Below are 57,671 nucleotides of genomic sequence, written 5' to 3' on the forward strand. Positions count from 1 at the left end.
TTAAAAAGAAAGGGTTCATCACTTCAACTGCTGGAAAAAGCCGAACGATAAAGCTATTGATAGGAATAAATCAGTTGCCTGAATTTAAGTAAGGCAACTGATCAGAACTTCTGTGAACGAGTACTAGGTTCTAGGTTCTAGGTTCTAGGAAAACAGAATAGTCCGTCGTTAAATTAACTACCGTAGGTTGTGGTTGGGAGCAACGAAACCCAACAATGTAAGAATAAAATTGAGTGACGGCTTCGAGCGATAACCAGTCATTGAAAAAATTAAACTCATTACTGTTTTGACGATTTGCCTCCTAATTTTTCAGATAACATTATCAACCGGCGTTTTGATGAAAAATAATAAGCGTCATTCCCTGCTGTTTTAATTACTTATTTACAAAGGTAATTATTGGTGAAATTATCAGTGTATGTAGTACATGCCGTTTTGGTGAGTTATAAATCACCAAAACGATGTTCAGTAAGCTGTTAAGGTGCTTGCGTAACTTTGCGATTGCTTAAATTTTCAGACTGAAATTTCTCATTTAAAAGGAAGTTAAAAATGCACATTTACCCAAGAGGTTCTGAGTGGAGAAAGTGGGACTTACATGTTCATACGCCTGCCTCAGTGCTAAGGAATGAATTTGGTGAAGATTGGGATGAATATGTTGTCACTCTTTTTAAGAAAGCAATCGAAAATGATATTAGAGCAATAGGTATAACGGATTATTATTTACCTGAAGGTTACAAGATTTTAAAAAAGGAATACCTTGATAATCCTAAAAAATTAAGCAGCATTTTTAATGCTGAAGAAATAGAAGAAATCAAGAAAATCAAAGTTTTTCCTAATATCGAATTTAGAATTACAAAACTGGTTTTAGGTAAAGAAAAAGACTTGTCTTGGAATAGAAAAGTTAATTACCATGTGATTTTTTCTGATGATATTGACATTGAAAAAATTGAAAGCGACTTTATTTCTCAAATCCAAGTTTGCTTTAATGCATCAACAGGAACAACCGTTGAAAAAAGGCCTCTAACTAAGTCAAACCTAGAGGAGCTAGGAAAAAGGTTGATTAGAGAACACCCACCATTTTCTAGTAGTGGAAGTGAATTATTTGTTGGAATGCTTAATGCTTCTGTAGATGAAGATAACTTAGTCTCTATTTTAAATGGCAATTCAAACTTTAAAGATAAATATCTACTGGGATTACCGTGTGATGAAGACTTGAGTGATGTTAGTTGGAACTCACAAGGGCACAACATACGTAAAAATCTAATTAAACAAGCCCACTTTATTTTCTCATCAAATTCTAAAACTAAACAATTTCTTCTTGGTGGAAAGGATAAGGAATTGTTTAAAACTGAGTTTGGATCAATTAAACCTTGCCTTTGGGGCTCTGACGCTCATACCAAAGACGAATTGTTTAAACCAGCAAAAAACAGAAATACATGGATTAAAGCTGATGTTACTTTCGAAGGATTAAAAAGTGTAATTTATGATCCTAGTACAAGAGTCGTAATACAAGAGTTAAACCCCCAGCAAAAACGTAGCTATCAAACTATTAGTAGAGTTAGGTTTGTTGATCAAAACCAGACCCAGCTATTTAGTGACCAATGGCAGGTATTAAACCCAGATTTGAATACAATTATTGGTGGTAAATCATCAGGTAAATCGCTTCTTTTATATCACATTGCTAAGTCTATAAACTCTGCGGAAGTAGATAAAAAAGTACGTCTGTCAAAATCATCGTCATATAGCGATTTAAACGGAGTGGATTTTGAGGTCGAATGGTCGAATGGTGAAATTAGTACAATGTCTGATACTATCGACACTAAACCAATTACATATATCCCCCAGTTATACATAAACCATTTAGCCGAAGAGGATGGGAAAAACCAATTAAACACTCTTGTGAAAGATATTCTCAATCAAAATGATAGTTTCAAAGAGTTTAGCGAAGCGCAAGAAAGAAAAATATTATTTGCTAACAAAGAGCTTGTTAGTAAAATTGACGCTCTTTATGAATTACGTAATAAATACAAAGTACTATGTGAGAATTCGGAAGCTTTTGGAACTAAACCTGCAGTAGAGGGTGAAATTGATAAGCTAAAAAAATATATTGCAGAACTAAGAGAAAAATCTGGCTTTACAGAAAGTGAAGAAACTGAATATAAAAAATTAGCTGCTAGAAAATCGTCACTAGAAAACCGCATAAATTTATTTAGAAAACTAGTTGAGTGTAACGAACAGGTCATTTCATCATCTACTTTACATTCCAAAACCCTGCTTAATACTTATATTGATAGTATTGTTTCTGATGTCGATATGCCAAATGATTCGACATATTTAAAATCCCTACTCGATTCCTTACACGGTGATCTTCAAAAAGTAGTAACAAACTTTAGCGATTATGTTTTAAGTAAGGGAGGATTATTACCATCCAAAATTTTTACGATCAATGCGGAGATAGATGAAATAAATGAGAAGCTAAAGCCTTTGTTAAAGAAAATTACTGATAAAGAATCGCTAGATTTAGCAGATAAAAACCTTAAATTTGAAGAAGGAAAGCTTAGGAGTATCGAAGAAATTGATCAAAAGAAAGTGGCTGTCAAGAAGCAGGGCGTTGAATGTAAGGGTGAATTGAAAAATCAATATGATAACTTGATAAATCATTATAAAGATTATGTAATAGAAATTGCCAAGCCAGATTATCTATTTGAAGAAGACATTAATATTTCTGCAGAGGTCGCATTTGATTCCGACAAATTTAATGAATTTGTAGGGGCATTTGATAGGCGGGGGAATTTACAATCTCTTCTTGGGGAGCTTGTAAGTTCAAACGGTGATTTTAATTATAATATTGAACTGCACTCGGAAAAAGTTTCTGTAGTTTATGAGAATTTCAATTCAAAAAAAGAAATTCCATCCGTTAGGAAAGGGATAGCTGATATCGACGTTATTAAGAAACTATACTCTGACTGTTTTTACATCAACTTTATTGTTCAATATAAAAATGATGACATAGTCCGTATGTCTCCTGGTAAGCGCGGCCTAGTATTACTTAATTTAATATTACATCTAAGTAATTCTTCCCACCCAATATTAATCGATCAGCCTGAAGATAACTTAGATAACCGTACGATTTACGATCAACTAAATGAGTTTATTCGCCTTAAAAAGGTGAAGAGGCAAATAATTATGGTAACTCATAATGCCAACTTAGTTGTTGCAGCTGATTCCGAATGCGTAATCGTAGCTAATCAATCAGGACAGCAAGCAAATATTGATAACGAAAAGTTTAAGTTTGAATATTGCAGTGGAAGTTTAGAGTGCTCCTTTGAAGATAACAATGAATTGGGCACACTGAAAAACAAAGGAATCCGACAGCATGTATGCGAGATTTTAGAGGGTGGAGTTTCTGCATTTAAAGAAAGAGAAATGAAATACGGATTTACAGTGTAATAAGGTAGCCGGAGGTATCTAACCTCCAGCCCCTAAAACACCTATAATGCGAGTCTGCAATTCATATGCAAATGGGGTTGCTTTTAGCCTCTTTATGCTTGAGCGACCGCTCATGGCACATTCAAGACAGTCGATAAGTCAAAACTTTGTAGTTTATAGGTTTGGATATTTTTAGTTGGATTTCGCTGCGCTCAAACCAACCTATGTTGATAACTCTAAAGCGCGGCGCCTCTAACCTATTTGTGAATAATTAACTTAAAGTTCTTTTTCTATAATGTTTCGCAAGAGGACAAGAAGATAGTGGTGGCTGCGTTTGTCACTTATGGCTTAAAACTTACCACTAAAAACTAAAAACTAAAAACTAAAAAGAAGCTAGCAGGGCTATATCTGCCCTACTAGCTATAACGTCAAACTACAGGATAAAGGTGGCGACTTTTTCATTTAAGTCAGTGGCGCGGTCTTTCAGTACCTTTGCTTGGCTTAAATGCGTTGTTGCTGATGCCGTGATTTCATCAGTGACATCTTTAATTGCGACCGTATTTCGGGTTATCTCATTTGTTACTTGAGTTTGCTCTTCTGCTGCGACTGCAATTTGCCCCGCCATGTCGGAGATCTCATTCACTGCTTGAGTAATTTCTTCTAAAGCTTGTGCTGCGGCGTTGACATCGTGAACACTGTTATTAGCTAAACTTTTACTGCTATCCATCAAGCTAACCGCTTTTTTAGTGGTATTTTGCAACGTTTCAATCGTGGTATAAATCTCTGCAGTAGAGTTTTGAGTACGATGTGATAACACGCGAACTTCGTCTGCGACAACAGCAAAACCACGGCCTTGCTCGCCGGCACGCGCCGCTTCAATCGCAGCATTTAATGCCAGTAAATTAGTTTGCTCTGCAATCTCCTGAATCGTCGTTAAAATACTTGAGATTGCTTGTGCATGCAGGCTCAGCTCACTGATCACAACTGTGGTTTCATCAATTTCTGATGCCAATGAGTTAATCGTGGTTCTGGTTTTATCAACTAAGCTTTTCCCCTGAATACTGCTTTGCGCCGACTGCTGGGATGCGGCAGCGGTATTTTCAGCGTTAGCTGCAATTTCATGAGTAGCACTGGACATCTCTGTAACTGCGGTAGCAACCATTGTAACTTCTTGCTGTTGGCGCTGTAGTTCATTAACGCTTGATTGATTGGTTAACAGACTTTTCTCTGCATCTGAGTCTAGATCAGTCGCTAGTTGACGAATATGACTGATCAGCTGATGTTGACTACTTACAAAACTATTAAAGCTATCAGCTAACATGCCGACTTCGTCTTGGCTGTCGACTGTAATACGCTGAGTTAAATCACCATTGCCTGCAGCAATACGAGATAACGCTTGCGACACGCGACTTAGTGGCCCTAGTAACAAACTTAACAACCAAGAAATAGATAATACACTAATGATCAGTGCTAACGTTGCCAGTCCTAACTGGGTGACCATCAAGCTAACTAATGGTGCCTCTAACGTTTGTTTGTCGAGTACAAAAACTAGCTGCCAATCTGTATTGGGGATTTTTTCACTCCAAAGTAGCTTATCCCGAGCTTCAGTTTCAAAATAAACAGGCGTAAGTTGACCTGTTTGGCTACTTGATTCGATTAGTCGGCTGCTTAATTTAGTCTCAATATTGGTGATTTTACCCATCAATTTACTTGAGTCTTTATAGGCGATCACAGTACCGTCTTCATGCATCATGATGGCATAACCGTTTGCCGGTAGAGACATATTGCTAACGCTATCGACAATACTCGCAATTGACACATCACCGCCAACCACACCATTACGCGCTGGATGAGCTATGGTAACGACCAATAGATTAAAGGCAACATCCAAATAAGGCTTGGTAATTATGCTGCTACGAGCTTGCTGTGACTGCTGATACCAAGGACGTGTTCTAGGATCATAACCTGAGCGGTCAATGCTGGGATCAGAGTCCACCATCAGCCCGTCGCGGTTACCAAAATAGGTTAATTGAAAATCGCCAGATACCTGTGCTTGCTGCAATGCATTAAGCGTATCACCTTCGACTTTAGTGGCGACAGAAGCGATCACTCGCTGACGATCGGTTAGCCATGCTTCGATACGCGCGGCTTGCTGTTTACCTGCTTGCCTCACACTATCAACACTGTTTTGCAGTAACAACGCTTTTTGCGTGGAGTAGCTATACCATGACAATAATACAACAACAATTACGAGGGCGAGAACAACCGATAATAATATTTTTTTCTTTAGTGAATATGAATTCATATTGAGTGCTAATACTGACTTTAATTAAATTGAAATACGGATATAAATACAGCTTGGGGTTAGCTTAATTTAGTGTATGAATTGAGAGACAATTCTCAATCTTGTTCTATTTTCGCATACAAGATTTAAATAATAAATTAAAATCAAGGTATTAGAAAAAATAAGCAGCATTATCACTAGCTAAATTGTCAAATATTAATAAAATGCTAATTAATATAATTGAATGTGATCTATACAAATCTAAGATGTATATTTCAACTAATTTTCTGATATTTCATATCTCTTTCAACAGCTAGCTTCAAAGAGTGATAATGATAAGTTTTATCTTTATAATAAATCTGCTGTTTGTAATTAAACACAGCAGATCCAAAAAACCATTTAGCTGGGGTTATTTTTTAGCATTGTTTTTTGCATGTGATTGATAGTATTTGATAATGCTTTTTTGATCATCTTCTGTGAAAGGATTTAATGGAATTTTCCTGATGACCTGCTTATCTTCTTCATTAACTTTTAATAGTAGATTTTTTCCATCAACATCTGCACTTTCAACACTACGATCTAAAATAAGCCAACGCGGACGAATAATAGCTAACTTTACTTCTGAATATTTAGGGTGGATCCTAATCACTTCAATACTACTATTAACAAAGTAAAATATGATCAACATCACACCTAAGCCAATGATGTTTGGGATCATCGCAATCCCAGCAATGACTATAAGCAAGCCAACAATTAATTGTGGAAATAATTTATCACTCGCCACTTTAATAATGCTGGTTGGTTTTTCAATTACACTATCGGTCATTATTTAATTTCCTTATAAATTTAAGTTTAATTTGTTTATCCATTGCCTCTCTAATAGACATAATGCCTAAAGCGCCAATGGGTAAAAAAACGACAAATCCAGCCATTGCAACATAGCCAAAAATATTCTTTTTAGTGTATTGGTAAATACAGCCAAATAAGCACAGTACAAATGCAGGAGTGGTGACATAGTTAATCATGTAATAAGCAGGATCTAGCTGGATAAATACAATTATTACCGCAAGAATTATAAGTGACAAATAGTAGAGTCGCACATTAACTTCCTTTTAATCGTGGTCGACACGCAGAATATATAAACCAGCTTGCTTTTTCAACTACAGGAACATATTGATACGCAGAAAAAGTCCGTTAAGCAAAAGTTACTGCAATATTTTAGCTTTCTCTTTGTGTAGGCTTAAAAGCAAAAAGCCCCGCATTTTCATGCAGGGCTTTTAATAATTTTGTAAAACTGTGATTAACTCATTGCAGCTTGTAACTTTTTCATCGCTGTTTTTTCAAGTTGACGAACACGCTCTGCAGATACGCTGTATTTTTCAGCCAGTTCTTGCAGTGTTGCTTTATCGTCTGATAACCAACGAGCACTAACAATGTCTTGTGAACGTTCATCTAGGGTTTTTAACGCACTAAATAAACGTGTATGAGATTGCTCTTGATATTGTTGCTGTTCAACTTCTTCAGCTAAATCATTACTGCCATCAGTTAAGTATTGCACAGGCGAATAGGTACTAGTTGGTGCGTCATCGCTGTCGTCACCGGTTAAATCAAAGCCCATGTCTTGGCCGCTCATGCGCGATTCCATTTCACGAACTTCTTTTTCACTCACACCTAGCTCACTCGCTACGGTAGCAACTTCAGCTTGGTTAAACCAACCTAAACGTTTTTTGTTTTTACGAAGATTAAAAAACAATTTGCGTTGCGCTTTAGTGGTCGCAACTTTAACAATGCGCCAGTTTTTAAGTACAAATTCGTGTATTTCGGCTTTGATCCAATGCACTGCAAATGAAACCAAACGTACGCCCACTGATGGGTCAAAACGTTTTACTGCTTTCATCAGGCCGATATTGCCTTCTTGAATCAAATCAGCTTGCGGTAGACCGTAACCTGAGTAACCTTTAGCTATATGTGCAACAAAACGAAGGTGAGACATGATGAGTTGCTTTGCAGCGTTAAGATCGCCATCTTCCTGTAAGCGAGTCGCTAACTCTTTTTCTTGCTCAGCACCTAGCATAGGTATAGTGCTTACCGCTTGAAGGTAGCCGTCCATACTTGCGCTTTGCTGTCCAACTGTGAGTGCCATTGCGTATAAATCTTTACTCATTTTTCACCTCAGTGATAAACATTTGAAACCATCTTAGCACTCTTTCACTTAGAGTGCTAACTTCAATGTAAAACTTTTTTTCGATTGAAGCAAGTGGTTTTTTAGTGTTTTTTATTCTACTTTAAACGCCTGAATAAGCGATGAATTCTAGCTTTGCGGTCAGTTGGTTATGATAAAGCAATTCACCACAACCAACTTAATCAATGATTATAAACAATAATTGTTACACTTTATCGGGTTCGATTTCTTTTATATATCGATTAACAGATAAGTAAGAGCCAACAAACCCTAAGCTGGTTGCAAGTAGCACTAACGCGCCAAATTCGCCTAAGCTTAAGCCGATTAAATTAAAGTTAGTTTGATACACTCCAGCGACTTGGGTGACTGCAGATCCAAGCCACCACATCATGAGGGCCACACATATAAAAGCAAACAAACCACCAACAATGCCATACCAAATGCCGGTCCATAAAAATGGCGCATGAATAAAGGTATTGGTTGCACCGACTAGCTTCATCACTTGGATCTCTTCTTTCTTATCCATAATTGATAAGCGAATAGTGTTGCCTATGATCAAAGTTACCGAAGTCAGTAATAACAACGCGATGGTGATCACGCTTTCTTTTAACAGGCTTAATAATGCATTTAAGCGCTCAAGCCAGGCAATATCTAATTTACCAAAATCGACTTCACGCTCTGCTTCAAGCTTTTTTAATAATGCTTGCGCGGCGTTTGGTTGACGATGGCGAGAAGTCGGCGTGACGATAACAACATCTGGCAGAGGATTGCTATCTAAATATTCAAGTGCTTGGCCAAACCCTGATACTTCTTTAAATTCAGTGAGCGCATTTTGTTTAGAAATAAAAGTGACATTATCAATTTCAGGGTAGAGTGCTAAGCGTTTAACAAGCGTTTGTGTTTCTTGTTCACTCATGGATTCTTTTACAAATAATGAAATCTCTGCAGCTTCTTCAAAGCCACTGCTGACCTGCTGCACATTTTTAACCACTAAATACAAGGTCGCTGGTAAGGTTAAACTTAAACCCAACACCGCAATGGTCATCATTGACGCCATCGGTGTGCGCCACATTTCGCCTAGGCTATATACACCTTGGCGAAATATATTCAGCACAAAGAAATATCCGGCTGCAAAAACTGATTTTTTTACTCGTTCATTTTGGCTTTTTCGGCCTTTGAATAACAAACTCATAGTGTTGCCTCTGCCAATGGATCTTGACTCATGCGACCATCTTTTAAGGTTAAGCTACGGTATTTCATTCGCGAGATCAGCCCTAAATCATGAGTGGCAATTAAGACTGTAGTGCCATGATTATTAAATTCTTCAAACAAACGCAAGATATCCATGGAAAGCTCAGGATCTAGGTTACCTGTTGGTTCATCTGCAAGTAATAATGGTGGAGAGTTTACAATTGCCCGGGCAATTCCAACTCGCTGTTGTTCACCACCAGAGAGTGTTGAAGGGTGGCATTTTACTTTATCTAGCAAGCCAACTTTATCAAGTGCGCCATGCACACGCTTTTCAATTTGCTTATGATGCGTACCTTCGATAATTAGCGGCAAGGCAACATTATCAAAAATAGTGTGGCGCTCTAATAAACGGTGGTTTTGAAATATGATACCAATATCACGGCGGACATAAGGAATTTGCCGCGATTTTACTGCATTTAAATCAACGCCATTAATAAAAACATGACCCGCCGACGGGCGTTCCATTAAACTAATGAGTTTAAGTAAGGTACTTTTACCAGCACCACTGTGACCTGTTAAAAAAGCCAATTCACCCGGTTTAACATGGAAATTAACTTTTTCCAGTGCTCGGTGACCACCGGGATATGTTTTGCTGACTTGCTGAAAATTTATCATTTTAGTTATCAATCATCCACAGCTGAAAAGGGAGCTTGCTCCCCTTTTAAATTTAAACTTCGTCCTCATCTTGGCTAAATAGCGCATCAATGAAGTCATTACTATTAAATGCACGTAAATCATCAATGCCTTCACCAACACCAATATAGCGGATCGGAATATTAAATTTATCGGCGACGGCAAAAATAACCCCACCTTTAGCTGTACCATCTAACTTAGACAATGTAATACCGGTAAGGCCAACACACTGATTAAATAAGTTCACTTGGCTAATTGCATTTTGCCCTGTGCCAGCATCGATGGTTAGCATCACTTCATGCGGTGCATCGGGATCAATTTTCTTCATCACTCGGGCTATTTTTTCAAGCTCTTGCATCAAGTTGTCTTTATTTTGCAAGCGACCAGCTGTATCTGCAATTAACACATCAACGTTACGCGCTTTGGCAGCTTGAAATGCATCAAATATCACTGAGGCACTATCAGCACCGGTGTGCTGTGCAATTACTGGGATTTTATTACGCTCGCCCCATACTTGTAATTGCTCAACCGCAGCTGCACGGAAAGTATCACCTGCAGCTAACATGACTGATTTACCTTGATCCTGAAATTGCTTAGCAAGTTTACCAATGGTCGTTGTTTTACCAACTCCATTAACACCCACCATTAAAATAACAAATGGTTTTTTATCAGCAGGAATTTCTAATGGCTGTTCTGCCGTTTTAAGCATCGCCGCCATTTCTTGCTTCATTAGCTCATATAATGCATCACCATCCTTTAACTGTTTGCGGTTAGCCGCATCAGTCAAACGATCGATCAGCTTCATGGTGGTATCAACACCTAAGTCGGCTGTTAATAGCTGAGTTTCAAGATCTTCAAATAATTCATCATCAATTTTCTTACCAGTGAAAATCGATGCAAAGCCAGAACCTAAGTTTACTTTGGTTTTTAATAAGCCTTTTTTAAGACGAGCAAAGAATCCTTCTTTCTTAGGTTTTTCAGCTGTTTTTGCTTCCTCGATGGCAAGCTCGGCCGTTAATCGCTCTTGCTCTAAACGCTCAGCTTCCGCCTCTTCGGCAGCAATACGTTGTTGCTCTACACGCTCAGCTTCGGCTTGCTCGGCAGCAATACGTTGTTGCTCTACACGTTCAGCTTCGGCCTGCTCAGTAGCAATACGCTCTTGCTCTAAACGCTCAGCTTCGGCTTGCTCTGCTGCGATACGCACTTGTTCTACACGTTCAGCTTCAGCCTGCTCAGTAACAATACGCTCTTGCTCTAAACGCTCAGCTTCGGCTTGCTCTGCTGCGATACGCACTTGTTCTACACGTTCAGCTTCAGCCTGCTCAGTAACAATGCGCTCTTGCTCTACACGCTCAGCTTCGGCCTGCTCTGCAACAATACGTTGCTGCTCTATACGCTCAGCTTCAGCTTGCTCTGCTGCGATACGCACTTGTTCTACACGTTCAGCTTCAGCTTGCTCGGCAGCAATACGCTCTTGCTCTACACGTTCAACTTCGGCTTGCTCTGCGGCAATAAGCTCTTGCTCTAAACGCTCAGCTTCGGCTTGCTCTGTTGCGATACGCTCTTGCTCTACACGTTCAGCTTCCGCTTGCTCAGTAACAATACGCTCTTGCTCTAAACGCTCAGCTTCGGCTTGCTCTGCTGCGATACGTTCTTGCTCTAAAAGCATTGCTTCTTCTTGCTGCACTAAACGAGCGGCTTCATCGCGGCGTTGTTGTTCTGCTTGTTCTGTTGCTGCTAATTCAGCATCTGTGATGGCTTGGCGTTCAGCATCACGTGCCTCAGCTTGCTCTACAGCAATACGCTGTTGTTCTAAGCGCTCTGCCTCAGCTTGCTCTGCAACAATGCGCTGTTGTTCTAAGCGCTCAGCTTCAGCTTGCTCTGCAACAATGCGCTGTTGTTCTAAGCGCTCAGCTTCAGCTTGCTCTGCAACAATGCGCTGTTGTTCTAAGCGCTCTGCCTCAGCTTGCTCTGCAACAATGCGCAGTTGTTCTAAGCGCTCTGCTTCAGCTTGCTCTGCAACAATGCGCTGTTGTTCTAAGCGCTCAGCTTCAGCTTGCTCTGCGCGCTCAACTTCCGCTTGTTGGTTATCGGCCTCTTGGGCGGTCTGCTCTACTTGTTGGTTTTTATCTGACTTACCAAAACCAAACCAAGACAGGAATTTATTTTTTTTTGCCATACTTGCTAATAACCACTTATAAAAATCTGATAAACTAACGGTAATACTTTGTGTATTCGCTGCATTGCTTTAAAAGCACAGCCGCTAATAACCACAACATATTGTCTAAGATGCTCATAGTAACACTTTTAGCGCAGTTGAAAAATGACACGCTACTATATGATTGCAATATTATCTGAGCTGGATTCTAGATACCATTTTTTAGTGAGCTAAATGAGAAATAAATCACCACAAAAACAAGTGAGTAATAAAGCCAGCGATGGCGTTATTAGGATCATCAGCGGGCAATTTCGTGGCCGTAAATTACCAGTAAAAGATGTGCAAGGTCTTCGTCCAACCACAGATCGTATCAAAGAAACGGTATTTAACTGGTTAATGCAAGATACTCGCGATACTAAAGTACTCGATTGTTTTGCAGGTTCCGGTGGATTAGGTTTTGAAGCACTCTCTCGTTTTGCTCTCAGTGCACGCTTTTTAGAGATGGATAAACTCGCCGCGAACCAATTACAAACTAATATTGACACGTTAAAGCTCACTAACGCTGAAGTAATTTGCACCGACAGTTTGCTTTATTTAAGTAACAATACTCAGCAACAACAGTTTAACTTAGTGTTTATTGATCCACCTTTTCGCCAAGGTTTAGCCCAAAAATGCTGTGATTTACTCACTGAAAATGACTGGCTAAGTAAAAATGCCCTCATTTATGTTGAAGTAGAAAGTGAGATGAGTGCGTTGCAAACACCTAGCAATTGGCTGTTATTAAAAGAAAAAGCGGCGGGACAAGTATTGTGCCGCCTCTATGAACTACAGTAAAATTAGTAACATAGAAATATTTTTTGTTTCCACTTGGAGCAGACAATATTTATCCTTTACATGTGGTGCGGCTTCGGATTACAATACTGCACCATTTTTGAACCACTTGATCATTGTTTGATCAACTTGAGCAACGCTCATTATTTAGGTAGGTGAATTTTTAATGCCAGTAATTAAAGTAAGAGAGAACGAACCGTTTGACGTAGCACTTCGTCGCTTCAAGCGTTCATGTGAAAAAGCAGGTATCCTTTCAGAAGTTCGTCGTCGCGAGCACTATGAAAAGCCAACAGCTGAGCGTAAGCGTAAAAAAGCTGCAGCGGTTAAGCGTCACATGAAGAAGCTTTCTCGCGATAACGCACGTCGCGTTAAATTATATTGATCAGTATTGGTTTTGTATAAATGAGCCTTTTAATAAAGCTAAAAGATGCGCAAAAAGATGCGATGCGAGCGAAAGACAAATCTCGTCTTAACCCAATTCGTATGGTGCTTGCTGCAATCAAGCAGCGTGAAATTGACGAGCAAATAACACTTGATGATGATGGTATTACCGCAGTATTAGTGAAGCTTGTTAAACAACGCCGTGATTCTTACACTCAGTATACTGATGCTGGCCGTGAAGATTTAGCCGAAATTGAAGCCAATGAGATTACAGCTCTTGAAGAATTCTTACCTCAACAATTGAGTGAAGAAGAAATCATAGCTCTTATTGATGCGGCTATTGCTGATACTAACGCAGCAGGTATGCAAGATATGGGTAAAGTAATGGGTATAATCAAAAGCAAAGCTGAAGGTCGCGCCGATTTAGGTAAGATCTCTGGTTTAATTAAGCAACGATTAACTGCCTAATACTCCCACATACAGATGTATGATTTAAGCAAACCGAGCCATGTGCTCGGTTTCTTCGTTTTTCGCTTTAATAAAAATAGCATTTGTGTTCAAATCTAAATTGTAGAACTAAATTATCTGATATTTCGTTCACCTTATTTTCTATTTATCTCAGGACTACACTTTACTAATGGCTGGAAAGATCCCACGTAATTTTATAGATGATTTACTTGCCAGAACCGATATTGTTGAGCTAATTGACTCCAAAGTTGGCTTAAAAAAAGCGGGCAAAGATTACCAAGCCTGTTGCCCTTTTCATAACGAAAAATCCCCATCATTTACTGTATCTCAAGACAAACAGTTTTATCATTGCTTTGGTTGTGGTGCGAACGGCAACGCTATTTCATTTGTTATGGAATACGACAAGCTTGAATTTGTTGATGCCATTGAAGAACTTGCAAGCATCCTAAATCTTGATGTACCTCGAGAGCAAGGCACCAGTAATGGCCCAGAGCGTACCGCAGAACAAAAACGCTCAGATTACGATTTAATGCTCCATAGTGCGCGTTTTTATCAACACCAGTTAAAACATCATGCTAATTCAGCAACCGTAATAGACTATGTAAAAGGCCGAGGCCTAAGTGGCGAAACCGTTAAAAAGTTTATGATTGGTTATGCCCCCAGTGAATGGGAAGGCCTTTGCCAACAACTTGGCCGCAATAAAGAACAAAAAGAGCAATTAGTTGAGCTAAAGCTGGCCTCAGAGAAAACCCCAGGCCGCCAATTTGACTTCTTTCGTGATCGCTTAATGTTCCCTATTCGCGATAAACGTGGTCGTGTTATTGCTTTTGGTGGCCGTGTGATGCAAGCGGATCAAGGTCCTAAATATTTAAACTCGCCAGAAACCCGCATCTTCCATAAAGGCTTTGAACTATATGGATTATATGAAGCAAAACAAGCGCATAAAAAGCTCGACCATGTACTCATAGTGGAAGGCTATATGGATGTTGTGGCACTGAGCGAGCAAGGTATTGAATATGCGGTAGCTGCGCTTGGTACTGCCACCACCACTGAACACATGCATACATTGTTTAGAACCACTGACCGGGTAATTTGTTGTTATGATGGTGACCGCGCTGGCCGAGATGCCGCTTGGCGTGCACTCGAAAATGCCCTGCCCTATTTAAATGATGGCAAAGCGCTACTGTTTGTATTTTTACCAGACGGCGAAGATCCCGATTCATTAGTACAAAAAGAAGGCAAAGAAGCGTTTGAACTACGTTTATCTCAAGCCGATGATTTTACTAAAGTGCTATTTAATAAACTCAGCCAAGAGATTGATTTAACTACCGATGCAGGTAAAGCTAAGCTTCTTAGTGCTGTGCTTCCGTTGGTTGAGAAAATCCCTAGTCAGTTTTATCAAGAAAACTTATTAGAGCACTTAGGTCGATTAATAGGCCGCACTAAAGAGCAGTTAAACAATCGCTTAAAAACACCTAAACAGCAGCATGCGATTGAGCGAAAATTTAAAATTACGCCAATGCGTCGCGCAATTGGGTTACTAATTCAGCACCCTAAATTAGCCAATACAGTGCCTTATTTAGCTGATTTAGCACAAATGAATATTGCCGGTATCGCCTTGCTTATTAGGTTGCAACATTGCGCTTTACAAAAAAGTGACATTACTACAGCGCAATTAATTGAATCATTTAGAGAAACACCCGAGTACGAGGCGCTCATTAAGCTCGCTACTTGGCGTCATGAGATCAATGACGACCGTTTAGAGGACGAATTTAAAAATACTTTCAGATTTATTGAAGATCAGTGTTTAAATTATCGACTCGAGACCTTATTAATAAAAGACAAGACCCAAGGACTTACGAGTGAAGAAAGACTAGAATGTTTAGCCCTTACTCAAGCGTTAAAAGGGTCGAAAAGACACTAACAGCTAGTCAAAAATGAATTATGCTGTTATACTGTGCTATTCACTGCGTCAAATAATACTTAGCTTGGCTTAATAAATAAGCAAGCTGGCGCCTGTTGTATCAACTTATCAGAGTGGAAGAAACAATCTCTATGGATCCAACTCCTCAGTCACAATTAAAACTTCTGATTCAAAAAGGTAAAGAGCAAGGTTACTTAACTTTTGCAGAAGTTAATGATCACCTTCCACAAGATATTATCGATTCAGATCAAGTAGAAGATATCATTAGTATGATCAATGATATGGGTATCAAGGTTAGCGAAAACGCGCCTGATGCCGATGAATTGATGATGCAAGAAACAACAACAGATGAAGACGCAGCGGAAGCTGCAGCCGCTGCGCTTGCTACTGTAGATAAAGAAATCGGCCGTACAACGGATCCGGTTCGTATGTACATGCGTGAAATGGGTACTGTTGAATTGCTTACCCGTGAAGGCGAAATTGTTATCGCTAAGCGTATTGAAGAAGGGATCAACCAAGTACAAATCTCGGTTGCAGAATACCCTGAAGCAATTACATACCTACTTGAGCAATGGGATAAGTTTGAAGCAGAAGAAATGCGCTTAAGCGACATTATCTCTGGTTTCTTCGATCCTAATGAAGATGCTGCGCCAATCTCTGCTACCCATATCGGTTCTGAATTAAGCGAAAAAGAACTTGATGATGAAGATGACGATGATACTGATAGCGATGATGAAGACGAAGAAGAAGTAGATACTGGCCCAGATCCTGAAGAGGCTCGTGTACACTTTGAAAACCTTCGCGATCTTTACAATAAAGCACGCGACACGTTTGATAGTAAAGGCCGTTCACATCCAGAATCGCAAGCTGCGATTTTTGAGATTGGTGAGCTGTTTAAAACCTTTAAACTAGTGCCGAAACAGTTTGATCGTATGGTTAACAACATGCGTGAAATGATGGACAGAGTTCGTGTTCAAGAACGTATCGTCATGAAACAAGCTGTACAAATCGCTAAGCTACCGAAGAAAACTTTTGTTAAGCACTTTGCTAATAATGAAACTGATGCTGCATGGATTGATCTTGAGATTGCTGCGAATGAAAAACATTCTGCAAAATTAGAAGAAATCAAACCAGAAATCATCCGCTGTATTAATAAACTATGTGTAATCGAAGAAAGCACAGGTTTAAGCATTGAGCGTATTAAAGACATCAACCGTCGTATGAGCATTGGTGAAGCAAAAGCGCGCCGTGCGAAGAAAGAGATGGTTGAAGCGAACTTACGTCTTGTAATCTCAATTGCTAAAAAATATACCAACCGTGGTTTACAATTCTTGGATTTAATCCAAGAAGGTAACATTGGTTTGATGAAAGCTGTTGATAAGTTTGAATATCGCCGTGGTTATAAGTTTTCAACTTATGCTACGTGGTGGATCCGTCAAGCAATCACCCGCTCTATCGCCGACCAAGCGCGTACAATCCGTATTCCGGTGCATATGATTGAAACGATTAATAAACTTAATCGTATTTCTCGTCAAATGCTGCAAGAAATGGGTCGTGAGCCAAATCCAGAAGAATTAGCAGAACGCATGATGATGCCTGAGGATAAAATCCGTAAGGTACTTAAGATTGCTAAAGAGCCAATTTCTATGGAAACGCCAATCGGTGATGATGAAGATTCGCACTTAGGCGACTTTATCGAAGACACTACTATTGATTCGCCAATCGACTCGGCAACAATGGAATCTCTTCGCGGTGCTACCAACGATGTGCTTGCAGGCCTAACAGCCCGAGAAGCAAAAGTATTGCGTATGCGTTTTGGTATCGATATGAATACCGACCATACCTTAGAAGAAGTAGGTAAACAGTTTGACGTAACGCGTGAGCGTATTCGTCAAATCGAAGCGAAGGCACTACGTAAATTACGCCACCCTTCACGCTCTGACTTATTGAAAAGCTTCTTAGATGCTAAGTAATTAGCAAATACAGATTTAAATTTAAAAGGCCGCTGTAGCGGCCTTTTTTCTATTTACAGGAAATAATTATGGCTTGGATCCAAATCCGTATCAATGCTAATGCTGCAACCGCAGATGCAGTAAGTGATCTATTAATGGAGGCAGGTAGTGCGTCTGTTACCTTTATTGATGCTAAAGACACCCCTATTTACGAACCAAAAATCGGCACTGTGGTGTTTTGGGCTGACACGACTGTGATTGGTTTATTCGAAGCTAACCACGATATGAATGCGGTGATAGCTCTATTACAGCGCCACGACGAGTTAAAAGACACCTTAGTGTACAAAATAGAGCAACTTGAAGACAAAGACTGGGAACGTGAATGGATGGATAACTTCCACCCAATTCAGTTTGGTGAAAAACTATGGATCTGCCCAAGCTGGCGTGATATTCCCGATCCTGATGCCGTCAATGTACTGCTTGACCCTGGCCTTGCTTTTGGCACTGGCACCCATGCCACCACCGCTTTGTGCTTAAAATGGCTAGAAAGCCAAGATTTGACCGGTAAAACTGTGGTCGACTTTGGTTGTGGCTCAGGCATTTTAGGCATTGCAGCTATCAAACTTGGCGCTGAGCGCATGATCGGCATCGATATCGATCCTCAAGCCCTTGAAGCAAGCTTAGATAACGCACAGCGTAACGGCGTTGCCGATAAACTCGAAGTATACTTGCCAGAAAATCAGCCTGAGTTTAGCGCCGATATCGTGGTGGCCAATATTTTAGCTGCGCCACTGCGTGAATTACACAGCGTGATTTTAGGCTTGTTAAAACCAGGTGGTAAAATTGCTATGTCGGGAATTTTAGAAGAACAAGCGCAGTCGGTAGCAGATGTTTATGCCCCTTTTTTAGCGCTTGATGATATCGCTGTTGAAGGTGAATGGACACGGGTAAGTGGCATAAAAAAAGCTTAACTTACTGGGATCGACAATTTAGAGTATTAACGTAAAACCTTCAGGTAAAGCCTGTAATTAACAGGCTTTACCTATTATTTACACGCAAAAAAACAGAATGATTTCTTATCACAAATTAGTTCTGTATAAAATTCACACAAATAAAGCCGTTCGTCAAACTGTTATCAAATGTCAATATGCAAAAGTCAAAAAAAAGTCACTTTTGTTCAATTTATAGCCTTTGATTTTTGACAAAAAAACCGTAAACTTAGCGCCCCTTGAAAAGAGGCCTATTGAATACAGTGCGTATCGGAACATATCAATTAGAGAACAATGTAATTGTGGCGCCAATGGCGGGAATTACTGATAGACCATTTAGACAACTTTGTCGCCGCTTAGGTGCGGGGCTTGCCGTGTCTGAAATGCTCTCGTCGAATCCTTTGGTATGGAAAACCGAGAAATCAATGAACCGTATGGATCATAGTGGTGAATCGGGAATACGCGCGGTGCAAATCGCAGGTGCTGATCCCGAGCTTATGGCTCAGGCTGCACAATTCAATGTAACTAATGGTGCACAGATCATAGATATAAATATGGGGTGCCCAGCAAAGAAAGTGAACAAGAAACTCGCAGGCTCAGCCCTATTACAGTTTCCTGATTTAGTGGAAGAGATTATTGATGCAGTGGTTAGCGCTGTTGATGTACCTGTAACACTAAAAATCCGTACAGGATGGGATCAGGACAACCGTAACGGTGTCGAGATTGCGAGAATAGCTGAACGTTATGGCATAGCTTCATTGGCCGTACATGGGCGTACACGCGCATGTATGTACAAAGGTGAAGCTGAATACGCCACTATTAGGGATATTAAACGTTCAGTGTCGATACCTGTCGTTGCAAATGGAGATATAACGTCTCCTGAAAAAGCAAAACAGGTTTTGGACTATACGGGTGCAGATGCCATTATGATTGGTCGAGCCGCCCAAGGTCGCCCTTGGATTTTTAGGGAGATAGACCACTATTTGCGAACCGGTGAACATTTACCTGTGCCTCCAATTGAGGAAGTACGTGGTATTTTGATGGAACACTTAGTGAACCTTCATGCGTTTTACGGCGAACCAATGGGAGCGCGCATCGCTCGCAAACATGTATCTTGGTATTTGCAAACCCATGACAGTGACGGTCAGTTTAGGCGAGTATTTAATGCTCTCGATAATCCACAGGCACAAATCGAGACATTAGAGCAATACTTTAAAACACTAGCAGCTAACTAAGAAAGAAAGAGATATAAACAATGTTCGAACAAAACGTGACTTCTCCATTTATCACTAACCCTCATGTTCAGTCACACGAGAAACCGCAGCCATTACGCGATGCAGTGAAGAAAGCTGTTCATCACTATTTAAAACAGCTTAACGGTCAAGATGTGCAAGACGTTTACGACCTTGTTCTTTCAGAGCTAGAAGCACCATTACTTGAAGAAGTAATGACTTACACACGTGGTAACCAAACACGTGCGGCAATCTTACTAGGTATCAACCGCGGTACTTTACGTAAGAAACTAAAGAAATACGGCATGAACTAATACGATGTTGTGAATTATCACAGCAATTGTTAAAAAAGCACCTTAGGGTGCTTTTTTTATATCTTTAAAAATCCTCAAAAAAGCGGCTAATTGCAAAATCCTCACCCTTTAAACATCGTTTTTTAAGCGATATTCAGTTAAAATAGCGCCTTTCTAAGCTAGCTCAAACACTGAGGTAATCAAACTACAATGGATACACATCGTCCAATTCGTCGCGCACTACTAAGTGTGTCAGATAAAACCGGTATTGTTGAATTTGCTCGCGCTCTTGAATCACAAGGCGTAGACATCTTATCAACTGGCGGTACTTGTAAATTACTTGCTGATAATGGCATTAAAGTCACTGAAGTATCTGACCACACAGGTCACCCTGAGATCATGGATGGTCGCGTAAAAACTCTTCATCCAAAAATTCATGGCGGCATTTTAGCGCGTCGTGGTCAAGATGAAGACGTAATGACTGAGAATAACATCTCAGCAATCGATATCGTTGTAGTTAACTTATACCCCTTTGCGAATACAGTCGCTCAAGAAAACTGCAGCCTTGAAGATGCCATTGAGAACATTGATATCGGTGGCCCAACTATGGTGCGTGCCGCGGCTAAAAACCACAAAGACGTGACTATTGTAGTAAACGCCAAAGATTACGACCGCGTGATCAGCGAAATGCAAAGCAACAATGGTTCAACTACGTATAAAACACGTTTTGATCTAGCCATTGCCGCTTACGAGCACACCGCACAGTACGATGGCATGATTGCTAACTACTTCGGTAAAATGGTTGCTGATTACACTGATGAAGCGGCAGAGGAAACTAAATTCCCACGCACAATCAATATGCAGTTCACTAAAAAACAAGACATGCGCTACGGTGAAAACTCACACCAAGATGCAGCGTTTTATGTTGAAAACGACGTGCAAGAAGCGTCTGTTGCAACCGCCGTACAGCTTCAAGGTAAAGCATTGTCGTTTAACAACATTGCTGACACTGATGCAGCCTTAGAGTGCGTTAAAGAATTCGATGTACCGGCCTGTGTTATTGTAAAACATGCAAACCCTTGTGGTGTGTCAATCGGTGAAAACATTCTTGAAGCCTATGACCGTGCATTCAAAACAGATCCTACATCAGCATTTGGTGGTATTATTGCCTTTAACCAAGAGCTTGATGCAGACACTGCTGAAGCGATCGTATCGCGTCAATTCGTTGAAGTGATTATTGCGCCTAAAGTATCTGAAGCCGCAGCACAAATCGTATCTGCAAAGCAAAATGTGCGTTTATTAGAATGTGGTGAGTTCTCTGCTAAAGGCACAGGCCATGACATTAAACGTGTTAATGGCGGTGTATTAATTCAAGATCGCGATTTAGGTATGGTTACTCAAGGCGACTTAAAAGTTGTGTCTAAGCGCCAGCCTACTGAGCAAGAGCTTAAAGACTTATTATTCTGCTGGAAAGTGGCTAAGTTTGTTAAATCAAACGCTATTGTTTATGCCCGTGACGGTATGACAATTGGTGTAGGCGCAGGCCAAATGAGCCGTGTTTACTCAGCTAAAATTGCTGGCATTAAAGCTGCTGATGAAAACCTTGAAGTTAAAGGTTCAGTAATGGCATCTGATGCGTTCTTCCCATTCCGTGATGGGATTGATGCAGCTGCAGAGGCTGGTATTACTGCTGTGATCCAACCAGGTGGTTCAATGCGCGATGAAGAAGTTATCGCTGCTGCTGACGAAGCTGGTATGGCAATGGTGTTTACTGGCATGCGTCACTTCCGCCACTAATCACGCAAAGAGCTAACACCATCAGTTAGCTCTTTTTGTTTGCTACAAATTCACGTATTCTGCTTATTCTATAACCTCTATACAATTATAATGTGAAGGAACAGACGATGAAATTTGCACTAAAATCTCTACTGGTTGCTACCCTTGCTATGAGCTCAACGCTAGTAATTGCCCATGATCATGGCCACAACTCAGCGGTTGCTCAAGCCGTTAAAGCAAGCGATAGAAACACTGAACGTGACCAATATCGCCACCCTGTAGAAACACTCGAGTTTTTTGGCCTAAAGCCAACAATGACAGTGGTTGAGATTGCACCTGGCGGCGGCTGGTACAGTGAAATTTTAGCGCCAGTTTTGAAAGAACAAGGCACCTATTACGCTGCCCACTTTCCTGCTGATTCATCGGTTGGCTATTATCAACGTTCACTCGCAGGCTTTAAAAAGAAAGTCGCCGAAGATGAGCGATTCAGTAAAGTAAAAATCACTGAATTTGCCCCTTCAACACATTTAGACATTGCACCTGCGGACAGCGCAGACATGGTATTAACGTTCCGTAATGTACATAACTGGTATATGAGCAAAGATAAAGATGCCGCAGCGAATGCTTTTAAATCTTTTTATAAAGCACTTAAACCAGGTGGCACGCTAGGTGTGGTTGAACATCGCTTACCTGAAGCGCAAGCTGATGAAATGCAAAAGTCATCAGGTTATATGAAGCAAAGCGTGGTCATCGAACTTGCTAAACAAGCAGGTTTTGAACTTGTAGCAAGCAGTGACATAAATGCAAACCCTCTTGATACAGCCGATCACCCTAAAGGGGTATGGACCCTTCCACCAAGCCTTAGACTTGGCGAGCAAGATGCCGCTAAATATAAAGCTATTGGTGAAAGCGACCGCATGACGCTGAAATTTAAAAAACCGCTTTAAATAGGATATTCGCCATGAATGTATTAGTCATTGGCAGCGGCGGCCGCGAACACGCACTTGCGTTCAAAGCCGCTCAAAATACAAAAGTAAATACTGTTTATGTTGCACCAGGTAATGCCGGTACAGCGCTTGAACCCAAGCTTGAGAATGTTGCCATTAACGTTGAAGATCTCGATGGCCTACTTAGCTTTGCACAAAACAATAATGTTGAGCTAACCATTGTTGGACCTGAAGTACCATTAGTACTTGGCGTGGTAGATAAATTCCGTGAGCACGGTTTAGCTATCTTTGGCCCAACAGCAGGCGCTGCGCAACTAGAAGGCTCTAAGTCATTCACTAAAGACTTTTTAGCTCGTCATGCTATCCCAACTGCGGATTATCAAACGTTTGAACAAATCGACCCTGCACTTGCTTATTTAAAAGAAAAAGGCGCGCCGATTGTAATCAAAGCTGATGGTCTTGCCGCAGGTAAAGGCGTCATTGTTGCCATGACTGAAGTTGAGGCTGAAGATGCTATTCGCGATATGCTAGCCGGTAACGCTTTTGGTGAAGCTGGCAGCCGCGTGGTAATCGAAGAGTTCTTAGAAGGTGAAGAAGCCTCATTTATCGTGATGGTTGATGGTAAAAACGTATTACCTTTTGCTACCAGCCAAGACCACAAACGCGCTTATAATGGCGATCAAGGTCCGAACACTGGCGGTATGGGGGCATACTCACCAGCGCCGGTGGTAACTGATGAAATTCATCAGCGTATTATGAACGAAGTGATCTACCCAACAGTAGAAGGTATGGCAAGCGAAGGCCATCCTTACACTGGCTTCCTCTATGCTGGTTTGATGATCGATGACTCTGGGACCCCTAAAGTAATCGAATACAATTGCCGTTTTGGTGATCCTGAAACACAACCTATGATGCTTCGTTTACAGTCTGACTTAGTTGAACTGATTGAAGCAGCTAATCGTGTTGAACTTGATAAAACGACGATTGAGTTTGACTCACGCGCAGCTGTGGGTGTGGTACTTGCAGCTAAAGGCTACCCTGATAACTACCCCAAAGGTGATGCAATCAGTGGCTTGAAAGTAACCTACCCCGAAGGCGAAAAAGTCTTCCATGCGGGTACTAAGCAAGACGGCGATAACGTAGTGACGGCCGGTGGCCGAGTATTATGTGCAACGGCGCTAGGTAACACAGTGACCGAAGCGCAGCAACGTGCCTACCAACTAGTTGATGAAATTAGCTGGCAAGGTATGGAATACCGTACAGATATTGCTTATCGCGCTATTGCTCGCGAAAAATAGGTCTAACCAGCAGCTATTAATAATAAGCGCAGTTTATCTGCGCTTTTTTAGTGCTACACTAAAACCGTGATGTATTACATATAAGTAGCACCTTGGAACAACAGCCATTTAAATACCATATTATTGCATTGTTTATTTTGAGCATACTATTGTTCATCGTATATACGTTTGCGAATCATTTAGCCACCCCTACTCGCTATACAATCAATAAAACAGCTGCGGTTTATTTAGCGCAAAGCTATCGCATAGATCCATCAAAATCATTAACACTTACAGCATTTTTAGACGAATCTAATTCACGTATTTCAGAGCCCTTTGACACCATTCCATGGGGGCTAAAATCTCAAAACTATTGGCTGCTGATGAAGTTAGACAATAGGACAGCAGTATCAAAAGAGCTTTACGCCCACTTTGATAATCCGATGATTGATTATTTGACTGTTTATCAACTCGATAACCAAGGCCAGTTAATTAACACCTTTAATTTAGGCGATCGGCAAACAGGATTAAGCTTATTTGAATACAGTGTACCGCATATAGAATTTACTGTTGCCGCACAAAACCAGAGTTTTTTGGTCATAAAAATAGACACTACAGGGATCAGTAAAACCCCAATTAACTTATATGGCGAGGCTGAATTTAAAGATTTACTCCGTGCACAAACCGCTATCTGGGGCATTTTTGTTGGCGTACTAATCATGGCGGCTTTATATAATTTAGTACTGTATTTTGGTATTCGTGATCGGGTTTATCTTATTTATATTGGCTACATACTGTCAGCGTTGATCCTAATGGGCTCGGTATTAGGCTTTGGTTTTTACTTATGGCCAGTATCCTTACAACAGCTTTTTAACCTCCATATAGTGGTAAGTAATTACGCCATCGCATTTTTTACGCTGTCATTTTGTACTATGTTTTTACGTTATCATAAAGATAAATGCTGGCGCTATAAACTAAGCCTAATACTATTGGGCTTAATGTTCGTTTTAGGGTTCGCCAGCTTTTTCATTGTTGAATATATTTCTTCGCAAATATTTTTTGCTGTGTTGGTATTACTCTATATTGTTTGTATTATTTTAATTTACAACAAACTACTTAGCGGCTTTCGTTGGGCTAAGTTTTATATGATCTCGTGGATCCCACTGATCATTGGCGCTGCAATCCAACCTTTAGAACTAACAGGCGTATTAGAATATAGCTTCACCACCCGCCATGCTTTTTTGGTTGCGATTCTTTGTGAAGTCATCTTAATGGCTATGGCGCTTGCCGATAGAGTGCGCTATCAACGAGAAAAGGCGTTGTACCACGCCACTCATACAGAACAAACCAAGTTATTAAACAGTGCTATGCTAAAACAAGCCTATATGACTTTACAGCTCAATCAGCGCACAGCAAGCTTATGCTTAATTAGAATTACTGATTTTAATTCTCTCAGTCATATTTTAAATCAAACTCAAAGCTGTCAGCTCGTTGTTGCTATAGCTAAATCTCTTGAGCTGCAACTGAGTAAAGAGCGCGAGTTTATCAATTTAGATAACAATTTAGATACCTATCCGCGGATTGCCGATTTGAGCAACGGTGTGCTAGCATTCATTTCAATTAAAACTCAAAGTGCGCAATCACTGCATGATAAATTAACCAAAATCCGCAAAAGCTTACCGAAGCATCATCCAGTGCAAGGGTTTGATTTACAGTTAAACTACGCAATGGGTTATTGTATCCTAGATGGTGAAAGTGGCTTTGATACATGGTTGCAAAATGGCTATTTTTCATTAACCGAAGCGCCACAAACAAGCTATCCAAATAATCACTCAAAAGTAATGCCTGTCACTATGAACATTAGCTTAGCGGCTGCATTCCAAAATGCCTTAAAAACTAACCAGTTAACTATTTATCATCAGCCACAAATAGATTTACGCAGCGGCCAAACGATTGGCAGTGAAGCCTTATTGCGCTGGCCTAATGCTGCTTATGAACAAATCAATATTGAAGCTTTAATTCTATTAGCTGAACGTACTGGTCTTATCAATGAACTTACATTATGGGTGCTCGATCAGGCTTGCCAAGATATCGCTAAGTTTAATCACGCAGGTTTTTTTAAGCATAAAGTAAGCGTTAATTTAAGTGCTAAAAACTTAATGATCCATAATTTAATTGAGAAAATTGAAAACACTTTACTCAAACATAACGTTCCTGCTAAACAACTTAAATTTGAACTTACTGAGTCAGCTTTAATTGCAAACCAACAGCAAATGATTAGCTTAGTTGAACAATTAACCCGCCTTGGTATTGAAGTGATTTTAGATGATTTTGGCACTGGCTATTCGTCACTAAATTGTTTTGTTAGCTACAACTTTTCAACCTTAAAAGTAGATAAATCATTTATTATAGGTCTCCCAACTCACAGTGCTAATCGAGTAATTGTTAAGGCTGCGATAGAAATGGCGCATAGTTTGGGTTTAAAAGTTACCGTCGAGGGAGTTGAAGATGTCACAACACAACAACTTTTAAAGGCCATGGGGGCAGACTACGGGCAAGGCTACTATTACTCCAAAGCCATCGCTGTGGATGACTATTTGCTGTGGTTAGCTGAAAATAAACAAGCTAATTAAGTAAAATTGCCACATGTTTAAGGATTACTGATAGAATCCTCTTTTTCACATCTTTAGGGGCGTAAAGATGCAAGGCACTATCAAAAAATTAAAATCATCGCTAACACAACCGATTCAGTATCATTTGCCTGTGGGTGATGAGTTGGTCGATCTTAATGCCTATATTGGCAAGCAACTTACACTGACTTTTAATGGCGCTATTGTATGTTCTAGCTGCGGTAAAAAAACCAAAAAAAGTTACTCGCAAGGTCATTGTTTTGTATGTATGCGTAAGCTTGCTAGCTGCGATATGTGCATTATGAAACCTGAAACATGTCACTTTGACCAAGGTACTTGTCGTGAGCCACAGTGGGGCGAAGAAAACTGTATGATCCCACATTATGTCTATCTTGCGAACACGTCAGGGCTGAAAGTGGGGATCACCCGTCATACACAAATTCCAACCCGCTGGATTGATCAAGGTGCAACGCAAGCACTGCCAATATTCAAAGTACAAACGCGCTTACAATCAGGATTAGTTGAAGTTGCCTTAGCACAATTTATTGCCGATAAAACCAATTGGCGTAATATGCTCAAAGGACAAAGCGATGTCCTTGATTTAAAAGCTGCTGCGGCAGAACTTATTCCACAAATTGCCGATAAACTAAATGAACTTGCAGAGCTCTTTGGTGCTACAGCGATAGAACAACTTGATGAAGAAGTGGTTGAATTAGAGTTTCCAGTTACTACCTACCCAACCAAAATCAGTTCATTTAATTTTGATAAAGAACCGGTCGTCAGTGGTATTTTAAACGGTATTAAAGGCCAGTACTTGATCTTTGATACTGGCGTTATCAACATTCGTAAATTTACTTCTTACGATATCACCGTAGGTTGATTTTGCAGCTGATAAAATTCAAACCATTGCCGCTGCGTTAACGGGCGGCAATAGTAATAGCCTTGGATCACATCGCAGCCTAAATCCAATAAGTAACTATACTGGGCAAGCTTTTCAACCCCTTCAGCGATAACTTGTAAATTAAGACTATTCGCCATTGCCACTATCGCGGCAACAATCTCACTATTACCGTATTCATCGGGTACTTTAGCAATAAAGCTGGCATCTATCTTTAATGTATCTATGGGTAATTTTGTAAGGTAACTCAGTGCCGAATAGCCGGTACCAAAGTCATCTAGCGCAATCTGTATGCCCATTTTTTTAAGTTGCCACAACTCTCTTTTCGCCTGACTAAACGAGCTAATAAAACTACTTTCAGTTAACTCTATTTCAAGACAATTTCCCGATAAATTATAGCGCTGGAGCATTTTTTCAACGTTACTTGATAAACTTCCCTGACTAAGATGGCAAGCTGAGATATTAATTGCCAACCGACCAGCCGTTATTCCTTGTTGTTGCCATAATGCCAATTGCATGCCTGCATTATTGAGCACCCAGAGATCCAGCTTTACAATTAGACCGAGTTCTTCCGCCAATGGAATAAACTGTGCAGGCGATATTATGCCAAGCGCGGGATCTTGCCAACGTAAGAGTGCTTCAACACCTTTGATAGCTTTACTTCTTAAACACTGTTTAGGCTGAAAATATAGTTCAAATTCATCATTTTCGAGCGCATATTGAAACCGGCTCATCATCGCCAAGCGCTCTAAAGAGCGTGCATTCATCGATGCTTTAAATAACTGAAATGAGTTTCTACCCACTTCTTTAGAGCGATACATGGCAATATCAGCATGTTTTAGTAAAGTTTCACTATCGAGACCATCATCAGGATAGACCGCTGCACCGATTGATGCTGTCGCGCCTACCTCAAGCCCTTCGAGCTGAAAAGGAGTGTTTAAGTTATTTAAAATTTGATCGGCTAAACTAATCACAGCGCTAATGTCTTCAATCTCGCACAGCACCACAAATTCGTCGCCACCTAAACGTGCTAAAGTATCACCTTCACATAATACGTTTTGCAGCCGTATTGCCACCATTTTTAATAACTCATCCCCAGCGCTATGCCCTAAGCTATCATTGATTTCCTTAAACCGATCTAGGTCAATAAACATCACCGCTAACATGTCGTTATTACGATGTGCAGCAGCTAATGCCATGGTTAATCTGTCATTAAATAAACGTCTATTAGGCAAGCCTGTTAGCTCATCAAAATAAGCTAACTGAACGATTTTGTCTTCTGCAGTTTTACGTTCAGTGATATCGCTAAAAATCGCCGCATACACTAGCTCATCATCATTTGGCTCGCGGATAGCAATAATAGTTAGCCATTCAACATACAAATCACCATTTTTTTTACGATTGCATATTTCCCCTTGCCATACACCAGTTTGGGTAATGGATTGCCACATTTTTACGTAGAAATTTTTACCGTGCTTTCCGGAGCTTAGAATTCTAGGGTGTTTGCCGACCACTTCATATTCTTGATAGCCAGTAAGGGCGGCAAAAGCAGGATTAACTTGCATGATCACACCATCTTGTTGGGTGATCATAATGCCATCAAGTGACGCATCAATTATTTTATTCGCGAGATACAAATTACGCTGTGAATGCTGAAGATCCATATCACGTTGTTCAAGTACTTTTTCAAGATCACTGCAATAGGCGCTTTCTATTTCATTAACAAGATGCTCAATGGCGAGCACTCCTTTAATCTCCAAATCGTCACTGACCACTAAATGGCGTACATTGTTAGTAGACATTAACCGATATGCATCGAATAAACTGCTTTTTGAGCTTACCCGATACAAGGGCCGACTTGCAAAACTCCAACATGACGCATTACTATCGGGTTCGACGATCAAATGCAGTAAATCTCGCTGGGTGATAATGCCATGTTCGTCTTGCTGCTGGTTATACACTAAAATAACTTGGGCGGTTCGCTCGCGCATCATTTCAACGCCTTCACTGAGCGTCAAATAACTAGGTACCACTAACACATCTTTATGATATTGCTCTTTGATTGGTCTAAATTGTAAATAGTGATCAAGCCCTTGATTACGTACAATATCACTAATACTAATAACGCCGCATGGTAGCTCATCATCATCCACAACTAATAAATGACGAACACTGTGTTGATAAAAAATAAGCGCGGCATCACACAATAATTGCTGACAGGAGATTTTCAATACAGGGCTACTCATTACACTTTGAATTTCAATATGTTTAAGGTTGCTGTCAGTAAAATCTAGTTTAATGCAATCTGCTTCAGTCCAAATACCAACGATTTCTTGCCGTTTTTTTATAAAAATTGCACTTATATTATGAACCTGCATCAACCGTACAGCATCAACTAAAGAGGTATCGGTGGAACAACATACTAATTTCCTTGAAAAGATATCTGATACCTGTTGAGGGTGGCGAGTTTGTTTCATAATATTCGTCCTTAGTATAATACGAACTATAATTATATTATTATATTGCTCGCGCTATTTGATACAGGACAATAAATACATGCATACTTACTTCCCTTACTTGATAAGTAGTGACAACGAGCTAGAAATTATTAATGAACAACGGGATTTAAATGACTATCTACACAGTTTAACCGCTGAACAACAGCAGCACTGTGTGATATTGAATAAACAAGGCGAATATTTTGATTTAGCATTTAACCTTGCAACACCGCTGACTAATATAGAGTTAGCTCGCAGAGTAACGCAGCACTTAGCACAAGAAGGACACTGCTGCTTAACTAAAATAACCAGCCTAACAGCTCCCCAAGCATTTGATCTATTAGGAATAAAATAAAAATAATTTTTTACTGCAACTTTTTTAGCTAAAACGCGTAATTGCTCTTCGATACATAATAATTAAGAGAGTAATTAATGAAAATTAGTAAAATAGCACGTTTAGTTGCATCAGCCGTTTTATCCATGAGTTTAGTCGCGTGTGGTGGCAGCGATAACAATAAAGAACAGCAAACCCCACCAGCGACTTCAACGCCGGTAACCCCGCCGGCCAAACCAAGTAGTATTGAATTTCCTGAACAATCCGTAATACCAAAAATGGTAACACTGGATGAAAAGGGAACTATCTTTATCAGTGAGCTTGGCTTATCTCTTTATCTTTTTGATAATGATTCACAAAATAAATCGACCTGTAATGCAGAGCAAGGTGCCGAAGCAGGTAAAAGCAATGATAAAAGTAGCTGTGCAGCAATATGGCCTCCTTTGCTTGCAGACCAACAACGCCCTGAAAATGCGCAGTTTTCGACTATTGAGCGTAACGATGGTACTTTTCAATGGGCATGGAATGGTCATCCGCTATACCAGTACACCGGTGATAGTAGCGAAGGCGATACAAATGGAGATGGTTTAAATAATATATGGCATTTATCTCGCCCTAACCCAATTGCAATGAATTCTACCCAGCTAATGGCTAATGGCGTTGTAGTGAGTGCAACGTCTGCCTCTGAGGTATTAGAGCTCGCGCGAGTCAATAAAGATCAATTTAGCTTATACACTTTTGATTTAGACGAACTGAATAAAGCCAATTGCACCAGTGATAACTGTGTTAATACATGGCCCCCAGTTATGGCTGATGCTGGCGCTCATATCGACGGTAAGCTGTCGTTAGTTGAACGTGGTGAGCTAAAACAGTGGGCTTATAATGGAAAGCCATTATATTTATTTGCTAATGATAAAACTAAAGATGACAAACTTGGCGATAACCTTGGCAACGTTTGGCACTTAGCAACCACTGAACCTGCAACGTTCAGAACTAATGATGCAGGAACCCTGCTTAGTGCTAATGGAGAAGTATTAATACCCGAAGCTGATAAAGCAAGCAAAGCTAATCTCGATCAATTCACGTTATATACTTTTGATAACGACGCTGATAACACATCAAACTGCAATGATGATTGCGCCGTTACTTGGCCACCCTTTTTAGCGGATGAGCAAAGTAAAGCCACTGGTGATTTTACAATGTTTACCCGTGCAGATGGATTCAAGCAGTGGGCATACAAAACTAAACCTGTGTACTTTTTTAAAAACGACACTGCTAAAGGGCAAACTAATGGCGATGGTTTAGGCGGTGTTTGGCATGTTATTACCCCTGCGGCTGATAAAGCTCCGTCAGTTGCGAGTACGCAATTTAAACAAGAGCAAACAAACCTAGGGCAAAGCGTTACAGTATCTGGCAATGTGCTCGTCCTGTTAAGAGATGATAACGGTAAACTCACGCCTACAATAAAAGATAAATCAGACTTTGCTTTATATATATTTAACGTTGATGACATCAACGCCTCAAATTGCAATTCTGACCAATGTATTGATACATGGCCACCACTGCTTGCAAATAGCGAAGACCAAGCGAACGGGCCATACAGCATTATCGATAGAGCTGATGGCTTCAAACAGTGGGCTATAAATGGCAAACCGCTTTACTTCTTTACGCCTGATACTGACGCGCAAACAACGGCTGGTGAAGGCGTAGGCGATGTTTGGTACGTTGCACGTCCAGCTCCTGTTCGCTTACTTAACCACGCTAGTAAAGGCACGTTCTTTGTTGCCAACTCCCCGACAGAAAATAGCCTAGGTAAAAATGCAGAGGCACAAAACAACTTAACCTTATATACCTTTGATGTTGATGTGAAAGACTCAGGGCAATCTACATGTATGGGCAGCTGTGCAACTACATGGCCGCCTCTTTATGCCAATGACAATGATCAAGCAACTGGCTTATTTAGCATTATAGAGCGCAATGAAGATGACGGTAGTAAAAAACGTCAATGGGCTTATAAAGGTAAACCGCTTTATTTCTTTACTGCAGATAGCAAGCAGGGCGACACCTTTGGTGACTACGCGCAATGGCCTCTAGCTCGTCAATAATAAACAATAAAAAGCCGGATTCTATCCGGCTTATATAAGGTTTTTAATAATGAAAGTTCAATTCTTTATTGTTTGTTTGCTTCTGTTACAAACACTTACTGGGTGTGGTGCTGGCGATGGTAGCTCCTTAAATGCCAATGGTCAGTTACCACCTGAAGCAACCGGTGATAAACCCTCTGCTGATCCTGATGATGATGTAAACAAACCTATCCCACCTGAAAATGATAACAACGCCGCAACACTTAGCTTGTTACAGGAAACTATTTTTACACCTATTTGCTCTGTCTGCCATTCGGGTGCAAACGCTCCTTATGGATTGCAGTTTGATACTTTAGACAACACGGCTAAAAATCTAATAAATGTGCAAGCAATTGGTAACTCTGAATTTTTAAGAGTTACCCCTGGAAATAAAGAAAACAGCTTCATTTATTTAAAAGTGATGGGTGATCCGCGAGCTGGGAACAGAATGCCGCTTAATCAGCCTGCTTTGTCAAATGAAAGCATCGCAGCTATTGGTCAATGGATTGATAACGGTGCAAATATTGAGGTCAATAATGCATCTTTATTTATTACCAGTATCAATCAAAAAAACATTCAAAACACTGTAGAAATAAATATTAATTTTAGTGTTGATGTAGACAAATCAACACTAACTGCTGATCAAATTTTGATATACCAAGATAAAGAGCCGTTATCTGAACCCTATGAGCTGATATGGAAAAGCAATCGATTAGTAAATATAAAAATTCAAAAACCAACAACCCCGACAGCATTAAAATTGATAATAAATGACAACTCATTGAGCTCTGTTATGAGTACTTTTGGGCAACAATTAGACGGTAATTCTGATGGTCAACCAGGCGGAGCATTCAATTATGAAACACGTTTTTAAACTCTTTTTAGTCATCGCCACTTTTGGTTTTAGTTTACCAGTGCTAGCGGAACCTTATATAGCCTATAAAAATAATCTAAAGTGTGGCACCTGTCATGTGAACCCTAACGGTGGTGGTTTACGAACCAGCTTTGGCAATTTATATGGTCATGCAATGCTGCCCGTTGACCAGCTAAAATTAAGCTCTGCAGATATAGGAAAAATTAGCGACTATTTACAACTAGGCGGAAATTTCCGTAGTAACCTAGAATACAGTAAAGATGAAAACGACGTAAAAAGTGAAAATGCCTCGTTTAGAATTGACTCCGCGCAACTTTATTTAGCATTAAGCGCAAAAGAGCTGGGAATGACTTTTTATCTTGACCAGCAAATCGCACCGGGTGCGGCTGTAAACCGCGAAGCTTTTGCCATGTATAAATTTAAAAATAACCACTTTATAAAAGTGGGCAAAATGTATATCCCCTTTGGTATTCGTCTCGAAGATGATTCTGCTTATGTTAGACAAGCCACTGGGTTTAACTTTGATAGCAGCGATAACGGTATAGAAGTTGGGCTAGATTACACAAAAACAACGGTTAATATATTCGTATCAAATGGCACCAGCTCGGTCAGTAATGACGACAATAAATTTTTATATGGTATTCGCGGTGAGCATCTATTTGACAATATGCGGATTGGCAGCACCTTGGTGTTAAATGACAGTGATACATCACAACAAAAAATACTAAACGTATACGGTGCCTATACTATTGCTGATTTTACGCTTTTAAGTGAATTAGATTGGATCAAGACACAACAAAATGGCGTTGATAATAGCCAACTTGTTGGCCTATTTGAAATCAACTATCAATGGCAGCAAGGGGTCAATATAAAGCTAACTTCAGAGTATTTTGATCCTAATACTGATATTGATGAAGACCAAGAAACCCGCTTCTCTTTAATTGGTGAATATACGCCAATATCCCATATACAGTTAAGAGCAGGGGTGCGGATCGCAGATAGTATTCCACAGTTTAAACAACGAAATAACGATAAGTTATTTTTACAAACACACTTCTATTTTTAGCTCTAACAGGCTCCATTTAAAGCGCTGTATACTCCGTTTTAAATGGAGCCAAGGTAAAATTAATATGAATAAAGAAAACCTACCTGACTTGATTGCTAAAGTCGCTTTGCGGGATCAGCAAGCATTTAGAAATCTGTACGAACAAACGTCTGGTAAATTGCTCAGTATTGCATATCGAATTTTAAATAATCGAGACAATGCCAACGAAATTCTACAAGAAGCCTTCGTGCAGATTTGGTATAACGCTAATGAGTTTAGAGCAGCCAAAGCAGAGCCTTTCACATGGATGGCGGCCATCGTTAGATACCGATGTTACGATCGAATTCGTAGTGAAAACAGACGTGTTGAAAGTAAACTAACAACCGATACAAATGAAGACGAAGAGCACTTAACAACTAACGACCAAGCTACAACGTTATTGTGCGATATAGGACAACAGCTAGAAGATTGTCTAAATCAATTAGAGCAGTTACAACGAGACAGTGTTTTAATGGCTTACTATCATGGATTTAGCCGTGATGAGATCGCAATTAAATTAAAGAAGCCGTTAAATACAGTGAAGTCTTGGTTAAAACGAGGATTAACGAGGTTACAACAATGCCTAGCACAATAAAACGTTATCAAAACCAAGCGTTAATAGAGCACCTTGCACAGCAATATGTGCTCGGTACACAACCAATACGAGTTCGTAAGCGGATCTCACGTTTAAGAATGCAATACACAGCATTAGACCAACGAATAGATTATTGGGAACAAAAATTTGCCCCTCTAAATAATAAAACACCTGAGATTTCGCCAAAAAAAACCACTTTAAAAGCGATTGAACAGCAATTACAGTTTAATCAAAAAACCAAAAGTAGTTTTCATAACTGGTTTGGCCTTGGCTTTTATCAAGCAACGAGCGCTTTGTCTGTATTTTTTTTAGCGCTAGCCCTGTTCGTATTGCAACCAAAAGATAAAACCGATCCTCTTAGCTACTTGGCTGTTATGAATGATACAAATCAGCAACCACAATTGGTTGCAGCGACTTATGGAAATAGCCGTACCCTATCCATTGAGCTTATTGATACACCAACAGTCCCTAATGAAATGAGTTTAGAACTATGGGTGACCTCAAAAACAGATAAACAGGTACGAAGTTTAGGTGTTATTCCTACTACCAGTAATATATTTAATCGCCCTCTTAGCGAACCTGAGTGGCGCTTAATTAAAGACTCTGAAAACTTACTACTTACTTTAGAAGAAAAGGGTGGCTCGTCCATTGGTGAGCCAATGGGCGTACAAGTATCTAAAGGTCCTTGTATCAGAATGGCTGGCTGGCAGGAAAATTCATGATCAAACTAATTTTAACTATCACTTTGATTGGCTGTTCCTGCTCTGCAATGTCCAACACATTTGAATATGATGCGAGCTTTCGTTTGCGCCACCAGCAAGTAAACGATCAATCTCTTAAAAATGCCAAAGCAACAACCCTACTGACACGTGTTGAGGGCAGTTTCATAACAGACTATGAACTAACCTTGTTTGGTCAATATGATTATGTTTGGGCATTGGATAAAGATAGCTATAACTCCATCACTTACTTTAATGATCACGCCCCTATTCCTGATCCACCTGGAGGTGAGCTTAATCAACTTAATCTGCAGTGGCAGTTTTTGGTCGATTGGCGAGCAGTCGTAGGCCACCAAGTAATTAGCTTTGATAATGAACGCCATGTTGGCAACGCTGCATATTGGCAAAACGATCAAACATTTGATGCTGCAACACTGCAATATAGAAATGGTTTTAACTGGCAGTTTAACTATAGCTATGTAAACAAAGTTCATCGTATTTTTGGAGATCACAGTATCGCTCGGTTACCCAGCTCCGATTCTCGATATCCAGAGACTCTAATACGACCAACTAGCGAACTTGGCAATCATCAGCATAATAGTCACTTAATTAATCTTTCCTATAAGTTCAATCCTAATGTAACAATTAGTAGCTTCGCTTACTTAGTGGATAATAAAACTGCAGCCGAGTTTTCATCAAACACACTGGGGCTGCACTTAGAAGGCGCAGCAAAACCTGATCAACTGAAATATAACTACAGTGCGGAAATAGCATGGCAAAAAGATGCAACCAACAATCCTAATAATTATCAAGCATGGTATTTATTAGCGGAGCTAGGTGTTCAATATCGCAGTCACCGATTAGACGTTGGCTATGAATATTTAGGCGATGATAACAACACCGCCTTTCAAACTAGCTTAGGTACTAACCATAAATTTTTAGGGTGGGCAGATGTATTTAGCCGCTATGATGAATTAGCTGGCTTGAGCGATACTTATTTATCATACGCTGGTCGTAAAGCTAAAATACGTTGGAAGTTAGTAGCTCATAGCTTTGAATCTCTTGCTAATAATAAAAAGCTAGGCAATGAGCTCGATTTAGAGCTGGCGTGGCGTTACTCTCGTAAATGGGAATTTAAGTTATTAGCCGCTTATTACCAAGCAAAAGACACAGGTTTATACTCGAATATCGCAAACTTTGACTTATCTACAGTTGAAGTGTCGGCCTCTTATAACTTTTAGTTTTGGATATAAGCTCACTATTTTATTGTGCTTATATCCAAGTAATCACTGTGGTTACTTCCAATCATCAGCATTGCCATCATGACTAATTACGACACCTTCTTGCTCATCGTAAAAGTCGTAGAGGGCATCTGGCATCGGGTTTTGGCGAACATCTAAAAATTCAAGTTTATCTAGGCCATTAATTTGCAAGTCAACAAGTTTATTATCGAAAAAATAGCCCGTCTTTAAGTTTTTCAGTGCTGATATATCGAGCGTTTTAAGCTGGTTTTGCATCATTCTTACAGTATGCAACGAACTTAAACCAGACATGTCGAGCGTAACAAGTTGGTTTTTAAATAAATAAAGTTTTTCCAACTTATTCAAAGAGTTAATTTGTAGTAAGTGCAAATCATTATTCGCTAAATTTAATAATGTTAGCTGTGATAGTTTCCTTAGATCTAGGGACTGCAAATTATTATTAAACAAAGACAACGACTGTAAATTTATAAACTGGTTAAGCTCTTGCGCATTATCAATACCCATTCCATGACATTTTATAGCAATAAACTCTTCTACATAACGCCATTGATTATCACTTGCTGTTGTTTTGATACAATCTTTAAACGCATCATCCTCAAAAGAAAGGGAGTTAATAGCTGTATTAGCAAATGCAGAGCAAGAAAAAAAACTAACTAATAGCCACTTCATTTTCATCAACTTTAAATTATTAAATAAACAACACAACTCTAACCCAGCAATTACAACAATTACAGTTTATTTATTACAAATAAAGAAAAAGCTTACTATCATGAACACGCCTTTAATATTGATTTAACGCATATCGTTTACAGTGATAAAAATGATATTATAAACATCTCGTTATACTCAGCTCAGTAAGGCATATAGCAATGAGTACACCTAATTTATCAAGACGCATGCGCAGGCTTCGCCACAGTGACGCAATGCGACAGTTAGTACGCGAATTTGATTTTAATATTGGCGATCTTATCCATCCTATTTTTATCGAAGAGTCGTTAACTGAAAGTCTAGAAATATCCACTATGCCTGGTATACAGCGCATTCCTGAACATGCATTAGCCCAAGAAATTACTGAACTGCATAGATTAGGAATTCAGTATGTTATGCCTTTTGGCATATCGCATCATAAAGACAGTGTTGGCAGTGATACATGGCACGATGATGGTTTACTGGCACGTATGATTAAAACAATCAAACAAACATGCCCCGAGATGATGGTAATACCCGACATTTGTTTTTGTGAATATACAGATCATGGACACTGTGGCGTTGTTGAAGATAATCAAGTTTGTAACGACGAAACTGTTGCTAATCTTGTAAAGCAGAGTGTGTGCGCAGCAAAAGCAGGTGCCGATATGCTAGCCCCATCTGCGATGATGGATGGTCAAGTTAAAGCTATTCGAGCAGGCCTTGATAATGCAGGGTTTGAACATGTTGCCATTTTAGCTCACGCCATTAAATTTGCTTCATCTTTCTATGGTCCATTTAGAGCTGCTGTTGATTGTGAATTAAGTGGTGATCGCAAAGGCTATCAAATGGATTACGCAAATATTCGTCAAGCGCTTCAAGAAGCCCTTCTTGATGAACAAGAAGGCGCTGATATTCTAATGGTGAAACCAGGCACGCCCTATCTTGATGTCCTTAGCAGCTTGAGAGAGAAAACAAACTTACCTTTAGCTGCCTACCAAGTTGGTGGTGAGTATGCCGCTATTAAATTTGCAGCATTAGCAGGTGCCCTTGATGAAAAAAAAGTGGTATTTGAAACACTGACCGGCTTCAAACGTGCAGGCGCTGATTTAATAGTGAGTTATTATACAAAACAAGTTGCACAGTGGTTAAAAGAATAACCGTTGTCACTTTTTGGGCATGTAACATTTTAGAACACGCTAACCCTATATTGGCTTAGTTTAAACCTACGTAAATATCTTAACGTGTTACATGCGCAAAAAAATTAAAAAACAAAACTTGGTCTCGTAAATCATAATTTGTCTTGTTTTATAGAGTGGGGATAAGTAATGTTTGCTGTGTTTTTACAAATATTGCTCATAGATAACCGATAAAAAGAGTCAATAATCACCACAACTTTGAATAATCAAGGAAGTACTATGTTCAAAAAATTTACTAGTAAGCTTTTCGGTGAAGATAAACAAATAACCATCAAAGATTTATTAATAGTTGCTTGCCAAGGCTATAACCATACGCAAACAGGCTTAGCCGCTAAGGTTGCTCATTACTTAGTAACAGGAGAAGGAGCTGATTGTCTTAACATATTAAATCAACTACCTAATTCGCGCCATTCGCAACTGCCAGGCCACTACTCGGTAAATAATAATGGCGAGTATGATAGACGCTCTTTAGTAGCCATGCAGCATGTTTTAAAGTCAGCTACAGGCCATCAAAACGACTTTTTACATCGTTTAGGTTTAGTAACAGAGGCGATTGCAAAGCATCACTATTTAAATCATATGGAGTCTAAACTAACAGGCTGGTTTGCCTTCTTACTGTTTTATTTCAACCAACACACTGATTTTGAATATGACACCAAGGCAACTCAATTCCCTAGTCGTGATGAACTGCTTACGCTGCTAGAAACGTATGACCAACCCCTATGGTATATTGATGCCTATATTCTTGAGCGCTCCTATGCACAAAGAGGCCTTATCTATCCAGATCATTTGCTAGCAAATAGTGATTGGATAACGATTTGTTCAACACCTGAAAAATGCCAACAACTACAAAAAATCGACGCCAGCGGTCGCAATACGCTTTGCCAGTTTCTACTTAAGCAGCCGGTAATTCCAACTTCGTTATTACCGTTTTTAGCACAGCTTAGCGCAGATAAGTCCAGTCAGGTGCGTCTGTCAGCTAACAGTGTGATCCGTAAAATCGATGATGCACAATGCCTTGAGTTTTTCTCTGAACATTATGAAAAGGCGAATGCAAGCACACGAACTCACTGGATAAGCAGTGTGGTTGAGTGTAGTAATGCATTAATATTACTCGAAACCTGGCAAGCCAGTGAAAAAACAGCATCAGTACACACTAAACTTACACTCGCCATTGAGCAATATCAGTTAAAGCAGCAAAGCGACAACTTTGATTGGCAGTTGCCTGCATACACAAACGTGAACTTTCACGGTGAGTTTCCAGCGCATTGGGTTGAAGACTGTATGCACAGCTTAGAAAAGCTAATTGCGCGTTCTGAACGATATATAAAAAACAGCAAGCCCGAAGCACCCGGCAGCTACTGGGCAAAGGCGATAGAGCGTGAAAAAGAAGAGCTTGCGATATATAAAACGATCACTAAAGATGATGTTGTTCACGCTTTAAACGCTCTAGAACAAGGTCAAAAGCTTGGTAATGACATCTTTTATGACATTATCGATGAAGCTAAGTTACTCAAACAGCCAAACATTGCAATAGCACATTTTTTTCAACTGCAGAAAATTGGCAGATGGCACATTAATAATCTGTTAAATGCAGCCAATACGAGCAAATTACTGCAAGAGAATCTTAGCGATGTTCGCCAATTACTGCCATTACTAGCAGAATTTAATTTTAGCGTTTGTGACTTAACGAACATACTTGTAAGTTCCCATGGTGAAGAGTTGGGTACTCGCCCATTGGCGTTAGAATCAATTGATGTGTGGCCCTTATTCGCCGAGTACCCAGAAACAATAGATTACGCACTTGATGGCCTATACACAAAGCTCATCCAGCAAGGAGATGACACAAAGCCAACGATTATCGATCGCCTCGACTCCAAGGATAACTATGATAACTACATGGTTATCAACCAAACGCTGGCTTTATTAGCTGATTTTCCTAAACTTCCTCCCCATTGGTTACAACGCATCTATCAATTAGCGTTTGATAGTCGAAAATCAGTGCGCTTCACGGCACAAGCGACCGCACAAAAGCATGGCATCGTTGTTGAGCGAGTCAGCAAAGAATTACTATCAAGCGGCAATGATACTCGTAGTATTGCAGCAAAATGGCTGCAAACACTGGCGCTCAGTGATGCCCAACCAGCACTACAACAAGCAATTAGAAAAGAAAAAGATACCGCAATTCGTGCGCAAATGTTAGATGCCTTGCAGCAATGTGGCGGTGATATTAGTGAATTTACCTCACCAACTGCATTGGCTGAAGAAGCAGCTGCAGGGCTTCAAAAAGCAGTGCCTAAAAATATGCTTTGGCTGCAACGAGATAGGCTACCTAGCTGTAAATTTGTTAATGGTGAAGCAGTCGACACTGATATTATTTATTGGTGGTGTGTGCTCGCCGTTAAACTAAAACAGCCCGAAGGTAGTAACTTGCTACATTTGTATTTATCACTGCTTGATGATAATAGCCAAGCACAACTCGCTCACTGTTTATTATCAGCATTTATCACCCAAGATACACTTTGCCCCACCGAGCAACAAGCGCATGAATACGCCCAAGCTCATAAGCAGCAAGAGTTTGATATGTATCAACGTTGGGCTCAAAGTGAATGGGGGAAACAGTACAAAACGCATACTTTGGAAGATGCATATAATGCGTGTTACAAACAGAAAAAGTCAGAGCTATTAGGTAGTGCTATTAAAGAAAAAGGTTTGCTCGCCTTAATTATTGGCGGTAAACCGAATGAGCTTTTAGCCCTACTACAACCATATATGAAGCAGTATTATGTACGTCGAGCGCAGATTGAAGCAATATTGAGTGCTATCGCCAATATTAATGATCCGATAATTATTCAATTTATGCTGTCGTTATCGCGACGTTACCGCACCAAATCAATCCAAGAGTTAGCACGTCAGTTAGTTGATAAAATTGCCCAGCGAAACGGCTGGACGACCGATGAACTAGGCGATCGTACCATTCAAACTGCAGGCTTTGAAAACACGCAAGGGCCAACACCTTTTAATTTAGGTCAGCGTACGCTGCAACTCCAGCTAAGCGATGATCTTAAATTTCAACTACTCAACGAAGAAGGCAAGGTGCTTAAGTCACTGCCGCAAGCGCGTAAAGATGATGACGATGCAGCCATCAGCGAAACTAAAAAATGGTTTAGCAGCTGTAAAAAAGAGCTAAAACAGGTAATAACGCAACAAACTAGTCGTCTATATGAGTCTATGGTTACTGAGCGTCATTGGCCTGCAAGCGACTGGCAAGAATATTTACATCAGCATCCTATCATGTTTCGTTTACTGCAACGTACGCTTTGGCAAGTACAGCTTGATGATGGTTGGCACAGTTTTCGCCCCACAGAAGATGGCGCACTCATTGATACAGAAGATGATGAAATTAAATTACCAGCCCAGGCCACTATCCGCTTGCTAAGTGGTAATCAACTCAATAGTGAAGCAAGCCAAGCTTGGCAGGCCCACTTAAAAGATTACAAAATTAAACCGCTGTTTGAGCAACTCAAGTCGCTTGAAGTAAATATAACTGCAGAACAGTTAGCATTGGATCATCATAAAGGCTTGATGACTGATACCTTCACACTACGCAGCTTATTGACCAAAAAAGACTACAAGCAAGGCGACCCTGAAGACGCAGGATTTTTTGATCATTACTATAAACTGTTTGATCAATTAGGACTTAGAGTTCAATTTGACTTCAGTGGTAACTGTGTCCCCGAAGAGAATGTTTCTGCAGCTATTTATAGCATCACAATATGGCAATTTAATCCAAAAGCACGTGGCTGGAACCGCTATGATGCATTACCGCTTACTCAAGTCCCTGCTAATCTGCTTAACGCTATCGCCTTGGATTACGAAGAGGTGGCGAAAAAGTGTCATGCAGATCCACTGTGGCAGCAAAAGCTACCGTTTAATTAGCCGCTATAACAGTAAATGCTGGCCACATTAACGATGGCCAGCGTTTAGAAATCAAGATGATCTATCTAGCAAGGACGTTTTATGCTTAATACGTTAAACACGCCTCCGAACACAGACATTGCTGAACTATTAACTCTTGCCTGTAAAGGCTATGAAATAGCAGAATCAGGTCTCGCTCATAACGTTACACATTACTTATTACATGGGGAAAATCCCCGTTGTTTAATTACTTTAGCACAGCTTCCCGATACAAAAAGTAAACAGGCACCTGGTTGCTATGACTGGGAAGCAGCAGAAGCGATGTGGCAAGTACTCATGTCTACTCAAAGCCAGCAACTGGACTTTTTGCATCGCTTAGGTTTAGTCGTTGCTTGTTTTAACGAGCCCTATTTTGATGCGTTTAGCCATGTACTTTCGAGCTTTGATAACTGGTTTGCCTATCTTCTAAACTTCCTGAACAGGCAATTTAAAACGCATACAGCGTCATCTGTAGAGCAATTACCCAATCGACACACACTACTGAAATTATTAAAAGTATATCAATTACCTAGCTGGTACATTGATGCTTTTATATTAGAGCGTAATAACAAGTATGTTCCAGCAGAGTATGCCCAATACTTACTCACACATACCAACTGGCTGAGTGTCAGCAACGAGCCTAATTTCGATCAACAGCTACAACAACTTCATAGCGAAGGTCGTTACATTTTCTGTTGTCAACTGACGCAGTACTGTGAACTACCCAACACCTTACTACCGCTAGTAATGACATTAGCGGATGATTCCACCAGCAAAGTACGTCAGGCGGCGGCGCTTGCCTTCACACGCCTTGATACAGCAATGTGGGTCAACTACCTTAAAAAACACTATCAAAGTGCTAACACCACCACCCAAGCCCATTGGATTACGCTTATTAGCCGTTATGATGCAGCGCAACCACTTTTAACTCAATGGCTAAGTGAAACAAAAAGTAACGTGTTGCAGCAACAGATCACACAAACACAGCATGAATATCAGCTGATACAAAAAAGTCAGTATTTTGATTGGCAACTACCAAGCCTCTCCCCCATTTCTATCAGCCATGATTTTCCAGAGCGTTGGCTTGATGTTTGCCAGCAAGTGTTAATCACAGAAATAGCCAAAGCGGAACAAGAAATTGCAACGGCGCAGCAAGCGCTTTTGGATTATCCGCAAAATTGTCACCAAAGGCAGCAACGTTTGGCATCTGATCGTGCCGACTTACAAGGGCTACGCTCACTTACGCCAGAACAACTTGCCCAAGCGCTCGCCCAGCTACAGCAACGCCAAATACAAACACAGCCCGGCTACGATATTATTTATAGGCTAGTTGATAATAAATACGCAGCCCAAATTATTGGCGAAGCTAAACTGATGAACCAAAGTGATGCTCAACTAGTGCACTTTTTCCTATTAGCTACTGGTTTATTTTATGGGCTTTCAACGGTACTCGAAGAGCCTCACCCTAGTAAATTGATCCAACGTGATATCAAAGATATACGCCAGTTACAGCCAGTACTGCACCCTTTTGGTATTAGCCCTAGCGATTTAACTAATTACATCCTTGATATTAGACATGAACCTAGTGGCAGCCTCCCGATAGCTTTAGAGTCATTTGAAATATGGCCGCTATTTGCGCACTATCCACAAACCATGGTACTAGCACTTGATGGCCAACTGAGCAGCGCAACATTTAGTTCAAGTACCGACTCATGGATCATTGAGCCACGTCTAAATGATCGTATCGATAGCACGCGCACTACTGAACAAGCATTGGCCCTATTAGCTGATTTTCCTACGATACCGCCCTATTGGCTCGAACGCATATATCAACTCGCCTTTGATAATCGCAAACAAGTGCGCAAGTTAGCGCAATACGCCGTGCAGCAGCATGAATTACTCATTGAAAAAATAACGACAGGTTTAGCATCAAGTAATAAAGAAACCCGCAACCTCACTGCACAGTGGTTAACTCACCTGCAACACCCTGATGCGAAGCCCGCACTGCAAGACGCGATCACCACAGAAAAAGATACCACTACTCGTAACCAATTATTAGATGCGCTACAACAATGCGGCGGTGATATTAGCTATTTTATCACCCCCGCTATTTTAGCTGAAGAAGCAGCTACAGGGCTCAAAAAAGCAGCCCCTAAACATATGGCGTGGCTACAAAAAGCTATGTTACCCAATTGCCACTTTCGTCATGGCGACCCTGTGGAGCCAAGCATTATATATTGGTGGTGTGTGTTAGCCGTAAAGCTTAAACAACCCCAAGGGAGCAACCTATTAAGGTTATATTTATCACTACTCGATGATGACAGTCAGGCTCGCCTAGGCCACTTTTTATTATCTGCTTTTATAAGTCAAGATACGCTTGCCCCTTCTGATCAACAGGCGCATGACTATGCGCAAGCAAATAAGCAACGCGAGTACAACAGGTACCAAGATTTAGCGCAATATGATTGGGGCCAAGAATACGCTACACGCACATTACTCGATGCTTACAATGCATGTTACAACTTATATAAATCTCAATTGCATGGCTCGGCTATTAAAGAAAAAGGCTTACTGGCATTAATTAATGGTGGTAATCCCCAAGCGTTGTTAGCACTGATCCAGCCGTATATGAAAAAACACTATCTGCGCCGTACACAAATAGAAGCGATGATCAGCGCCATCGCTCACATCAACAATACAGTGATTATCCAATTTATGCTGTCGATAGCCCGCCAACATCGTACCCAATCAATACAAGCGTTGGCGCGCGAGCTAGTTGGCCAAATTGCAAAGCGTAACAGCTGGACGACTGATGAATTGGCAGATCGCACCATCCAAACCACTGGCTTAGAGCATATACAAGATCCAACACCGTTTAGCTTTGGCAATCGCACTTTACAACTGCAACTGAGCGACTCACTTAAGCTGCAACTACTAAACGAAGAAGGCAAGGTGATTAAATCGCTGCCACAACCACGCAAAGAGGATAGCGAAGAGCAGATCAACCAAACTAAAAAATGGTTTAGTGGTTGTAAAAAAGAGCTAAAGCAAGTGATTGAACAACAACATGCCCGCCTATATGCTGCCATGATCACCGAGCGTCACTGGCCTGTTGATGAGTGGCATGAATATTTACACCAACATCCGGTGATGTTTCGCTTACTACAACGCACCTTATGGCAAGTACAACTTGATAATGATTGGCATACCTTTCGCCCGACTGAAGATGGTAGTTTAGTCGATGTAAATGATGACGAGGTTACGCTAATATCGGGTGCAAATACTCGTTTGCTCAGTGCTAATCAGCTTGATAAAGCCGCCCTTAAAGCATGGCAGCTACACTTAAAAGATTACAAAATAAAGCCACTTTTTGAGCAGCTCAAATCCGCTGATATTAGTGTTACACCTAAGCAAATTTCATTGGAGCATCATTTGGGCCTTATGAGTGATGCTTTTACTCTGCGCGGTTTACTAACCAAACTCGGTTACCAACGCGGTGAAACAGAAGATGGGGCGTTTTTTAATTACTACGAAAAATCATTTGAGCAGGTAGGACTTCGCATTCAATTTGAGTTTAGTGGTAACTATTTACCAGAGGAAAATGAACCCGTTGCCATTTATGGCTGCAAAATATTTCAGCAAATTCAAGGTTCTCGCACGCGTAATCGCTATAAAACGATACCACTTGCGCAAGCGCCAGCAAATCTACTCAACGCTATCGCACTGGATTATCAACATGTTGCAAAAAAATGCCATGCAGATCCTAATTGGCTATCAAAATTACCGTGGTAACAAAGTTATTTATACTTCGTTGTTTGCCCTGACTCCGGCAAAGAACGCTATATACAGTCAGAACTGTAGTAAAGGACGTACCTAATGAATAAACAGATTATTCGTGCTCGCGCCGAACAACGCTATCAAGTTGAATTAGCACAGCTCATTGCCACTGATAGTGGTGCTCGCCCGAGCGGCTGGCAGCTTTCAGCAAGTGCCGTAAAACGCTTTATTTGTGGCGATAAACAGCACAATATCAGCCGTAAATATTATGGTGATGATGCGCTTGTTGAACGTGCGATTGTCAGCCTAATGGGCAACAATGGCTTGATGATGGTCGGTGAACCCGGCACTGCAAAATCAATGCTCTCAGAACTACTTGCCGCAGCAATAAGCGGTACCAGTGAGTTACTCATTCAAGGCACTGCTGGCACCACAGAAGAGCAGGTAAAATATAGTTGGAATTTTGCCATGCTGCTAGCCAATGGCCCAAGCTTTGATGCGCTACTAAAAAGTCCTATTTATACTGCTATGGAGCAAGGTAAATTAGTTCGTATTGAAGAGATCACTCGCTGCCCGCAGGAAATCCAAGATGTGCTTATTTCCTTAATGTCGGAAAAAACACTCACCATCCCAGAGCTGGGGATCGCCATTCAAGCCAAACCAGGATTTAATGTAATTGCCACCGCCAACTTACTCGACCGCGGCGTAAATGAGATGTCGAGCGCCCTTAAACGTCGCTTTAATTTTGAAACAGTGCCAGTACTTAATGATGTAAAACTAGAGAAAGAGCTTATTTTATCTCAGGTCAATGCCCGCTTTATTAACGAAGCACAGCAACCACAAATTAATGAAGAGTTAGTACAGTTATTAGTACAGGTATTTCATGACTTGCGTAACAACTTTGGTGCACAATCTTTAGATGCTACTTTATCAACTGCCGAAGCGGTCAATATTGTGCATTCTTGTGCCTTACATAGTCTCTATTGGCATCAACCCATGAGTGCTGAGCAGTTAGTACAACAGATGCACGGCACCTTGGTTAAAGATAAACCCGATGACATTAAAAAATTGGCTCACTATCTTGATGCTGTTGTACGTGAACGCAAAGAGTGGCGTGCTTTTTTTGATGCAGGTAAAGCGTTGTGGATGAAATAACACCAGATAACAACGGCTTTAGCCAAGCATTAGCAAAGCTCAGCCAACGTTATTTACATGATGAAAAAGTACGTTGGTTACCTGTGCGTCATCACAGCCCTGCTTGTGCGCATTTTGCTTTAGCTCAATTAAACGCTTGGCAACCAGATGTTGTATTGATTGAAGCACCGCACAGTTTTGGGCAACACCTTGGCCTATTGCAAAACAAGCATGTGGTGCCACCGATTGCAGTTTATCAACAGCAAAGCTATTTTCCTTTCGCTGAAAATAGCCCTGAGTGGCAAGCACTGCGCTGGGCTGGTGACAACCACGTGCCAGTACAATTTATTGACTTAGACAGCACTGACGAGCAGCAAGAAGAACCACTTGATCGCTACAGCGATGCCCGTATTTTAAGCTCAAGCTATAGTCGTCAGCTACAACAAACCATGGGTTGCCGTGATGCCGATGAGCTTTGGCTGCGCTTATTTGAGCTACAAAATTTTGAAAGTGCGAATGATTTTTTTGAGCAAGTATTACTATTTTGTGCTGCTAGCCGCCTTTATTATGATCAAAAAAGTTTGCAGCAACTAGGCGATCTAGACCGCGAGAAACAAATGCGTGCCTGCATTCGCGCAGCTAGTCATGATTATCAACGCATCGCGGTAATGACCGGCGGTTTCCATACCAGTGCACTGTTTGATTACGAGCAAGAATCAACTTCTATTCGTAAAAGTACTGAGGATAGTTTTGTGATCCGTTACAGCGATTCTTTACTTGATGCTCATCAAGGCTACCAGGCGGGAATGCCCTACCCTGCGTTTTGCCGTTGGCTGTTTGAACAACGTTCATTATCAGCCTGTGATTGGCTACTGTATTTATTAGCACAAATGCCTAAGTTAACGCTGATAGCTAAACAAAATGTTTTTGAGCATCTAAGTCAGCTCTGTCAGTTGCGGGGAATTGTGCGCGCTGGTTGCTATGATCTACTCGATTCTTTAGGAAGTTGCCAATTTAAACAACAAAGTAGCTCGCGCGACTATCGACCTTGGCAGCAGCTGTTGCGTGGCGAAAACATGGGACAACTACCAGCAAATCAACGTAATTTGCCATTAGTCGATGATGTATTAGCCCATTGCAAACATGTACAGCTGACAATTGGTACAATTAATCGTAGCCATTTTTCTTTATATGAATTAACCGAGCGGCAACGCCAGCGCCGCCAACTATTGAGCCAATTACTATTTTTAGACATCGGCTTTTGCCAATACGAACAAAGCATGCATGCCTTTTATAATATTCATACAGCCGCAAAGCATGAGAGCTGGCGCTACCATTGGACCCCTTCAGTAGAAGTGGCATTAATTGAATTAAGTACTTTAGGCGGCACTCTCAAAACAGTTGTACAGCATCGCTTGGCGCAACAAAGTGAAAGCGATTTGCCACAAATGCTTGATAAATTAATACTGTCACTTCAATTAGGCATGCAATATCAATTTAACTCGGTTGCAATAACCCGTGAAATAAACGATTGCAGTACCATAAAAATACTATCAGATAGCTTCATTAAGTTATATCGCACCAGTAAGCACCCGCTTTTTAATGACTACCACCAGCAACTCGACGCATTAATTACACCGTTGTGGCGTCAATTAAGCTTTCACTTGCCCTCGTTAAATCAACTACCTGAAGATGAAGCGCTACAAGTACTGTTGTCATTACAAGCTATTGCACGCCAACAAATGGAAGTACTTAAACAACCTTGGCGTGAGCGTTTACACTGGCTAATAGAACACAATGAACACACCCCTACCCTTTGGTTTGCGCTTAAAGCGTTGGCTGTAGACTTAGATGAGTTAGACCCTGCCTCTTTATTAAATGAACTACAACGCTATAGCGGCGACCGTTTCACTATTTTGCGCACACTGCTGACGGTTGTGCCCCATTGGCTCAATTATCAAAACGGGTTATTGCCACTGCTCAATCACAGTATTGAGCAACTCGATGATGAGCAGTTTGTTGAGCAGTTACCACAATTACGTGGGCTATTTTGCGATAAAGATGCACGAGAAATTGATGGTATTAGCCAGCAACTCGGTACACTTAATCAATGGCAACAGCAATTAAATTGGCTCAATGAAGATATCAGCGAGCATGATGTAAACCAAGCAATGTTATTAGATAAACAATTACAACAGCAACTGCTTGAACAAGGATTAAGTGCATGGACTACTCGCTAAAACAGCGCTGGCGTTTAGTATTAGGGCGCTATGCTGAATCACTTGATACCAGTTTATCAAGTGAGCAAAATCAACAAGACCAAGTCCTTGAGCAACTCTACCAACAGGGTTTAAAAGAGCGAGGTTTTCAAATATCGGGGGGCTTAGAAGCAAGCCAGCCATCGGTAGTACAATGGCTCGATAACGCTGAAAAGCTGTTTCCTAAAAGTGTTAATGACACCTTGCAACATCAAGCATTAGAGCGCTTTAATCTTAAGCAGCTGTTAGAAGAACCACGAGTACTACAAAATATTTCACCCTCTATGGGGTTGTTAAAGCAATTAATGAGTATTTCAGCGCATACCAACCCTAAATTACAGCAGCAAGTGCAACAAATCATTACAACTGTAGTAGAGGATTTGCTAAAGCAATTACGACCACTGTTTAATAACAAGCTCAATGGTAAGCTAAATCGCCAAGCGCACAGTCCACAAAAACGACTTGCTAACTTAGATTGGCAAACAAGTATTCGCAAGAACCTTAAACACTTTGATGGCAAACGCGTGCTATTTGAGCGCATTTACTTTCATGCTCGCCAGCAACCACAATTGCCTTGGCACGTTGTTTTATGTATCGACCAATCAGGCTCTATGTCCAGTTCTATGGTGTATTCAGCGGTGATCGCTGGTATTTTAAAACAACTACCGTGTATTAAACTCTCGCTGGTGGTATTCGATACACAAGTCGTAGATCTGACCGATCAAGCTGACGATCCCGTAAAAGTATTGCTCTCGACTCAACTTGGTGGTGGCACTTTAATTGCTAAAGCATGGCAATACTGTGAGCAGCTAATCGAGACTCCTTCGCGTACCATTATTGCTACCGTGTCTGATTTTTGTGAAGGTGGCCCTGAGCAAGCAATGTTTCAACAAGCTCAGCATCTTATTGATAGTGGGGTGACAATGTTAGGCATGACCGCATTGAGCCCTGAATCAATACCTTTTTATGATACTAACGCGACAGCCAAACTTAGCCGTATGAAAATGCAGATTGCTTCATTAACGCCTGACCACTTTGCAAATTGGCTAGCATCCACGATGGGATTACAAAAATGAGCAGCATGAGCATAAAACAATAATGGATATCAGTATTTTTGAAACCCTCGCCAGTGCGGGGTTAGTCCGCCGAGCACAAAAAGCGCTCGATAAATCCAGCCCACATATAAGTGGCGCTTCGCCAATTCAGTTTACATTCGAAGGCCAGCAAGGTGTACTGGATTTACATAATCCTAATAATAGCCAATGTGATTGCGCCGCAAATGGTATTTGTAAGCATATCATTGCAGCCAGCATATTTGCTTGGCAACAAGCGCCAGTATCTGCAGCAACGATTGAAGAAAATGAAGTGCCGCAAATCGATACTAATACGTTATTAGCCAGTGCTGGCAAAGTAAAAATACGCCAGCTTTATCGTCAAGTTCAGCGTCGTTGGCAAGCTGACATCGTGCAACAAAGCGCGCAGGTTTGCATTACTATCAAGGAGCACACGCTCCATTTTACTAACGTAACCACAATTAATGATATTATCTGCAATGAAGATAGCCAAGCATACGCACTACTGGGCGTTTACTTGTGGCTTGAGCAACAAGGTGAAATGCTGCAATGGCCCGACTGGTTGCAACTAGAACAAGAGCACCAAAAAACACTATTAAACCAAACACAAACGCAGCTTAAGCAGGCATGCTACGCTGAGCTCATTATGCTTGCAGGAGTACCCTTAGCGCAACTGCGCAGTGAATCACTGCTCACTATTGAATTACTGCAGATCCCGATGGAAAAGGCAGGCTTTAACATTGCACCACTAAAACGTTTATGCGGCACACTCGCACGCTATCTTAGTGGTGAACATCTGCGAGACAAACGCACTGTTTTGCTTGAACTAGCACACGTTTTGGTGATGCTTGAACGCCAAGAGCAAACACAAACGCAAGATGCTGAACATATTTGTCCTCCACAGCAGTTGTTATGTTTAGGCGGTTATCCGTGGCGTCGTAGCAGTGGCGCACATGGATTGACGTTGGTTTTACAAGACGAATACGGCCGCTTTATTACGCTTGCCGAAAGTCGCACAACAACCGAGCAAACACTTAACTATAGCCAAATCTGGCAAGCAAACCAATTACTTGAAGGTGCGCCTTCTGGCAGCAATTGGTTTGGGCAAACACAACGTATTTCAAACGCTCAGCTCAATGGCTGGCAGCGGCTTCGCCAACTTAAAAAGACCTATGTTGAACCAAGCGAACAACCACTAAATCCACAATTCATCGATGATATAACACTGATTGATTGGCAAAACGACTATGTATGTTTTGCGCCAAGTTATAGTCATCAACACACATTTGATGAAGCCACGCAATGTATGCGGCTTAGCTATCAAGATAAACAGCACAATACGATCTTTTTTAGCTTGCCTTATAGCGAGCTGGCACACCATGCGATCAATAATATGATGCTATTTAAGCAGCAATTGCCACAGCTCATTGTGGCTCGTATTGAGCGCGATAGCACGCAGTGGCAGTTACGTCCGATTACTGTAAAACTGGATCGTTGGATTAATCTCTATTTTGATGATTTAACCGACAACAAAACAACTAATATATTTAGCAACTGGCTTGCAAAACAATCTCCACAGCCGCAACTGTCATCGCCAAGACGAGATAAAGTGCAGCAATTTTTGCTAAAAGTGCTCGATGAATTAGCACAAAGCCATATTATGCCTCAGCAATCACTCAGTGAAATGGCGCAAAAATTAGGACTGCGCACGTTGAGCCATTTTTTAAGTAACTCTGGGCCAGAACATCGTTTAAAAGCAGCTTACTGCGCCGAGCAGCTACTACAGTTAAGCAGTCTTAAACCTGTAAAGTTCAATGAGCTGAAAAACTAAGTGCTGATTAAAGTTCAGCTATATTATGCATTTTTTTAGGGAGTATTATTGAGTATAACAGTAAGCCCTTTTGCGCTGCCAAAACGGTACGCATGCTTGTAATTGGAGTCGGGAGATCCGCATGGGTTTTGCCCCTACACGATTAAAACTGAGTAATGGTGAGCAGATCATCGCTAACGGGGAGCTTAATTTTATCGATATAAACCAAGTTGATGCAACGCAAACAAACGTAGGCAAGTTACCAAAGAGTATGAATAAACTTCCTTCTGTTTAATCATTTTCAACAGCAAATTACCTCGTTCATCGCAACGCCCTAACAGGTCCTATATTTTTCTAAACTTAGCGCGTTGCAACAATCTCACCGCGAAAATAATAATGATATTTATCGTAAGCATCCGAATGAGTTTGTTCATCATATTGAGTGACTTTAAAGCTGTCAGCATCGACTTGTGTCATCGGCTTTGCCGACTTATATTGAGTTACGTAATAAACAGTCTCACCACTGCGATAGTAGTCGCGTTGAAAAATTTCAAAATTGCTGGGATCAGCCCCCATCAATACATGACTATCTTCACCATTTAAGTAAAAAATATGCTGATTATCGCTAGCAAAGTTCTCGTCTAATCGTGTAAAACTGGCGGTATCTACATCAATGTCAGTTAAGATGGCTATATTTGCGTAAAAGATATGTTGCTGGTCTTTACCGTAACTATCATCGATAGGTTTAAATGACTGCGCATCTATTTCAGGCACTGGCTCATCGTTATGGTAAATGACTTGTCGGCCTTTCCTTCCAGAGATATTCCAAAAGCTATAAGAATAGGCCTTATAACTTTTAGGATCAGCTCCTGCAACAATACGCTCGCCTTTAACCACTTGCGAATCATTAATCCAATAAAGATCAGTACCAATAATCTTAGCCTTTAGATTATCAGAGTTAACACCGCTAATGGCGTTACCACAGTAGTAAAGGTGCTGTTTATCTTTGGCGTATAATGCAGCGTCATAGGTATTCAAATTGGCTAAACTGTAAGTAGTAAAGCTTTCAGCGTCAGCGTTTTCTATTAACTTAGCATTAAAGTAAACATGCTGGTCAACAACGCAATAACCCGCATTGGCAATACCTCGAAGCAGATTACTGATCATACCCGTATAGCCAAATATCACAAAGAAAAACCCAATAACAACAGCACTTATCAGCGCCATTTTATAACTATCAATACCAAAATAACTGCCGCCAAATAAACCAATAAGCAAAAATAATGGTACTGGAAAACTTAATATGAGTATGGCAGAGAACACTTTTTGCTTATTATTCATCGCGCCAGGGGCACCAAACATCATCGGCGACATCATCATCATGCTTCCCCAAAAGCACAGTGCCAACGTGACTAAGATATTAATTACTACAGACATTATCTTCCTTGTTTAATTAGTGGTATTGGTATCATACAACAACCAATATTTTTACTTAATTGTAGAATGAATATAAAGCTACTCTTTTTCTTGTGCAAACACTCTAATATGTTCTATGGCGCTGCGCCCTAGCGCAGATAAATTATATCCTCCTTCTAAAAAAGAGATAATCCCTTTACAGCCAGTACTTTTTATCATGTCACACAGCTGTTGTGTCAACCAAGCATAATCAGCTTCAACGAACTTTAGGCTTGCCATATCATCTTCAAGGTGTGCATCAAACCCAGCACTGATAAACAATAACTCAGGTTTGAATTCGCTAAGCTTTGGTAACCACTGCTGTAAGTAAACCTCTTTTAAATCATCGCCATCGCTGGCTATTGGTAGCGGAGAATTAACTAATGTCTCGTTATTTTCAACGACAGTATTAGGATAAAAAGGATGCTGAAATAATGAGCAAAGCAACACATTGTCATCATCGATAAAAATGTCTTGCGTACCATTACCGTGGTGAACATCAAAGTCGACAATCGCAATGCGCTTAATCCCTTTACTTTGCGCGTACTTAACCGAAATTGCTAAGTTATTAAACACACAAAAACCGGCAGAGGTTGTACGGTTTGCATGATGACCTGGTGGCCGTACGGAGCAAAATGCGGCATCGAGGTTATCCGCTAATATTTCATCAACGGCTAATAACCCCGCACCTACCGCCCGCTCAATTGCCAAAAATGACTCTGGGCATAACCAAGTGTCGCCATCAAGTGATACTAAACCTTGTTCAGGGAGGGTGTTTTCCACCAGCGATACAAGGGCCTCATCATGGGCTAATAAGTAATGTTCACGTAATGCTTTAGGCGCTTGCTTTTGCTGCACAGCAATATCCAAGCCACTGGCCAAGAGACGATCGGTAATTGCATCTAAGCGCTCAGGACACTCTGGATGATCCGCGATCATTTTGTGTTTACGGCAAAAAGGATGAGAAATAATCGCAGTACGCATAAATGCTCCAAATGAGTTAACGACTGTAACTATAACAAAGCCACCCTTAGGTGGCTTTGCGACTTTGGTTTACTATTTAGCTTGTAAATGGAGGTTTCTAAAATCAAAACTGAAATCGGTCACTGCTGTTGATACTGCACGCATTGTCGCTTCATTAACACGATTTTTAGTGCTCATATCAAAGCTAATATACGCATCAGCTTCGAGTAACTTTTCATCCCACTTGACGATAAATGTGTTGCCAGTGTAATGCTCAAGCTGCCCTTTTAAACGTTTGGTATGCGTAAAATCAATACGTAGCTTACCGTCTAGCTCTTCAATAATAACATCACCATACCAATCATCGTGTAAGGTGCCGGTGTAGTTGATATTCGGCAATTGGGGCTGGTAATCAGCTGGGGCGTCTGGCTTTGCATTTGCGTACGCTTCTTGTTTACCTTCAAAGTGCTTTTTAGCTAAATCTTCAACCCAATCTTTATCTTCCAAGTCGAGTGCATCTTCAAGCACTTCATGGGTAATAGCAGAAAGCGCACTAAATGCTTGTTGATTACTAAGAATAACGATACCCAAGTTTTTTTCAGGAAGCAGTGTAACTTGCGATACCATTCCTAGAATTCCGCCGCCATGGCCTACCTTTTTAATACCGTGGTAGTCTTCAATGCTCCAGCCTAAACCATAACCTCTAAATTGCTGATGGTAAGCCTCATAAGCGCTTTTTGATGCCAGTGAGGTAATATGTGGATGCCACATTTGCACTTGTTGTTTTTCACTGAACAACTGCTCTCCATTTGGCATTTTACCATGGGCTAATTGTGTGCGTAGCCATTGGCTCATATCATTCACACTTGATGCAATCGCGCCGGCACCACGAAAATCCTCTAGGTAATTAACGAAAAATGGATGTAATTGACCATCCATTGGAATATGACCCGTTGCCCAGTTTTTATTACTTTTTGGAATACGCGAAAAACCGGCGCGTGAGTTATCCATGTGCAAAGGCTGGAGAATATTCTTTTCAATATAATCATTCCAGCTCATACCTGAGACCCGTGCGACCACCTCGCCAGCGGTCACAAACATCAAGTTGTTATAAGCGTAAGTGCTGCGAAAACTACTAGCTGGTTTTAAATATTTTAAGCCGGCTAAAATCTCTTCAATCGATTTATCGGTTGATGGCCAAATCATTAAATCACCTTGGCCTAGTCCTAAACCACTACGGTGACTTAATAAATCACGGATCGTCATTTCGCGGGTTACATAAGGGTCGTATAAACGAAATTCAGGAAGGTGATCAATTACCTTGTCATCCCAACTGAGCTTTTCTTCATCAACTAATTTTGCCAATGCCGCAACCGTAAATGCTTTAGTATTTGATGCAATACCAAATAAGGTGTCTTTATTCACCTTGCTACCAGTATCTAAGTTACTAACACCAAAGCCTTTAGCAAAAATAACCTTATCGTTTTCAACAATCGCCACAGCCATACCCGGCACATCAAAGCGCGCCATTGAATTTTCAATCACTTGATTAATGTGCTTGGTATCAATATCAGCGTAGCTATTAAATGCACAGCCCGCTAATAAGGTGGCCGCTATCGCTAGTTTAGTTAATTTCATAATAATCCTTGGAGTTATCATTTTAGTTTTTTATTTTTGATGTACAGCAAACTCAATGGCTGCACGCGCACTGTCGCTATCTTGGCAGGTTGGCCGAGACTTTATAGCATCACTGTACGCATTTGGCACACCTGCTTCAAGCGCACCGCGATGAACGTGCTGCATATACCAATCGTAAGGCAATATCTGCGCATCAGTGGTGTTGGCAATATAACAATGCGCCGCTACTTTTTGCCCATCAAGTAATGTTACTTGAATATCCACGCAGTCATAGCGAGACCCTTCGATAGCGTCTAAAATCGTTTTTTCTGCGTCATTGAGTTGATATACCACGCCATATACTTGCGCGTTCTTATCATTTGATGGGCGTACATTGCCTTTTCCTGAGCCATCAGTACTTACCATATCAAAGGTTAACTCGTAACCGGCTAGTATTGCCGTACCAATACGAGTAGCGTTTGGTAAACGCGCCAACAAACGACTCGACGACATATTTGAACCAAACGAAAAATTATATACAGCCATATTCACCTACTACAGATTTCTGTTAAAACAACACTTACACTACAATTCTTATTGCTAGAGCGATCAAAATCACGCCAATACCACGGTCAAACCAATAGCCACTTTTTTGAAAAAAACCGCGAACACTAGGCTTTGATAGCACCAAGGATAGAAACGAAAACCACGCCCACGTTG

General features: G+C 40.7%; 43 protein-coding genes (1 of these 43 running past the window's edge). 29 read left to right on the forward strand and 14 right to left on the reverse strand.

What is annotated here, in order from left to right:
- Positions 1-546: 546 nt before the first annotated feature.
- Entirely contained in the window at positions 547-3,447 is a 2,901-nt protein-coding gene (locus tag PSR9079_RS20795; RefSeq protein WP_149983101.1) for a TrlF family AAA-like ATPase, read from the forward strand.
- A 412-nt stretch (positions 3,448-3,859) separates the two neighbouring features.
- Here the strand turns inward: PSR9079_RS20795 and PSR9079_RS20800 are convergent, their stop codons facing one another.
- The 7 genes from PSR9079_RS20800 to ftsY form a co-directional block, all read right to left on the reverse strand.
- Positions 3,860-5,731, reverse strand: a complete 1,872-nt coding sequence (locus PSR9079_RS20800; protein ID WP_149983102.1) for a methyl-accepting chemotaxis protein — start codon at positions 5,729-5,731, stop codon at positions 3,860-3,862.
- Between the two features lie 388 nt (positions 5,732-6,119).
- The gene (locus PSR9079_RS20805) at positions 6,120-6,536 is read right to left on the reverse strand and encodes a hypothetical protein (RefSeq protein WP_149983103.1); all 417 of its coding nucleotides are present in this window, start codon (positions 6,534-6,536) and stop codon (positions 6,120-6,122) included.
- On the reverse strand, positions 6,526-6,810 hold the full coding sequence (locus PSR9079_RS20810) for a hypothetical protein (RefSeq protein ID WP_149983104.1): 285 nt from the start codon (positions 6,808-6,810) through the stop codon (positions 6,526-6,528). The genes PSR9079_RS20805 and PSR9079_RS20810 overlap by 11 nt, the downstream gene beginning before the upstream one ends.
- Positions 6,811-7,010: 200 nt before the next feature.
- A complete protein-coding gene (rpoH, locus tag PSR9079_RS20815) occupies positions 7,011-7,874 on the reverse strand; it encodes an RNA polymerase sigma factor RpoH (RefSeq protein WP_145234811.1) in 864 nt (287 codons plus the stop codon).
- A gap of 223 nt (positions 7,875-8,097) precedes the next feature.
- On the reverse strand, positions 8,098-9,084 hold the full coding sequence (gene ftsX, locus PSR9079_RS20820) for a permease-like cell division protein FtsX (protein ID WP_149983105.1): 987 nt from the start codon (positions 9,082-9,084) through the stop codon (positions 8,098-8,100).
- Positions 9,081-9,758 (reverse strand): cell division ATP-binding protein FtsE, encoded by a 678-nt coding sequence (gene ftsE / locus PSR9079_RS20825; RefSeq protein WP_064665448.1) that lies wholly within the window; start codon positions 9,756-9,758, stop codon positions 9,081-9,083. Before ftsE ends, ftsX begins: the two co-directional genes overlap by 4 nt.
- Positions 9,759-9,810: 52 nt before the next feature.
- Positions 9,811-11,955, reverse strand: coding sequence for a signal recognition particle-docking protein FtsY (ftsY, locus tag PSR9079_RS20830; protein WP_149983106.1), 2,145 nt, complete (start codon positions 11,953-11,955; stop codon positions 9,811-9,813).
- A gap of 213 nt (positions 11,956-12,168) precedes the next feature.
- On the opposite strand from ftsY, the gene rsmD reads away from it, so the two are divergent.
- The 13 genes from rsmD to PSR9079_RS20895 all read left to right on the forward strand — a co-directional run bounded on the left by rsmD (position 12,169) and on the right by PSR9079_RS20895 (position 27,514).
- On the forward strand, positions 12,169-12,768 hold the full coding sequence (rsmD, locus tag PSR9079_RS20835) for a 16S rRNA (guanine(966)-N(2))-methyltransferase RsmD (protein ID WP_149983107.1): 600 nt from the start codon (positions 12,169-12,171) through the stop codon (positions 12,766-12,768).
- A 163-nt stretch (positions 12,769-12,931) separates the two neighbouring features.
- The gene (rpsU, locus tag PSR9079_RS20840; RefSeq protein ID WP_002957797.1) at positions 12,932-13,147 is read left to right on the forward strand and encodes a 30S ribosomal protein S21; all 216 of its coding nucleotides are present in this window, start codon (positions 12,932-12,934) and stop codon (positions 13,145-13,147) included.
- A gap of 20 nt (positions 13,148-13,167) precedes the next feature.
- Positions 13,168-13,614: a GatB/YqeY domain-containing protein gene (locus tag PSR9079_RS20845; RefSeq protein WP_145234803.1), complete on the forward strand. Its 447-nt coding sequence runs from the start codon at positions 13,168-13,170 to the stop codon at positions 13,612-13,614.
- A 169-nt stretch (positions 13,615-13,783) separates the two neighbouring features.
- Positions 13,784-15,538, forward strand: coding sequence for a DNA primase (dnaG, locus tag PSR9079_RS20850; protein WP_149983108.1), 1,755 nt, complete (start codon positions 13,784-13,786; stop codon positions 15,536-15,538).
- 131 nt (positions 15,539-15,669) lie between these two features.
- Positions 15,670-17,511 carry an RNA polymerase sigma factor RpoD gene (gene rpoD / locus PSR9079_RS20855; protein ID WP_145234798.1) on the forward strand — a complete coding sequence of 614 codons (1,842 nt, stop codon included), beginning with the start codon at positions 15,670-15,672 and terminating at the stop codon, positions 17,509-17,511.
- A 68-nt stretch (positions 17,512-17,579) separates the two neighbouring features.
- Complete coding sequence (gene prmA, locus PSR9079_RS20860; protein WP_149983109.1) at positions 17,580-18,461, forward strand: 50S ribosomal protein L11 methyltransferase; 882 nt, start codon at positions 17,580-17,582, stop codon at positions 18,459-18,461.
- 281 nt (positions 18,462-18,742) lie between these two features.
- Complete coding sequence (gene dusB, locus PSR9079_RS20865) at positions 18,743-19,714, forward strand: tRNA dihydrouridine synthase DusB (RefSeq protein WP_179959235.1); 972 nt, start codon at positions 18,743-18,745, stop codon at positions 19,712-19,714.
- Between the two features lie 20 nt (positions 19,715-19,734).
- On the forward strand, positions 19,735-20,025 hold the full coding sequence (gene fis / locus PSR9079_RS20870) for a DNA-binding transcriptional regulator Fis (RefSeq protein ID WP_002957804.1): 291 nt from the start codon (positions 19,735-19,737) through the stop codon (positions 20,023-20,025).
- Positions 20,026-20,214: 189 nt separating this feature from the next.
- The gene (purH, locus tag PSR9079_RS20875; RefSeq protein WP_149983111.1) at positions 20,215-21,801 is read left to right on the forward strand and encodes a bifunctional phosphoribosylaminoimidazolecarboxamide formyltransferase/IMP cyclohydrolase; all 1,587 of its coding nucleotides are present in this window, start codon (positions 20,215-20,217) and stop codon (positions 21,799-21,801) included.
- A gap of 107 nt (positions 21,802-21,908) precedes the next feature.
- A complete protein-coding gene (locus PSR9079_RS20880) occupies positions 21,909-22,727 on the forward strand; it encodes a class I SAM-dependent methyltransferase (RefSeq protein ID WP_149983112.1) in 819 nt (272 codons plus the stop codon).
- 14 nt (positions 22,728-22,741) lie between these two features.
- The gene (gene purD, locus PSR9079_RS20885; protein ID WP_149983113.1) at positions 22,742-24,025 is read left to right on the forward strand and encodes a phosphoribosylamine--glycine ligase; all 1,284 of its coding nucleotides are present in this window, start codon (positions 22,742-22,744) and stop codon (positions 24,023-24,025) included.
- A gap of 92 nt (positions 24,026-24,117) precedes the next feature.
- On the forward strand, positions 24,118-26,637 hold the full coding sequence (locus PSR9079_RS20890; protein WP_149983114.1) for an EAL domain-containing protein: 2,520 nt from the start codon (positions 24,118-24,120) through the stop codon (positions 26,635-26,637).
- Between the two features lie 67 nt (positions 26,638-26,704).
- Positions 26,705-27,514: a DUF2797 domain-containing protein gene (locus PSR9079_RS20895; RefSeq protein ID WP_149983115.1), complete on the forward strand. Its 810-nt coding sequence runs from the start codon at positions 26,705-26,707 to the stop codon at positions 27,512-27,514.
- On the opposite strand, the gene PSR9079_RS20900 is transcribed toward PSR9079_RS20895, so the two are convergent.
- The gene (locus PSR9079_RS20900) at positions 27,493-30,009 is read right to left on the reverse strand and encodes an EAL domain-containing protein (protein ID WP_149983116.1); all 2,517 of its coding nucleotides are present in this window, start codon (positions 30,007-30,009) and stop codon (positions 27,493-27,495) included. The genes PSR9079_RS20895 and PSR9079_RS20900 overlap by 22 nt on opposite strands.
- A 79-nt stretch (positions 30,010-30,088) precedes the next feature.
- On the opposite strand from PSR9079_RS20900, the gene PSR9079_RS20905 reads away from it, so the two are divergent.
- The 7 genes from PSR9079_RS20905 (at position 30,089) to PSR9079_RS20935 (ending at position 37,000) form a co-directional block, all read left to right on the forward strand.
- Positions 30,089-30,385: a DUF4144 family protein gene (locus PSR9079_RS20905; protein ID WP_149983117.1), complete on the forward strand. Its 297-nt coding sequence runs from the start codon at positions 30,089-30,091 to the stop codon at positions 30,383-30,385.
- Positions 30,386-30,462: 77 nt separating this feature from the next.
- Entirely contained in the window at positions 30,463-32,469 is a 2,007-nt protein-coding gene (locus PSR9079_RS20910; RefSeq protein ID WP_149983118.1) for a hypothetical protein, read from the forward strand.
- 49 nt (positions 32,470-32,518) lie between these two features.
- Positions 32,519-33,361: a cytochrome c family protein gene (locus tag PSR9079_RS20915; protein WP_149983119.1), complete on the forward strand. Its 843-nt coding sequence runs from the start codon at positions 32,519-32,521 to the stop codon at positions 33,359-33,361.
- Complete coding sequence (locus PSR9079_RS20920; RefSeq protein WP_149983120.1) at positions 33,345-34,427, forward strand: hypothetical protein; 1,083 nt, start codon at positions 33,345-33,347, stop codon at positions 34,425-34,427. Before PSR9079_RS20915 ends, PSR9079_RS20920 begins: the two co-directional genes overlap by 17 nt.
- Positions 34,428-34,491: 64 nt before the next feature.
- Positions 34,492-35,040: a sigma-70 family RNA polymerase sigma factor gene (locus PSR9079_RS20925; protein ID WP_149983121.1), complete on the forward strand. Its 549-nt coding sequence runs from the start codon at positions 34,492-34,494 to the stop codon at positions 35,038-35,040.
- Entirely contained in the window at positions 35,025-35,762 is a 738-nt protein-coding gene (locus PSR9079_RS20930; protein WP_149983122.1) for an anti-sigma factor, read from the forward strand. Before PSR9079_RS20925 ends, PSR9079_RS20930 begins: the two co-directional genes overlap by 16 nt.
- A complete protein-coding gene (locus tag PSR9079_RS20935; protein ID WP_149983123.1) occupies positions 35,759-37,000 on the forward strand; it encodes a hypothetical protein in 1,242 nt (413 codons plus the stop codon). Before PSR9079_RS20930 ends, PSR9079_RS20935 begins: the two co-directional genes overlap by 4 nt.
- A 54-nt stretch (positions 37,001-37,054) precedes the next feature.
- On the opposite strand, the gene PSR9079_RS20940 is transcribed toward PSR9079_RS20935, so the two are convergent.
- A complete protein-coding gene (locus PSR9079_RS20940; protein WP_149983124.1) occupies positions 37,055-37,690 on the reverse strand; it encodes a leucine-rich repeat domain-containing protein in 636 nt (211 codons plus the stop codon).
- 200 nt (positions 37,691-37,890) lie between these two features.
- On the opposite strand from PSR9079_RS20940, the gene hemB reads away from it, so the two are divergent.
- The 8 genes from hemB (at position 37,891) to PSR9079_RS23725 (ending at position 53,211) form a co-directional block, all read left to right on the forward strand.
- Positions 37,891-38,868, forward strand: coding sequence for a porphobilinogen synthase (gene hemB, locus PSR9079_RS20945; RefSeq protein ID WP_149983125.1), 978 nt, complete (start codon positions 37,891-37,893; stop codon positions 38,866-38,868).
- A gap of 258 nt (positions 38,869-39,126) precedes the next feature.
- Positions 39,127-42,846, forward strand: coding sequence for a DUF4132 domain-containing protein (locus PSR9079_RS20950; RefSeq protein ID WP_149983126.1), 3,720 nt, complete (start codon positions 39,127-39,129; stop codon positions 42,844-42,846).
- Positions 42,847-42,927: 81 nt separating this feature from the next.
- Positions 42,928-46,656 (forward strand): DUF4132 domain-containing protein, encoded by a 3,729-nt coding sequence (locus PSR9079_RS20955; protein ID WP_149983127.1) that lies wholly within the window; start codon positions 42,928-42,930, stop codon positions 46,654-46,656.
- A gap of 84 nt (positions 46,657-46,740) precedes the next feature.
- Entirely contained in the window at positions 46,741-47,796 is a 1,056-nt protein-coding gene (locus PSR9079_RS20960) for an AAA family ATPase (RefSeq protein ID WP_149983128.1), read from the forward strand.
- Positions 47,784-50,015 carry a DUF5682 family protein gene (locus PSR9079_RS20965; protein WP_149983129.1) on the forward strand — a complete coding sequence of 744 codons (2,232 nt, stop codon included), beginning with the start codon at positions 47,784-47,786 and terminating at the stop codon, positions 50,013-50,015. Before PSR9079_RS20960 ends, PSR9079_RS20965 begins: the two co-directional genes overlap by 13 nt.
- A complete protein-coding gene (locus PSR9079_RS20970) occupies positions 50,000-51,109 on the forward strand; it encodes a VWA domain-containing protein (protein WP_149983130.1) in 1,110 nt (369 codons plus the stop codon). The genes PSR9079_RS20965 and PSR9079_RS20970 overlap by 16 nt, the downstream gene beginning before the upstream one ends.
- Before the next feature lie 22 nt (positions 51,110-51,131).
- A complete protein-coding gene (locus PSR9079_RS20975) occupies positions 51,132-52,937 on the forward strand; it encodes a hypothetical protein (protein ID WP_149983131.1) in 1,806 nt (601 codons plus the stop codon).
- Positions 52,938-53,058: 121 nt separating this feature from the next.
- Positions 53,059-53,211, forward strand: a complete 153-nt coding sequence (locus PSR9079_RS23725; protein WP_179959234.1) for a hypothetical protein — start codon at positions 53,059-53,061, stop codon at positions 53,209-53,211.
- A 65-nt stretch (positions 53,212-53,276) separates the two neighbouring features.
- On the opposite strand, the gene PSR9079_RS20980 is transcribed toward PSR9079_RS23725, so the two are convergent.
- The 5 genes from PSR9079_RS20980 to PSR9079_RS21000 all read right to left on the reverse strand — a co-directional run.
- Complete coding sequence (locus PSR9079_RS20980; RefSeq protein WP_149983132.1) at positions 53,277-54,353, reverse strand: DKNYY domain-containing protein; 1,077 nt, start codon at positions 54,351-54,353, stop codon at positions 53,277-53,279.
- Positions 54,354-54,431: 78 nt separating this feature from the next.
- Positions 54,432-55,355 carry a histone deacetylase family protein gene (locus tag PSR9079_RS20985; protein ID WP_149983133.1) on the reverse strand — a complete coding sequence of 308 codons (924 nt, stop codon included), beginning with the start codon at positions 55,353-55,355 and terminating at the stop codon, positions 54,432-54,434.
- A gap of 72 nt (positions 55,356-55,427) precedes the next feature.
- Positions 55,428-56,972, reverse strand: a complete 1,545-nt coding sequence (locus PSR9079_RS20990) for a serine hydrolase (RefSeq protein ID WP_149983134.1) — start codon at positions 56,970-56,972, stop codon at positions 55,428-55,430.
- Positions 56,973-57,002: 30 nt separating this feature from the next.
- On the reverse strand, positions 57,003-57,497 hold the full coding sequence (locus PSR9079_RS20995) for a gamma-glutamylcyclotransferase family protein (RefSeq protein WP_149983135.1): 495 nt from the start codon (positions 57,495-57,497) through the stop codon (positions 57,003-57,005).
- A gap of 34 nt (positions 57,498-57,531) precedes the next feature.
- Positions 57,532-57,671 carry the 3' end of a LysE family translocator gene (locus tag PSR9079_RS21000; RefSeq protein ID WP_149983136.1) on the reverse strand. The gene runs 484 nt beyond the window's last position, so 140 of the gene's 624 nt are visible here — the last part of the coding sequence; its start codon lies off the right edge, out of view; its stop codon occupies positions 57,532-57,534.

This window comes from Pseudoalteromonas rhizosphaerae, assembly GCF_902498845.1.
GTDB classification, from domain to species: domain Bacteria; phylum Pseudomonadota; class Gammaproteobacteria; order Enterobacterales; family Alteromonadaceae; genus Pseudoalteromonas; species Pseudoalteromonas rhizosphaerae.

What these genes read in the sequence shown, in the direction of transcription:
- PSR9079_RS20795 (WP_149983101.1), top strand. Translation starts at nt 547, where the DNA reads ATGCACATTTACCCAAGAGGTTCTGAGTGGAGAAAGTGGGACTTACAT.
- PSR9079_RS20800 (WP_149983102.1), bottom strand. Translation starts at nt 5,731, where the DNA reads ATGAATTCATATTCACTAAAGAAAAAAATATTATTATCGGTTGTTCTC.
- PSR9079_RS20805 (WP_149983103.1), bottom strand. Translation starts at nt 6,536, where the DNA reads ATGACCGATAGTGTAATTGAAAAACCAACCAGCATTATTAAAGTGGCG.
- rpoH (WP_145234811.1), bottom strand. Translation starts at nt 7,874, where the DNA reads ATGAGTAAAGATTTATACGCAATGGCACTCACAGTTGGACAGCAAAGC.
- ftsX (WP_149983105.1), bottom strand. Translation starts at nt 9,084, where the DNA reads ATGAGTTTGTTATTCAAAGGCCGAAAAAGCCAAAATGAACGAGTAAAA.
- ftsE (WP_064665448.1), bottom strand. Translation starts at nt 9,758, where the DNA reads ATGATAAATTTTCAGCAAGTCAGCAAAACATATCCCGGTGGTCACCGA.
- ftsY (WP_149983106.1), bottom strand. Translation starts at nt 11,955, where the DNA reads ATGGCAAAAAAAAATAAATTCCTGTCTTGGTTTGGTTTTGGTAAGTCA.
- rsmD (WP_149983107.1), top strand. Translation starts at nt 12,169, where the DNA reads ATGAGAAATAAATCACCACAAAAACAAGTGAGTAATAAAGCCAGCGAT.
- rpsU (WP_002957797.1), top strand. Translation starts at nt 12,932, where the DNA reads ATGCCAGTAATTAAAGTAAGAGAGAACGAACCGTTTGACGTAGCACTT.
- PSR9079_RS20845 (WP_145234803.1), top strand. Translation starts at nt 13,168, where the DNA reads ATGAGCCTTTTAATAAAGCTAAAAGATGCGCAAAAAGATGCGATGCGA.
- dnaG (WP_149983108.1), top strand. Translation starts at nt 13,784, where the DNA reads ATGGCTGGAAAGATCCCACGTAATTTTATAGATGATTTACTTGCCAGA.
- rpoD (WP_145234798.1), top strand. Translation starts at nt 15,670, where the DNA reads ATGGATCCAACTCCTCAGTCACAATTAAAACTTCTGATTCAAAAAGGT.
- prmA (WP_149983109.1), top strand. Translation starts at nt 17,580, where the DNA reads ATGGCTTGGATCCAAATCCGTATCAATGCTAATGCTGCAACCGCAGAT.
- fis (WP_002957804.1), top strand. Translation starts at nt 19,735, where the DNA reads ATGTTCGAACAAAACGTGACTTCTCCATTTATCACTAACCCTCATGTT.
- purH (WP_149983111.1), top strand. Translation starts at nt 20,215, where the DNA reads ATGGATACACATCGTCCAATTCGTCGCGCACTACTAAGTGTGTCAGAT.
- PSR9079_RS20880 (WP_149983112.1), top strand. Translation starts at nt 21,909, where the DNA reads ATGAAATTTGCACTAAAATCTCTACTGGTTGCTACCCTTGCTATGAGC.
- purD (WP_149983113.1), top strand. Translation starts at nt 22,742, where the DNA reads ATGAATGTATTAGTCATTGGCAGCGGCGGCCGCGAACACGCACTTGCG.
- PSR9079_RS20895 (WP_149983115.1), top strand. Translation starts at nt 26,705, where the DNA reads ATGCAAGGCACTATCAAAAAATTAAAATCATCGCTAACACAACCGATT.
- PSR9079_RS20900 (WP_149983116.1), bottom strand. Translation starts at nt 30,009, where the DNA reads ATGAAACAAACTCGCCACCCTCAACAGGTATCAGATATCTTTTCAAGG.
- PSR9079_RS20905 (WP_149983117.1), top strand. Translation starts at nt 30,089, where the DNA reads ATGCATACTTACTTCCCTTACTTGATAAGTAGTGACAACGAGCTAGAA.
- PSR9079_RS20910 (WP_149983118.1), top strand. Translation starts at nt 30,463, where the DNA reads ATGAAAATTAGTAAAATAGCACGTTTAGTTGCATCAGCCGTTTTATCC.
- PSR9079_RS20915 (WP_149983119.1), top strand. Translation starts at nt 32,519, where the DNA reads ATGAAAGTTCAATTCTTTATTGTTTGTTTGCTTCTGTTACAAACACTT.
- PSR9079_RS20920 (WP_149983120.1), top strand. Translation starts at nt 33,345, where the DNA reads ATGAAACACGTTTTTAAACTCTTTTTAGTCATCGCCACTTTTGGTTTT.
- PSR9079_RS20925 (WP_149983121.1), top strand. Translation starts at nt 34,492, where the DNA reads ATGAATAAAGAAAACCTACCTGACTTGATTGCTAAAGTCGCTTTGCGG.
- PSR9079_RS20930 (WP_149983122.1), top strand. Translation starts at nt 35,025, where the DNA reads ATGCCTAGCACAATAAAACGTTATCAAAACCAAGCGTTAATAGAGCAC.
- PSR9079_RS20935 (WP_149983123.1), top strand. Translation starts at nt 35,759, where the DNA reads ATGATCAAACTAATTTTAACTATCACTTTGATTGGCTGTTCCTGCTCT.
- PSR9079_RS20940 (WP_149983124.1), bottom strand. Translation starts at nt 37,690, where the DNA reads ATGAAGTGGCTATTAGTTAGTTTTTTTTCTTGCTCTGCATTTGCTAAT.
- hemB (WP_149983125.1), top strand. Translation starts at nt 37,891, where the DNA reads ATGAGTACACCTAATTTATCAAGACGCATGCGCAGGCTTCGCCACAGT.
- PSR9079_RS20950 (WP_149983126.1), top strand. Translation starts at nt 39,127, where the DNA reads ATGTTCAAAAAATTTACTAGTAAGCTTTTCGGTGAAGATAAACAAATA.
- PSR9079_RS20955 (WP_149983127.1), top strand. Translation starts at nt 42,928, where the DNA reads ATGCTTAATACGTTAAACACGCCTCCGAACACAGACATTGCTGAACTA.
- PSR9079_RS20960 (WP_149983128.1), top strand. Translation starts at nt 46,741, where the DNA reads ATGAATAAACAGATTATTCGTGCTCGCGCCGAACAACGCTATCAAGTT.
- PSR9079_RS20970 (WP_149983130.1), top strand. Translation starts at nt 50,000, where the DNA reads ATGGACTACTCGCTAAAACAGCGCTGGCGTTTAGTATTAGGGCGCTAT.
- PSR9079_RS20975 (WP_149983131.1), top strand. Translation starts at nt 51,132, where the DNA reads ATGGATATCAGTATTTTTGAAACCCTCGCCAGTGCGGGGTTAGTCCGC.
- PSR9079_RS23725 (WP_179959234.1), top strand. Translation starts at nt 53,059, where the DNA reads ATGGGTTTTGCCCCTACACGATTAAAACTGAGTAATGGTGAGCAGATC.
- PSR9079_RS20980 (WP_149983132.1), bottom strand. Translation starts at nt 54,353, where the DNA reads ATGTCTGTAGTAATTAATATCTTAGTCACGTTGGCACTGTGCTTTTGG.
- PSR9079_RS20985 (WP_149983133.1), bottom strand. Translation starts at nt 55,355, where the DNA reads ATGCGTACTGCGATTATTTCTCATCCTTTTTGCCGTAAACACAAAATG.
- PSR9079_RS20990 (WP_149983134.1), bottom strand. Translation starts at nt 56,972, where the DNA reads ATGAAATTAACTAAACTAGCGATAGCGGCCACCTTATTAGCGGGCTGT.
- PSR9079_RS20995 (WP_149983135.1), bottom strand. Translation starts at nt 57,497, where the DNA reads ATGGCTGTATATAATTTTTCGTTTGGTTCAAATATGTCGTCGAGTCGT.